The sequence below is a fragment of the Sphingomonas lacusdianchii genome (assembly GCF_022664395.1).
GTDB classification, from domain to species: Bacteria; Pseudomonadota; Alphaproteobacteria; order Sphingomonadales; family Sphingomonadaceae; genus Sphingomonas; species Sphingomonas lacusdianchii.
Genome location: NZ_JAKRET010000018.1, coordinates 1 through 54,977 on the forward strand (window position 1 = coordinate 1; position 54,977 = coordinate 54,977).

Annotated in this window: 60 protein-coding genes (1 of these 60 running past the window's edge); 27 read left to right on the plus strand and 33 right to left on the minus strand. The window is 65.0% G+C overall.

Annotated features, from left to right (window positions below; translation table 11 throughout):
- Positions 1-260 precede the first annotated feature (260 nt).
- Positions 261-452, minus strand: a complete 192-nt coding sequence (locus MF607_RS18690; protein ID WP_242121629.1) for a hypothetical protein — start codon at positions 450-452, stop codon at positions 261-263.
- Positions 449-976 carry a hypothetical protein gene (locus MF607_RS18695; protein ID WP_242121639.1) on the minus strand — a complete coding sequence of 176 codons (528 nt, stop codon included), beginning with the start codon at positions 974-976 and terminating at the stop codon, positions 449-451. Before MF607_RS18695 ends, MF607_RS18690 begins: the two co-directional genes overlap by 4 nt.
- Positions 977-1,075: 99 nt before the next feature.
- On the opposite strand from MF607_RS18695, the gene MF607_RS18700 reads away from it, so the two are divergent.
- Entirely contained in the window at positions 1,076-1,318 is a 243-nt protein-coding gene (locus MF607_RS18700) for a hypothetical protein (protein WP_242121641.1), read from the plus strand.
- On the opposite strand, the gene MF607_RS18705 is transcribed toward MF607_RS18700, so the two are convergent.
- From MF607_RS18705 to MF607_RS18780, 16 genes are all read right to left on the minus strand, one after another.
- Complete coding sequence (locus tag MF607_RS18705) at positions 1,315-2,610, minus strand: hypothetical protein (RefSeq protein ID WP_242121643.1); 1,296 nt, start codon at positions 2,608-2,610, stop codon at positions 1,315-1,317. The two genes, MF607_RS18700 and MF607_RS18705, sit on opposite strands and share 4 nt — an antisense overlap.
- A gap of 52 nt (positions 2,611-2,662) precedes the next feature.
- Entirely contained in the window at positions 2,663-3,172 is a 510-nt protein-coding gene (locus tag MF607_RS18710) for a hypothetical protein (protein ID WP_242121645.1), read from the minus strand.
- A gap of 112 nt (positions 3,173-3,284) precedes the next feature.
- Positions 3,285-3,959 carry a hypothetical protein gene (locus MF607_RS18715; RefSeq protein ID WP_242121647.1) on the minus strand — a complete coding sequence of 225 codons (675 nt, stop codon included), beginning with the start codon at positions 3,957-3,959 and terminating at the stop codon, positions 3,285-3,287.
- A 16-nt stretch (positions 3,960-3,975) separates the two neighbouring features.
- Positions 3,976-4,293, minus strand: a complete 318-nt coding sequence (locus MF607_RS18720; protein ID WP_056433786.1) for a hypothetical protein — start codon at positions 4,291-4,293, stop codon at positions 3,976-3,978.
- Positions 4,294-4,345: 52 nt separating this feature from the next.
- Positions 4,346-4,591, minus strand: coding sequence for a hypothetical protein (locus MF607_RS18725; RefSeq protein ID WP_242121649.1), 246 nt, complete (start codon positions 4,589-4,591; stop codon positions 4,346-4,348).
- Positions 4,592-4,704: 113 nt separating this feature from the next.
- The gene (locus tag MF607_RS18730) at positions 4,705-4,992 is read right to left on the minus strand and encodes a hypothetical protein (RefSeq protein ID WP_056433781.1); all 288 of its coding nucleotides are present in this window, start codon (positions 4,990-4,992) and stop codon (positions 4,705-4,707) included.
- A 62-nt stretch (positions 4,993-5,054) separates the two neighbouring features.
- Positions 5,055-5,861, minus strand: a complete 807-nt coding sequence (locus MF607_RS18735) for a Mom family adenine methylcarbamoylation protein (RefSeq protein WP_242121651.1) — start codon at positions 5,859-5,861, stop codon at positions 5,055-5,057.
- Between the two features lie 12 nt (positions 5,862-5,873).
- Positions 5,874-6,884 (minus strand): deazapurine DNA modification protein DpdA family protein, encoded by a 1,011-nt coding sequence (locus MF607_RS18740; RefSeq protein ID WP_242121653.1) that lies wholly within the window; start codon positions 6,882-6,884, stop codon positions 5,874-5,876.
- Positions 6,881-7,267 (minus strand): hypothetical protein, encoded by a 387-nt coding sequence (locus MF607_RS18745; RefSeq protein ID WP_056433773.1) that lies wholly within the window; start codon positions 7,265-7,267, stop codon positions 6,881-6,883. Before MF607_RS18745 ends, MF607_RS18740 begins: the two co-directional genes overlap by 4 nt.
- Complete coding sequence (locus tag MF607_RS18750; RefSeq protein WP_242121655.1) at positions 7,267-7,626, minus strand: DUF3768 domain-containing protein; 360 nt, start codon at positions 7,624-7,626, stop codon at positions 7,267-7,269. Before MF607_RS18750 ends, MF607_RS18745 begins: the two co-directional genes overlap by 1 nt.
- A gap of 35 nt (positions 7,627-7,661) precedes the next feature.
- Positions 7,662-8,597 (minus strand): adenine nucleotide alpha hydrolase family protein, encoded by a 936-nt coding sequence (locus MF607_RS18755; protein ID WP_242121658.1) that lies wholly within the window; start codon positions 8,595-8,597, stop codon positions 7,662-7,664.
- A gap of 1 nt (position 8,598) precedes the next feature.
- A complete protein-coding gene (locus MF607_RS18760; RefSeq protein WP_242121660.1) occupies positions 8,599-10,293 on the minus strand; it encodes an ATP-binding protein in 1,695 nt (564 codons plus the stop codon).
- Between the two features lie 80 nt (positions 10,294-10,373).
- Positions 10,374-11,594 carry a hypothetical protein gene (locus MF607_RS18765; RefSeq protein ID WP_242121663.1) on the minus strand — a complete coding sequence of 407 codons (1,221 nt, stop codon included), beginning with the start codon at positions 11,592-11,594 and terminating at the stop codon, positions 10,374-10,376.
- On the minus strand, positions 11,591-12,799 hold the full coding sequence (locus MF607_RS18770; protein ID WP_242121675.1) for a helicase HerA domain-containing protein: 1,209 nt from the start codon (positions 12,797-12,799) through the stop codon (positions 11,591-11,593). Before MF607_RS18770 ends, MF607_RS18765 begins: the two co-directional genes overlap by 4 nt.
- 38 nt (positions 12,800-12,837) lie before the next feature.
- Positions 12,838-13,482: a DUF7007 domain-containing protein gene (locus tag MF607_RS18775; RefSeq protein WP_116463004.1), complete on the minus strand. Its 645-nt coding sequence runs from the start codon at positions 13,480-13,482 to the stop codon at positions 12,838-12,840.
- A 59-nt stretch (positions 13,483-13,541) separates the two neighbouring features.
- The gene (locus MF607_RS18780; RefSeq protein ID WP_347340902.1) at positions 13,542-14,849 is read right to left on the minus strand and encodes a DUF8535 domain-containing protein; all 1,308 of its coding nucleotides are present in this window, start codon (positions 14,847-14,849) and stop codon (positions 13,542-13,544) included.
- 102 nt (positions 14,850-14,951) lie between these two features.
- On the opposite strand from MF607_RS18780, the gene MF607_RS18785 reads away from it, so the two are divergent.
- Positions 14,952-15,476: a hypothetical protein gene (locus MF607_RS18785; protein ID WP_056433753.1), complete on the plus strand. Its 525-nt coding sequence runs from the start codon at positions 14,952-14,954 to the stop codon at positions 15,474-15,476.
- Positions 15,477-15,549: 73 nt separating this feature from the next.
- Here MF607_RS18785 and MF607_RS18790 read toward each other — a convergent pair whose 3' ends face one another.
- The 9 genes from MF607_RS18790 to MF607_RS18830 all read right to left on the minus strand — a co-directional run bounded on the left by MF607_RS18790 (position 15,550) and on the right by MF607_RS18830 (position 27,081).
- Positions 15,550-16,065, minus strand: a complete 516-nt coding sequence (locus tag MF607_RS18790; protein WP_116463016.1) for a thermonuclease family protein — start codon at positions 16,063-16,065, stop codon at positions 15,550-15,552.
- On the minus strand, positions 16,062-16,310 hold the full coding sequence (locus tag MF607_RS18795) for a hypothetical protein (RefSeq protein WP_082442134.1): 249 nt from the start codon (positions 16,308-16,310) through the stop codon (positions 16,062-16,064). The genes MF607_RS18790 and MF607_RS18795 overlap by 4 nt, the downstream gene beginning before the upstream one ends.
- On the minus strand, positions 16,307-16,933 hold the full coding sequence (locus MF607_RS18800; RefSeq protein ID WP_056433719.1) for a DUF6927 domain-containing protein: 627 nt from the start codon (positions 16,931-16,933) through the stop codon (positions 16,307-16,309). Before MF607_RS18800 ends, MF607_RS18795 begins: the two co-directional genes overlap by 4 nt.
- Positions 16,934-16,973: 40 nt before the next feature.
- Positions 16,974-17,618, minus strand: coding sequence for a hypothetical protein (locus MF607_RS18805; RefSeq protein ID WP_242121679.1), 645 nt, complete (start codon positions 17,616-17,618; stop codon positions 16,974-16,976).
- A gap of 528 nt (positions 17,619-18,146) precedes the next feature.
- Positions 18,147-18,638, minus strand: coding sequence for a hypothetical protein (locus MF607_RS18810; protein ID WP_242121687.1), 492 nt, complete (start codon positions 18,636-18,638; stop codon positions 18,147-18,149).
- Positions 18,639-18,665: 27 nt separating this feature from the next.
- Positions 18,666-19,604: an ArdC family protein gene (locus MF607_RS18815; RefSeq protein ID WP_056433708.1), complete on the minus strand. Its 939-nt coding sequence runs from the start codon at positions 19,602-19,604 to the stop codon at positions 18,666-18,668.
- 100 nt (positions 19,605-19,704) lie between these two features.
- Positions 19,705-21,789 carry a ParB/RepB/Spo0J family partition protein gene (locus tag MF607_RS18820; RefSeq protein ID WP_242121697.1) on the minus strand — a complete coding sequence of 695 codons (2,085 nt, stop codon included), beginning with the start codon at positions 21,787-21,789 and terminating at the stop codon, positions 19,705-19,707.
- Between the two features lie 160 nt (positions 21,790-21,949).
- Positions 21,950-26,179 (minus strand): strawberry notch family protein, encoded by a 4,230-nt coding sequence (locus MF607_RS18825; protein WP_242121700.1) that lies wholly within the window; start codon positions 26,177-26,179, stop codon positions 21,950-21,952.
- Positions 26,180-26,241: 62 nt separating this feature from the next.
- Entirely contained in the window at positions 26,242-27,081 is an 840-nt protein-coding gene (locus MF607_RS18830; RefSeq protein ID WP_242121702.1) for a DUF7146 domain-containing protein, read from the minus strand.
- A gap of 151 nt (positions 27,082-27,232) precedes the next feature.
- On the opposite strand from MF607_RS18830, the gene parA reads away from it, so the two are divergent.
- The 3 genes from parA (at position 27,233) to MF607_RS18845 (ending at position 29,738) form a co-directional block, all read left to right on the plus strand.
- Entirely contained in the window at positions 27,233-27,862 is a 630-nt protein-coding gene (gene parA, locus MF607_RS18835; protein WP_242121704.1) for a ParA family partition ATPase, read from the plus strand.
- Positions 27,859-28,110: a plasmid partition protein ParG gene (locus MF607_RS18840; RefSeq protein WP_116462937.1), complete on the plus strand. Its 252-nt coding sequence runs from the start codon at positions 27,859-27,861 to the stop codon at positions 28,108-28,110. The genes parA and MF607_RS18840 overlap by 4 nt, the downstream gene beginning before the upstream one ends.
- 710 nt (positions 28,111-28,820) lie before the next feature.
- A complete protein-coding gene (locus MF607_RS18845) occupies positions 28,821-29,738 on the plus strand; it encodes a lytic transglycosylase domain-containing protein (protein ID WP_242121706.1) in 918 nt (305 codons plus the stop codon).
- On the opposite strand, the gene MF607_RS18850 is transcribed toward MF607_RS18845, so the two are convergent.
- Entirely contained in the window at positions 29,705-29,980 is a 276-nt protein-coding gene (locus tag MF607_RS18850; RefSeq protein ID WP_056433691.1) for a hypothetical protein, read from the minus strand. The genes MF607_RS18845 and MF607_RS18850 overlap by 34 nt on opposite strands.
- An 80-nt stretch (positions 29,981-30,060) precedes the next feature.
- On the opposite strand from MF607_RS18850, the gene MF607_RS18855 reads away from it, so the two are divergent.
- Entirely contained in the window at positions 30,061-30,246 is a 186-nt protein-coding gene (locus tag MF607_RS18855; RefSeq protein ID WP_242121708.1) for a hypothetical protein, read from the plus strand.
- Between the two features lie 92 nt (positions 30,247-30,338).
- Here MF607_RS18855 and repC read toward each other — a convergent pair whose 3' ends face one another.
- Together repC and MF607_RS18865 are read right to left on the minus strand one after the other, a co-directional pair.
- The gene (gene repC / locus MF607_RS18860) at positions 30,339-31,580 is read right to left on the minus strand and encodes a plasmid replication protein RepC (RefSeq protein WP_242121710.1); all 1,242 of its coding nucleotides are present in this window, start codon (positions 31,578-31,580) and stop codon (positions 30,339-30,341) included.
- A 483-nt stretch (positions 31,581-32,063) separates the two neighbouring features.
- Positions 32,064-33,002, minus strand: a complete 939-nt coding sequence (locus MF607_RS18865; protein WP_342659165.1) for a replication initiator protein A — start codon at positions 33,000-33,002, stop codon at positions 32,064-32,066.
- A gap of 400 nt (positions 33,003-33,402) precedes the next feature.
- Here MF607_RS18865 and MF607_RS18870 point away from each other — a divergent pair, with 400 nt between their 5' ends.
- Entirely contained in the window at positions 33,403-33,951 is a 549-nt protein-coding gene (locus tag MF607_RS18870; protein ID WP_242121711.1) for a recombinase family protein, read from the plus strand.
- Positions 33,952-34,025: 74 nt separating this feature from the next.
- On the opposite strand, the gene MF607_RS18875 is transcribed toward MF607_RS18870, so the two are convergent.
- From MF607_RS18875 to MF607_RS18885, 3 genes are all read right to left on the minus strand, one after another.
- Positions 34,026-34,334, minus strand: coding sequence for a hypothetical protein (locus tag MF607_RS18875; protein ID WP_242121713.1), 309 nt, complete (start codon positions 34,332-34,334; stop codon positions 34,026-34,028).
- A gap of 139 nt (positions 34,335-34,473) precedes the next feature.
- Positions 34,474-34,893: a helix-turn-helix domain-containing protein gene (locus tag MF607_RS18880; RefSeq protein WP_242121715.1), complete on the minus strand. Its 420-nt coding sequence runs from the start codon at positions 34,891-34,893 to the stop codon at positions 34,474-34,476.
- Between the two features lie 48 nt (positions 34,894-34,941).
- Positions 34,942-35,325: a hypothetical protein gene (locus MF607_RS18885; protein WP_242121716.1), complete on the minus strand. Its 384-nt coding sequence runs from the start codon at positions 35,323-35,325 to the stop codon at positions 34,942-34,944.
- A 391-nt stretch (positions 35,326-35,716) separates the two neighbouring features.
- On the opposite strand from MF607_RS18885, the gene MF607_RS18890 reads away from it, so the two are divergent.
- The 20 genes from MF607_RS18890 to MF607_RS18985 form a co-directional block, all read left to right on the plus strand.
- Positions 35,717-35,971, plus strand: coding sequence for a hypothetical protein (locus MF607_RS18890; RefSeq protein WP_232307963.1), 255 nt, complete (start codon positions 35,717-35,719; stop codon positions 35,969-35,971).
- 39 nt (positions 35,972-36,010) lie between these two features.
- Entirely contained in the window at positions 36,011-36,295 is a 285-nt protein-coding gene (gene traL / locus MF607_RS18895; protein WP_056433184.1) for a type IV conjugative transfer system protein TraL, read from the plus strand.
- Positions 36,296-36,880 carry a type IV conjugative transfer system protein TraE gene (locus MF607_RS18900; protein ID WP_242121717.1) on the plus strand — a complete coding sequence of 195 codons (585 nt, stop codon included), beginning with the start codon at positions 36,296-36,298 and terminating at the stop codon, positions 36,878-36,880.
- Positions 36,881-36,966: 86 nt separating this feature from the next.
- The gene (locus MF607_RS18905) at positions 36,967-37,689 is read left to right on the plus strand and encodes a type-F conjugative transfer system secretin TraK (protein WP_347340901.1); all 723 of its coding nucleotides are present in this window, start codon (positions 36,967-36,969) and stop codon (positions 37,687-37,689) included.
- Positions 37,686-39,014 carry a TraB/VirB10 family protein gene (locus MF607_RS18910; RefSeq protein ID WP_242121718.1) on the plus strand — a complete coding sequence of 443 codons (1,329 nt, stop codon included), beginning with the start codon at positions 37,686-37,688 and terminating at the stop codon, positions 39,012-39,014. The genes MF607_RS18905 and MF607_RS18910 overlap by 4 nt, the downstream gene beginning before the upstream one ends.
- A 71-nt stretch (positions 39,015-39,085) precedes the next feature.
- On the plus strand, positions 39,086-39,865 hold the full coding sequence (locus tag MF607_RS18915; protein WP_242121719.1) for a DsbC family protein: 780 nt from the start codon (positions 39,086-39,088) through the stop codon (positions 39,863-39,865).
- Positions 39,862-40,668, plus strand: a complete 807-nt coding sequence (locus MF607_RS18920) for a conjugal transfer protein (protein WP_242121720.1) — start codon at positions 39,862-39,864, stop codon at positions 40,666-40,668. Before MF607_RS18915 ends, MF607_RS18920 begins: the two co-directional genes overlap by 4 nt.
- A 4-nt stretch (positions 40,669-40,672) precedes the next feature.
- Complete coding sequence (traC, locus tag MF607_RS18925; protein ID WP_242121721.1) at positions 40,673-43,213, plus strand: type IV secretion system protein TraC; 2,541 nt, start codon at positions 40,673-40,675, stop codon at positions 43,211-43,213.
- Entirely contained in the window at positions 43,210-43,605 is a 396-nt protein-coding gene (locus MF607_RS18930; RefSeq protein WP_242121722.1) for a hypothetical protein, read from the plus strand. The genes traC and MF607_RS18930 overlap by 4 nt, the downstream gene beginning before the upstream one ends.
- The gene (locus MF607_RS18935) at positions 43,598-44,266 is read left to right on the plus strand and encodes a TrbI F-type domain-containing protein (RefSeq protein ID WP_242121723.1); all 669 of its coding nucleotides are present in this window, start codon (positions 43,598-43,600) and stop codon (positions 44,264-44,266) included. Before MF607_RS18930 ends, MF607_RS18935 begins: the two co-directional genes overlap by 8 nt.
- A complete protein-coding gene (locus MF607_RS18940) occupies positions 44,256-44,837 on the plus strand; it encodes a S26 family signal peptidase (RefSeq protein WP_242121724.1) in 582 nt (193 codons plus the stop codon). The genes MF607_RS18935 and MF607_RS18940 overlap by 11 nt, the downstream gene beginning before the upstream one ends.
- Positions 44,834-45,493 carry a type-F conjugative transfer system protein TraW gene (traW, locus tag MF607_RS18945; RefSeq protein ID WP_242121725.1) on the plus strand — a complete coding sequence of 220 codons (660 nt, stop codon included), beginning with the start codon at positions 44,834-44,836 and terminating at the stop codon, positions 45,491-45,493. Before MF607_RS18940 ends, traW begins: the two co-directional genes overlap by 4 nt.
- Positions 45,490-45,774 (plus strand): hypothetical protein, encoded by a 285-nt coding sequence (locus tag MF607_RS18950; RefSeq protein ID WP_242121726.1) that lies wholly within the window; start codon positions 45,490-45,492, stop codon positions 45,772-45,774. The genes traW and MF607_RS18950 overlap by 4 nt, the downstream gene beginning before the upstream one ends.
- A complete protein-coding gene (traU, locus tag MF607_RS18955) occupies positions 45,771-46,784 on the plus strand; it encodes a conjugal transfer pilus assembly protein TraU (protein ID WP_242121727.1) in 1,014 nt (337 codons plus the stop codon). Before MF607_RS18950 ends, traU begins: the two co-directional genes overlap by 4 nt.
- Positions 46,785-46,795: 11 nt before the next feature.
- Positions 46,796-47,539 (plus strand): type-F conjugative transfer system pilin assembly protein TrbC, encoded by a 744-nt coding sequence (gene trbC, locus MF607_RS18960; RefSeq protein WP_242121728.1) that lies wholly within the window; start codon positions 46,796-46,798, stop codon positions 47,537-47,539.
- Between the two features lie 2 nt (positions 47,540-47,541).
- Positions 47,542-49,527: a conjugal transfer protein TraN gene (locus MF607_RS18965; RefSeq protein WP_242121729.1), complete on the plus strand. Its 1,986-nt coding sequence runs from the start codon at positions 47,542-47,544 to the stop codon at positions 49,525-49,527.
- Positions 49,527-49,934 (plus strand): hypothetical protein, encoded by a 408-nt coding sequence (locus MF607_RS18970; protein WP_056433140.1) that lies wholly within the window; start codon positions 49,527-49,529, stop codon positions 49,932-49,934. Before MF607_RS18965 ends, MF607_RS18970 begins: the two co-directional genes overlap by 1 nt.
- A 143-nt stretch (positions 49,935-50,077) precedes the next feature.
- Positions 50,078-50,851: a conjugal transfer protein TraF gene (traF, locus tag MF607_RS18975; protein WP_375272568.1), complete on the plus strand. Its 774-nt coding sequence runs from the start codon at positions 50,078-50,080 to the stop codon at positions 50,849-50,851.
- The gene (locus MF607_RS18980; protein WP_242121731.1) at positions 50,851-52,317 is read left to right on the plus strand and encodes a conjugal transfer protein TraH; all 1,467 of its coding nucleotides are present in this window, start codon (positions 50,851-50,853) and stop codon (positions 52,315-52,317) included. The genes traF and MF607_RS18980 overlap by 1 nt, the downstream gene beginning before the upstream one ends.
- Positions 52,318-52,341: 24 nt before the next feature.
- On the plus strand, positions 52,342-54,977 hold the 5' portion of the coding sequence (locus tag MF607_RS18985; protein WP_242121732.1) for a conjugal transfer protein TraG N-terminal domain-containing protein. Its footprint extends 643 nt past the window's final position; the window shows 2,636 of its 3,279 coding nt (coding positions 1-2,636); the start codon lies at positions 52,342-52,344; its stop codon lies beyond the right edge, outside the window.

Sequence of the window (54,977 nt, forward strand, 5' to 3'; positions counted from 1 at the left end):
GGTCCCGTTCTCCTTTCGAAGTTTCAGCCCGAGGGCACCGGTAAGCTCGGTGGGCAGATGCCATTGCCAACAAGCATCACGTCATCAGACGCACTCCTTTCTCGCGCCACAACGGCGCACACCAGCCACCTTCTTCGGGGCCGCCATAGGTTCGGTCGATCTCGTAGAAAGCGAGGATGCTGCGCATGTTGGGCTCCCGTCGGCTGCGGGCGGCTCGATCACCGCCAGCGTTCAGCCACCGTCATCCCCCTCCCCTTCGGTCAGGCGTCCCGGGGATCATCGTGTCGTTGGTGGCGCAAGGCGCGCGCGAGCGCTTTCTTGCGCGCGACGGCGTCGGCCCGCGTCGGACATGGTGCCGATAGGCGGCCGTGGCGTGCGCTGCTGTTGTCGAAGACGATCCAGCCCGCGGCGGTGTGAGCGACGTGCATGCCGTCGCTGCGCGACCGGGTCATGACGCCCGTCCCCGCGGGTCACGCTTCGTGGCCTCGGCGTCGAGGATGTCGACCAAGCTCTCGCGACCCGACCGGACCTCGCTGTCCGGGGCGGCGATCACGGTCGCGGCTCGCCGCAGCAGGCTCGAGAGCTCGCGATCGATCATGGGCAGTTGCGAGGGTGCGGGATGCGCCGGTTCGTCCCCGGCCTCGTCCATGAGGAGCACGAGGATGGACGGCTTGTGAGCTTCGTCGAGCGGACGGCTGTCGGTCACATGGCGGCCGCGCCCGGTTACGGCGAATGCGTTGAAGGTGGGTGATACCCCGTCATTGGCATTGGGGATCGTGGTGCCCCGGTCATGGAACTGGATGTCGACGAAGCGCGCGGGGCCGTCGTAGCTCTTGCCCATGAAGCAGAAGGTGACGCGGCGGTTCTCGCTGGTCTTCACCGTGATGGTGAAGGCGCCGTCGGGCACGTCGATCGCCTTGTGTGGCACGTCGTTGAAGCCGGCGAAGCCGAGCGAAACGGCGTCGGCGCGGCTCATGACGGGAAGATCGGTAACGTCGGCCACAAAGAGGCTCCTCCGGTTCTCATGGGAAAGGGCTGCAGCGGCACGACCAATCAGGCCGTGCGTTGAGGCTCGATGACGACTGGCGACATCGAGGACCTGTTCGTGACGCTGTTGGTCGGCGTAGCGGGCGGCAGCGATGCGTCGTGGCGCAAGGCGGTCGGGCCGGTGACGGCGCTGCCGGTGGTGTTCCATCCGCGCTCGAATTGGTCGATCGCGCCGCAGGGGTCGGCGGATCAAATCGAGGCGATCGAGAAAGCCGAAGCGGTCATCCGGCAGGAGCACCCTTACGTGCCCAGTCCCGGCTTCCGGTCCTAGGCGGCGCGTCGATCGGCGGCTGCCATCAGGCGGGTCGCGGCGCCGAACATCCGCAGCGTCGTCGCGATCGTGCCTCGCAGTTTGGCTTTGCTCGAGACGACGATCTCCGGGTCGAGCGGCGTGCCGTCGGCCGTCGCGAAGCCGCAGGCAAGGCCGCTGCGTGTCTCGACGCGAACGAGGTGCCCCCGCCCCGGCGCCGGTCCGACGTGACGCGCGGTGAACTCGCCGAGACTGCCGTAGAGCGAGGTGATCGCTTTGCCCCAGCGAATGTGGCCTTGGGCGGCAGCATCAGTCCCGCTGAAACCACGATCGAGCCAGGTGCGAAGGTGGGTCCGCTGTTGGAGACGTGAGTTGCGGGTCCGCTCCATCGTTCGCGCGAGCGGCAGAATGTGGCCGATGGTGTCGATCAGGTCGAGATCGGCCCCCTGCAGCGCGACGAGAACATCGTCGTATTCACGATTTTGCAGAAGTGCGGCTAGCTGGTTGGCAGCTGCGACGTGATCCACGGACGGCATAGCGACGTTCGGGTCGCCGAGTGCCTCGGCAGCGACGAAGCCGCCCGGGGTGAGCACGACGATCGTCGCGGCGTCGGCGCCCGGGCGTGCGAGGGTCAGGGCGAGGAAGTCCCACGCGGGATCGCTGTCGATGTGGTCGGCGCCAACGATCAGCAGTCGGCGCGACCACCGAGCAGGTCGGTGGTGGTCGGAGGGCTTGGGATAACTGCTCGGCACCGGGCGTCCGGCGAGGATGATCTGAGGGTCTTTCGGCAGGTTGTCGCGGCGCATGTCAGCGATGAGGCTGCGCCGCGCCGCGTCGAACAGGTCGGTTCGATCACCACCGCCGTCGCTGAAGCCCTGGTCGTAGGCTGCGTGGCGCTCGGCGAGAGGAGCCGAACAGGGGATCGCGTCGGAGTAGTGATGGGGCCATCCGACATGCGCTGCGTACCAACCGTCGGCGTATCGATTGGCGAGATCCCAGCTCAATGCGTGGTCCTCGTGCCCCCGCATGATCGCGATGTCACGGTCGCTGCCGAGTCCTCGGCGGATCTGATCCTCGGTGAAGGCGAAGTTGGTGGCCTCGCGTTGCGAAGCGGCCTCGGCCGCGATCGCGTCGTTTACGCTCCGCATCGCGGCGATCCGTTCGCGGCCTCGGGTCATTCGGTCGGAGAGGGGCGCGTCGCTCGGCAGATCGGGAAATGTGCGCCACGCCGCGGCGATCGCCGCGGCGTGCTCGGGTGAACGTCCGCGCGACTGCCAGGCCGCGGGATCTGCGGGATCGAAGGCATCTGACATCGTCGGCCTCGTTCTTGCTGGTGGTCCGCCCAGGAGGGCAGCGGCATCGCCGTCAGGCGGTCGCGGCCTCGGTGAGGCGCGCGCTGGCGACCGCGGCCTCGTCGGGGAAGGCGGCGGCCAGGTTCCGGTGCAACGTCTCAAAGTCGGCGATAGGAAAGCTTCCATCTGGGCTGGGTCGCGTGACGTGAAAGGCGCTGACCAGGATCTCGAGCGGATCGCTCTGGACGATCGTTGCCGTGGCGTCGTCGTACTCGACAGGCGCGCGAAAGCCGGCTTCAAGCCAGGTTCCGAGGCCCTCTTCGACGGCCTCGGCATAGGCGCTGACCGCTTCGTCCAGCTCGTTCTCGACGTGGAGGACGAGCGACACATAGCGGCCGAAGTCGTGCCGATTTGACAAGCCGGTCAGGCGGCATCCTGCTGGCGGCGAACCGTAGCGTGCGATGATCGCGTATTTGTAGGCGAGCACCTCGAGCTTGTTGAGAACGTCGAAATTGGGCGTTTGCCCGAGCTGCGCACACGGTTCGTTGGCGGGCGTACCGCCGAAGTCGACGAAGTAGGGCATGGGGATCTCCAACGGTCCTGTCTTGACCGTCTGTCTCCTCCCCCTTCCGTCGCGCCCCAGTCGTCAGCGTGCGTCTTAAAGCGGCGCCCTGCTGCTCGAGCCGGAAGCGTGCCTAAGCCTGGTCCTTCTCGACACTAGCCGTCGGAAAGCGTTCTTCGATCACGAGTGACTGCCATTGCAGACGGTCACGTCCAAGCGCTGTGGACCGATCGAGCATCTGCTCGAGAGTGGCGCTCAGGCGGTTGAGCGACGCGGCGTAATCGGTGTCGAGCTCGTCGGCCTGCTGCGACGTCGGCGAGACCGTGGCCCGCGCCTTTCGGTGAGCCTTGCTCAAGGCAGGCATGTGGCGCTGTTCGATCCCTTCGAGCTCGATGGTGGCTTCCTCACGCAACTCTTCAGGCACGGCCTTGAGGCGGGCGAGGAGCCCGGTAATCCGTGCCTCTGCCATTCGCGCGTCGATGTTCATCGGCAGGGTAGCAGCCAGAGGCTTCGGTCGCGGGGCGGCCCCTTCGGAAGGTCCAGCTAGCTCGATGTATCCCATACCTGAGGCGTAAAGCGTCCCGCCTACGAGGATGAGCACAACGGCCAGCGACTTGACGACATTGCCGCTGAGCAGATCGGCTATCTGCTGCAGCGGACTGGCGGGATCGGCGTCAACGCGGTTTCCGAGTTCGGCAAACTGCGATGTCATGAAGTTCGCCGCTGAGAGAAACACGCCAAGCAGTGCGCAGTGAAGTCCGATATCGAAGCCGCCGTTTGGCGATGTGGGCTGACGGTGGTTGTCCATGTTGAAGCTCCCTCCGCTACAGATCACGATCAAAGCGCTGACGCTTCATGGCCGCCTGCGCGGGTCCATCGAAGCTGCCGAGCGTCTGCAGGCGGTCCGTCTCGAGTGTTGTTCCGAGATCGGTCGGGAGCGCGGCGTGCGGCGTGGCGATCGCGATTGCAGCGGCCGCGGTGGACAGTTCGCCGGGGGCAAGGCCTTTCCACACGAAGGTGTCGCGTTCGCCCGGGTCCTCGGGGTCGGGGCGAGACACCTGCACGTAGAAGGTCTCGAGTGGGCGGTCCCACCCGATTGCGACACTGACGCCGGCGGGCCCGACAAAGGTATGTCGACTCATGAGCGTGTTCCTGGGCTGGTTCGGTCGCGGCACATCGTTGCTGGCGACGTGATTAAGCGTGGAGACGTAGTGCGAGGAGTTGGATCAAGAAGCCAACAACGAGGAAGCCTCCGATGAACCCCCACGTCGCCGTCGCATGGCTTACCGAAAGGACCATGTTTACCAGCGCGTCGCTTGTCACCGTCGCGGGCTCGGGATCACTCCCCAGCAGCCACATATTTTGAGCGCAGATCATCGCCGCGAGGTAGAAGACAATTGCGAGGGCCGACACAGGTCGGCGGATGAGGAAGCTGATCATAGTCACCTCTATGATGTCTCGAATGAAGGTTATTTCGGGTTGGTCGGGTCACGTCCAGTCAGCGATAGACGCCCTGGTCGCCGTAACCGCGGCCCTCGATGTCGACTGGGCGACTAAGCCAATGAGGCAACGGCTCGGATCACCGAGACGGGCTGCAGGTGATGCGCGCCGATCACGTCTTCGACGCCGTAGCTGAGGCACTCTTCGAGCCAGATGACATAGCACGCGGCCTCTGCGAGTTCGGTGGCGAGAAGCTCGTCCATCATCGCGGCCTCGCGCGCCATCTGCTCAGGCAGGGCGTCCCAGTCGAGCGCGTCAAGAAATCGGTCCCGTCGGCTGATGAAGCGGATCAGGCGGTTCTCGTCGGCCTTGGCGATCGCGATCGCCTGTTGAATGCGCATGGCTCGTCTCCTCTTGTGGACACGATTCCTGCTCCCCCTCCCCTTCCCGTCGGCACGACGGGTCAGGCTCCGAGCTGCTCACGCAGGATGTCGGACCTGATCGGATAGGCGAGACGCGGTAGCGCTCGGCCCGCGCGCCGCGCGCCGCGGGTGAGCTCGAAGCAGTAGGTGAAAAGGGATGCCTGTCGCGCTGGGACCAGGATTTCTGCGCGACGGCATCGTTCGAGCCATTCGCGAAGGTGCTCGTTCGCCTGCGGCCTCGGGGCGCCGAGCCTCACCAGTTGATCGACGGCGCCCGCATGACCTGTCTCGAGGTTTCGAATTTTGGACAAGGTGCGATCGGAGATCGTTTCCCCGGCGATGCGGAGCACCGTCCGCGGCCTCGTTCGCCCGCGATACGCTCCGGAGAGCGAGGCGTAGACGCAGCCGCAGTGTCCGACCTGAGGGTCGGAGAAGCTGACGACGGACTCGATCACCGGCTTTGCCTGACGCAGCAGCCGGAAGGCCCGGGCGGCGAAATAGCTTTCCCCATTGGCGGCGACAGAGGGCAGGCAGAGCAGGCGTTGCAGCACGCAACCGCGGGTTGGCTCGTCATAGCCGGTATGGCGCGTGATGACCGCGCCCGTCGCGGGCACTCCGAAGACAATGATACCGTCGAGAGAGGAAGCGCCGCCCCGGCCTGGGCCGAATAGCCCGACGGCCAGCTGTGCGGCGGGATAGCGATTGAGATAGTGATGGTCTGCGATGAAGGCGCGAGCGGTGTCGTGCGCCACGACGTCGACTGCGTAGCGCCTCGGGTCGATGACGGTGTCGTCGGCCACGAAGCGGCTGCGCCGGTCGCGCCAGCGTTGTGAACGGTCGGTAATCATGGTGAGCCTCGCTCAGGCGGCGCGCTGGTGGAAGAGATCGGCCGCCCAGGATTCGACCCAGTTGGCGGTGATCTGGTCATGATCGAGCTCGCCGGTCTGGATGAGTTCGCGGATCTGAGCGCGTGCATCAGCGATGGCCCGCTCCCATGGATCATCGTCGCCGAGGGAACTCGCCTGGTGGTCGGCGGCCTCGGGCAGCGTGACCGGAGGGGCGAGCGCACGGCCGCACTGGCGTTGATACCATTGCTCCATGTGCGAGGCGACCAGGCGATCGCTCTTCGCAACGCCACGGCGAAGCGCGTCTCGTCGCGCCGCGACGCCGAAGGCCTGGCTGTCGATCGAGGCGATCCAGCGGGAGAACGGTGCCAGGTAGGGCAAGGCGTCCCCTTTGACGCCGAAGGCGTGGGCACGGACCCCGACCGGGAGCACGCGCGAGAGCCGTTCAACCACGGCGACGAGCCCCTCCGGGCCATGGATGACGCGTCGGCACATGCTTCCGATGCCGACGACGGTGCCCGGCAGGAGCATGCCCTCGATCGCCTCGAGGCAGCGGACGTAGTCCTCGGGCGTTCGGCCCTGCAGGACCGGCATGAAGCGATCCCGGATACCAAGGTCTCCAGCGCGGGCGAAACACTCGTGGTTGGTCGCAATCGTACGGGAGATCCTGTCGAGAACCTCTTCGCGGTGCGACGCGACGCCGTCCTCGCAGCAATAGTCGATCGAGGACACGCGCCGGAACGGGTACGAGGCGGCAAGCGCCATGTAGTCGGCTATCGACCACGGCAGACCGCCGTAGCGCACCATCATCGAGTAACCGGCGCTGTCGAGGTCGAGGCTGACGAGGCCGTGGGCGTTGTCGAGGGTAGCCGTGCGCCACCCCGCCCATTCGCGCCAGCCATCGGCCTTGCGCCAGCGCGACAAGCAGTTGGCGGAGATCAGCACCGGTGCCTGTAGGCGCCGCGCTGTTGCGAGAAGCGCACCATCGGCGAGGTGCGGCAGGCCCAGGATGATCTCGATCGTCATGACGGCTCTCCCCGGTAGATGTCGGGATAGCCGCTGATCGTCGTCAGCTTGCCTCCGGCGATCGCGACGGAGATGTTGCCGTGGAGCTCGAGGTGGCGATCGCCGCGCCGGCGGATGTAGAAGTCGAGAAGGCCGCGCCCGTCAGGCGTTAACTCGACGCCGCGCGTGAAGGCTGTCCACGGCTCATAGTCGTCGAGATCGGTATCCTGCCAGTCGGGATCGTCGCTGATCAGCGCGAAGTTGATCGACGTTTCGCCTGACACAAGGCTCTGCCGACGCCCGACCTCAAGCATCACTTGCCCGACCCGTTCGAACTTGGCCTCACGCCGTGCGGCGTCGCGAATGGCCGCGATGTCTGCCGCAGAGGGGCGGAAGCGAGGCATCAAAGATCCTCCCGCAGCATGAGGGTTAGCACGCGGGTCGTGCGGCTGGCGTCGGCAGGATCTTCCGAACCCCATTCCAGCGCCGGATCATAATAGTCGATGCGGAAGAAGACCTCCGTGTCGTCGATGATGAAGGAGCCGCGATCGCGCTCCGGGCAGTCGGCAGCGAAGCTGTGCCGGCGAAGCTCCTGCAGCAGGCGTGCTTGGGCCACGGCCTCCGACGCGAGCGAGTCGGTCGATAGGGTGGCAAGGCACGTGCGCGTGACGGTGATGCGCGCGGTTCGATCGAGACCCTGACGGCATCGGTCGTTCAGACGCGCGATCGTTTCGACGCGCGTCTCGGCAGCATTCTCGATCATGGGTCGATCCTCGGTTCGTTCGATGGGCGGGGGGATCAGGCGGCCAGCGCGTCCGGGTGGCCGCGGCCTCGTTCGGCGAAGGCCAGGTGAAAGCGGTCGAGCCATTCGCCCATCTTCGGGCGCTCGCCGACGGGGATCGCAGCCGCGACGTCCTGGAAGCGGATGAGGTCGGTGGGAGCATCGCGGACGATGCGATCGACTTCATCGGCTCCCAGTAGGCCCTCGGCCCGGATGAACGCGGTCATCGATCCGGGACGTGTCCTGGTCGACTTGCGCCATAGCCCTTCGACCGTATGGAGCCGGGGCGCGGCGCGTGCCTCCACCAGGACGATCAGTCGGAGGCACCATGGTGGAAGGCTGCGGATCTCGTCCGGCTTGTTCGCGATGCACAGGATGCACGCCGACTTGGGTGGCACGGGCAGGCCTTCGGCCTCGATGCGCGACACGCATCGCGGGCGGTTCCATTGCCAGTCACGCAGCGGCGATCGACAATCGTAGAGTGGGTCGTCGATCGTCAGCGCATGGTTGGCGCGCGCGGTGTCGCGGGGGCCAGCATCATAGCCGATCAGTCGGATGACCCGCTGGCCGCGGTCCCATGCCTCGACCGCAGGCTGCCACGTCTTGAGGAAAGCGTCCTGTGGGGCCTTCTTGTACTTGAGGCTGCATGACGATCCGCCAAGCGATTTGCTCGGCAAGGTCGCGTTCGTCAGGCACATTTCGAGGATTCCGAAGTACGGCGGCCAGTGCTTGAACCGCTTGGGCACGTAGGAGACGAGCTCGAACCGGATGCCGCGGTCGCGCATCCAGGGGCGGATGATGTCGAGGTAGTCGTAGGTTTCCGGCTTCTCGTTGCCGGTGTCCGCGCTGAGGACGAGATCAGGAGCCTGCCCGCGGGCATGCAGCTCGATCAGCAGCGCTGTGCTGTCGACGCCTATCCCGTACGACAGCACGGACGGAGGGGGCGGCAGCATGTCACGCGCCCTCCTCGTTGGTGTCGGTCGGCGGGGCGGCGCGCTCGACGATCTTCACCTCGAGACGCTCGCGGTTGATGACGACCGTCACTGTTCGGTCGGCGGGAACCATGAAATAGTGTCCCGACAGCTTATCGCGGATGCGGCTCTCGAGCGCTGCATCGTCACCCTCGAGAAGGCCGATGATCCGCTCGGCCGCATCCGCCTGGAAGCGCTCTAGCTGGGTGTCATAGCTGTCAGCGTCGCTGTCGGAAGACGGCTCGAACGCGGCACGCTCGAACAGATCGGCGACCGCGAGGGCGGGCCGGCTGCTACCGCGGCACACGAAGATGGACGTCCCGTCGACCGAGTTGCAGGTCCATTCGTCCGGCGCGAAGGCCACATCGGCAGCGGTCGAGGCCTCGATCGACGCGCCCGCGTGCGAGATGGTGGCCTCCAGCGTGATCGCGTCGACCCAGCCATCCTCGGCCTCAGCAGGCGCATCGAGCGTAGCCGAAACCACGAAGTCGAGGTTGCCCTGCACGATGCGGAACCGCAGGTCGTCCACGCGGGCGAGGACGTCGTACCAGCGATAGCCGATGAAGGCGTCCTGAGCCATGACAAGGGGCCCGCCGAACGGGTTGTGGGTGGCGATCGCCTCCGCTGCCGGTTGTGCGACCAGCGCGTCGAAGTCGGACATGACCACCATCGCAGGATCGGTGATGCGCTCGCCCGAGGCATAGTTGCGACCGCTATCGGCCGCGGGTGCGATCCATGCGAAGAGGTATGCCGCCGCTTCCGGCAGATCGACACCGAGGTCGACCGCCTCGCGCCAGCGTTCGGCCGACAGCCGGTGCGATCCTTGCGCGGCGATCGCGCGGTAGATGGCGATGCTCACCGCCCGGCGCAGTTCTGTCAGGCCGTTGTTCTCGATCGCCTCCTTGCGTGCCGGGAGCACGAGCTGGATCTGTGGCGCGTCAAAGATGTCGACGCGCGCGATCCAATGATGGCCTCGGTCGACCTCCTGGACGTCCGGCAGCTTGCAGGAGATCGTCAGCCCATGGAAGTTCAAGCGTCCGTCGTGGGTCGAGTAGGATGACGGATGTTTTTGGAAGACCCCGATGCGGGTTCCGTTCCATTCCTCGATATGGACTGCGTCCGCCAGCCAGTCCTCGCGCGGCAGTGCCTTGCCGTCGAGCGTCACCGGCAGCGGATAGTGTTTCGCCGCCTTGGCGACGTCGTCAGCGAGCGTCTTCAGCCAGCTGTCCGGCACCTTGATGGTGATGGCGGTGCCGCGCGAGATCGGGTCGGGCGAGATCGCGATCGGCCGGCTCGTTTCCCAGGCCGAGGCGGGGATGTGTGCCATCCATCCTTGGCGATCAGGACGGGAGAAGGAACGCACCATCACGTCTCGTCCGGCGAGGCTGAAAACTCCCATGCCGGCAGGATCTTCCATGCGGCGCGTCTCGTCGGACCATCCCGAACGACCCAGCGTCACAATCGACGTGGGGTCGGCGATTCCATGCCCGTCATCGATGATGTGGAGGAGCGTATCGGGACCTCCCGACTGGATCAGCACGGCAACCGCAAGAGCGCCGGCGCGCCGAGCGTTCTGGAAGAGCTCGGTCACCACGTCGAAGGCGGTGTTGTTGAACAGCCGGGTGACCTTCGCGATCGTCTCGGGTGCGACCGCGGTCGCGATGGTGGCGGGGATCATGATGCGCTCCTCGTGGCTGGCGTGTCCTTCACGCCCGCCCGGTCCCTCCCCCTCCCCTTCGATCCAGGGTCGTTCCGCGCCTATGGCTGCGGAGCAAGGGCGAGGATGTCCTGCAGCGTCGGTGCAGACTCGCGACGCGGACGTCGGCTGAACTTGAGGCCTTGCTTCTCGGCGTACTTGTGGACGCCCGCGTAATTGCGCCCCAAGGCGACGACGAGGTCGGGCAAGGCGATGCCATGAGCATGCGCGAGCGCGAGCGCGCGGCATTCGTCATCGCTCCAAGGCCGTTGGTAGCCGTGGACCAATCCCAAGATATTTGCGCGAGTGAAGAGGGAGGCCTTGGTACGGCCCATCTTGGTGGCGAGATCCGTCATCGGCATCTTGCCATAGTGTTCGCGCAGCGTTGCGATGTCGCCCTCGGTCCAGACGGGACCGCTCCGGAAGCCGTCCCGATTGGCGTGAGTACCGCGCAGACCAAGGTATTCGGCCCGCCACTTGATCGAGTGGGTGGTACGGCCGAGCCGCGCTATGAGCGGCGTCCGGCTCGTTCCGTCGGCATAGACGCGCATCAACAAAGCGTCCTCGTCTGAAGTCCATGGACGGCCCCAACCGCGGCCGTAGCCGAGCTTGCGCAGGTGCGGGCCAAACCCCGCCTTCGTGCGTCGGGGAAAGCCCTCCGCGACCATCATCTCTATGATATCGACGTAGCGATGGCCCTCAGCCGCGAGTGTCAGCGCGCGTGCCGCCTCGGCCTCGGTCCATCCTGGCGGGTTGTTCGGGTGTCGCAGCCCAAGGTTGCTCGCGTGCGTGATCGTGCCCGAGAGCGGGCGACCGATCAGGACTGCGATCTGTGCGACCGGTATCGCGCGCTCGAAGCCGGCGCGCAGCTGAGCATCCTCCCACTCGGTCCAGCGTGGGGCATTGCCTTCGGTAAGGCCGAGAAGGCCGGCGCGAGCATAAACGGCGGTGCAGGCTCGTCCGAGATCCTGTGCGAGCGCGGATGCGGGACGTGAGCCGTACTCGCGTGTCAGCCAGGCGTCCTCGGCCTCGGACCAGTTCCGCTGCGAGTTTCGGCGCAACCCCAAGGTCGCGATCTTGTCGCGGACGCCGTGGATGCGCCGACCGATCGCTGACGCGATTTCATCTATCGCTATGTCGTCGCGAAACAGGCGCTCCAGCGTTGCGACCTCGTCGGGCATCCAGGCATCGCCACGGTACGCCATTTCGCGAAGCCGGCCTGTCGGCGCCGTTCGTACCGGACAGGCGACGAGCTCGACGATATCTGGCGCTAGGTCGGTCATAGGGCCACCACTGCGACGTCGCTGAGGCGGGCACGTAGACGCGCATGGAGACGCGCAATGCGGTCGTCGCCCTTGGGCATCGTGTCGACAGCAGTGATCGCCGACAGGAGGTTGAGCGCCCGATCGGTTCGCTCCGCATCGAGCGACAGGTGTCTTGCGAGATCGCGCGCCGTGCTGGCGTTCGGGGAAATGCGTTTGAGTGCCTCGACGATCGCGGCAGCATCGGTCGCGGCGGGATCAAGGAGGAAGGCGTCGAGCGCGCGCGTGCCCTTGAGCGCGATCGCAGGGCCATGGTCTGCCACCTCGGCAAGCCCGGCGAGGTCGAGCAACCGAGCCGCCTCGGTCGCGTCGACAGAGGCCGCGGCGCGCAGCTCTGGGGTCTTTCCGATATGCTCGGTGATCGTCGGATCGATGTGGGCGAGGCAGGGTGTCGCCGAAAGGGCCGGTCCCATCGCGAAGAAGTCGCCAGGGACGAGCGTGCGAAGCGCATCGGCCTCCTTGGCTGAGAAGCCGAGAAGATCGGCTGCTCGCGCGATGTCGCGATCGAAGACGTTGAGGCCCACGAGGACGTTCTGCAGCTCGGAAACCACGGAGGTCGATAGCTTGGCGAGCCGCTGGGTGGCGATCACGGGTGCCAGGCCACGCTTACGGCCGCGAGCGCACAGATCGGTGAGCGTCGCGACGCCGAGGCGTCGCGCCTCCGCGTCTCGAGCGGACCCGGCGACGTGTGGCGCGAGCAGGTGTCCCTCGTCGATGCAGACAAGGACGGTGTGATCCCAGTCGTCACGCGGCGCACCGATGAGACCGGCGAAGAAGGCTGCCGCCTTGATGATGCGCTGATCGGGATCCAAGTCGGTCAGGTCGATGTGGATCGACAGCCGATGATGTCGGCTCCGCGCGGCCGCTGCGGTTAGGCCATCGGCGGTCAGTTCGACCGCCCGGATCGTGGTGGCACCGATGTGACGGGCGAGGTTTTCGAACTCGCCCTCGGGGTCGACGATCGCGATCGTCGTGTAGTCGAACGCTTCTTCAATGATCCGGCGCAGCGTTCGGCTCTTTCCCGCACCCGAGCTGCCCTGGATGAGCAGGCGCCCGGCAAGAAGTCGATCGAGATCAAGGTGGAGTGCGCCGCTCGAATGGTGGCCCAGCGGTACGCGATTGTCTGCGGCCTCGGGGAGCGGCCTGATGGGGGTGACGCAGGTCATAGCGGCATCCTTGTTCTGGCGTCGTATGGTTTGGGGTGTCAGGTCAGGGCGGCGACCTGCTTGGTGATCGGCGCCGTGCTTGCGACCCGCTCTGCCGAGAGCGTGTCGAAGGTTTCGGGCATGACCCGAGCGTCGTAGCGTGCCTTGTCGACGAGGCCGTAGATGGGCTCGCCCTCGTGGCGCGCGAAGCCGAGCGCATCCACGCTGGCGACACGGCGAAAGACGCATCCGACCTTGCCGTCAGGAACCCAGTCCGCCCATGACCCGGACGCCGAGACGCTCTCGTACTGCCCAATGATGGCGGTGTAGGCGGCGCGACGGCGGACGACGTGGCTTTCTCCGATCGTCACCTCCTCGCCGGTCAAGGCCGTCCAGCGATCCGGATGCCAGCATCGCACCGACCGACGGGCGTTCTCGACCTGAAGAGCGATGCCGGGCACGGGCAAGCGGCGGAACTCGCTCGCAAAACCGTAGAGAACCAGCGCATAGTCGACGTCCTCCTCGTAGAATGGGTCCGCTCGACGAAGTGCCTCGGGCATCGCGGCTTGACGTTCATCGGAAAGGACGTAGCCGCCATGGCTCGGCGTCGAGACGCGCCAGATGCCGTGAAGAACCTGGTCGGCGCGATCGGGTGTTCCCCATGGCGTTGTGTCGGGCCGGGGGCTCGGCTGGAAGCGGGTCATCTGTCGTCTCCCTTATGGATCGGACAGGTCCCTCCCTCTCTCCTTCAATGAACCCAGGATCACCCGATATGCAGCTGATCGAGCACGGCCGCTTCGAGGGCGCCATCTTCCAGGTCCTCGGCATGGATCGTCACCACCGGAGCGATCTCGCGGAGCTTCTCCACCTGTCGCATCTTGAGGCCCAACGTGTCGGCGTCGTGCCCGGTGACCACCTCCAGCGCCGCTTCCATGACCTCTCCTGTTGTGAAGTCACGTAGATCGAGGAGCAGATCGGGGCGGACCTCGCCCGCACTCGTCGCGACGTCGAAGAGCAGCCTTTTGAACCCGATGCCGATGCCGCGCCGGCGGAGTCGGTATTGCAGATCGAGCAGACCCACGATGGTCTCGCGCTCCGCTGCATTATGCACGGCAATGAAGTTGGAGGGGCGAGCGACAGGCTGCGCATACGCCCGAAGCGCAGCATAGCCCTCGCGCGGGTTATGTTCGCCGATCACTGCAAGGACCAGGAACGGAGGCCCGATCCGGCGCTGATGAACGCCGATGTGCCTGATGCGATTTTTCACGATGAGCTCGCGTCCGCCCGCCAGCGTCACCGTCGTTCCCGAAATATCGACGGCGTAGAGCAGGAGGAATGCCTGTGGCGCATGTTCGGCGGGCCAGTGGCGCGCCGCCTCGCGCAGCTTCGCGAAGACGATGCCGCGTTCGTAGGGGTCTATATGGGTGTAGAGGTGGCGTGCGAGCGGAATGCCGGGAGCTATCTCGACGCGCTCGGCCGCGCTGCGCAGCCGTCCGAACTCCAGCGCCATCGACGCCTCACGAGGTTCTCCCCTACCCAGCGGCTCGACAACGTTGACCTGAGCCATTTCCATTAGCTGCCAGAGCAGGCGCGCAAGGCGCGGTATCGCAACGCCGCGCGTGCGATCATCTGGCTCGTCGTCTTCAGGAAGCTGGGCGAGCTTCTCAGGCGCGAGCCGGTGCGCGGAGAAGAGACCGTCTGGCTCGTTGATGGTGCGCGGCGTCGCGGTCGCCTTCTCGCGGATGCGGGGAGGTGCCTGTTCGCGAAAGAACGGGCAGTCGACATGGTGCTCCGGTCGCCGCTGCCGGATGCTCGTAAGGCGCCTGAGGTAGTATGTCTCGGCCTCAGACAGATAGGCTGGCGATAGCAGTGGTGGGTCAGCCGCGTCCCCGAGGCAGTCGCATGCGATCCACTGATGATGATCGCGCGCTTTGACCACCATGATGACCGAAGCCCGATGATCGCTGTCTTCGCCATCGCCGCTGTACCAGCGCACCAACGCGCGTCGCACGACGTCGGGGACGCCGGTGCGTGACGTAAGCCCTCTGGTGTCGCGCGGTACGAGCCACATGAGCGGGATCATATCGGAAGATCAGAGGGTGAAAAGGTGCCGATGAACACTCGCAAGGTCGCAGATGTTCACGTTACGTTCGGAGGACAGGAGGATTAGGTCATGAAGCTTCAAGATTTCACCGGGCCGATCGATCTCGACCTCACGTTGCGCGACGCCTCGCTCAACCCCGACGTCCGACCGACCCGCCGCGCCATCGCCGCGGCCTCGATCGGTATCGAGCCGGAGGATGCCTACTATTCCGTGCGTGAGCTGCGGGAGGCATGCGAGTGGATCCACGAGGGCGACCCTGCCGGCAAGGCGAAGCTGGCGCAGATGCTCGGCAATCGCTGCGACGATTATCAGCGGTGCATCTACTACAATCTCGCGGGTCGTGGCGTGTGTGTGCTGATCGACGATCTGCTGTGGCTGGAGGCGCTGCTGCTCGGACGGGGACGCGTGGCAGGGTATCTGCATCGCACGAAGGCGCCGAAGCGGATCGCGCCGGCTCCCTACGTGGCGGCCGAGCCCGATGGCCCGGTTGGCCGTTTCGAGGCCGAGTTTGCGATCGGCGCCTCCTGGTCGCACGACCCGGGTCCCGACTACGATCCGATCGATCGTCCAGCAAAGCGCGATCGCCCGGCATAGGGCTGGAGCCTACCAAACAAAAAAAGCGGTCCGGCATCGTCAGCCGGACCGCTTTGTGTAGCGGGTACAGGCATCAGGCCCGCTCGCATGTGAGGCGTTCCCCGCGACGCCATTTCTCGGGATCGATCCAGGCGCCGGCATGGGCGCCGCGCTTGTTGGTCCTCGCATCCTCGTAAGCGCTCATATACCGCCCGGCGCGATCCGGATCGCTCCTGAGATACTTCGTGGCCGGCACCGCCCACCCCTGAGCGATCAGTTGCTCGCCCAGGTCAGAGCCGTTCACACTGACCACGGCAACCGGTCGACCGTAGCTGCTACTGCCAACCAAACGGATCGTCGCCTCCCCCGAGCGGAGCATGCGGGCGGTCGCGTCTTGCGCGAGCTTGCCGCAAGGATAGCAGCCGCTGGAGATCTGGCAGAGTTGCTTCCGCTCGAAGGCGTCCGCCCCTGAGAACCGGAAGTCGATGCTGATGGTGTCGCCGTCCAGCGCGCGGCCTCGTCCGGTGAGATCCTGTGCGGGCTCGTGCCCGGGCTCGGCTGCCCCGCAGGCCGCAAGTGCGACAAGGGCAAGGAGGATCGCCGTCTTCATGCGTAACGCAGCTCGAGCTCGACGTTCGGATCGTCGACGAGCGCCGGGATGACCCGGAAGGGCTGAAGGATATCTCCGGTACGCACGACCGAGACTTGGCGCGCCCCGGCGTCGAACATGCGGGCGGCGACCGCCTGCGCGTTGGCGCGGCTGCATAGATGCGATCGCTTGGGGCTGATCGGAGCGGTGAGGTCATCGTGACGGAGCATGGGATTGATCCTGATGCTGGACGGCTCGGCGATCAACCGAACACCGTCTTGTGGACGCGGGTCTGGGTCGGCGGGGGAACGATGGTCCACGGCATGTCGCGCAAGCCAGAAATACGATAACCCGGAAAATCGGAACCGAGCTTGGCGAGCGCGATCTTTCGGCCGCGCTTGTGAACGACGAAGTCAGTGCCCTCGTGCCCGTCAACGAACTTGATGGGGTGTGGCAGCCGGATGTGCATGCCGTGCTCGAGCGGCCGCTCGGATCGCTGGGCGAGGCGGTCGAGGCAGCGGCGCCGCCAGTTGAGCGCCGAGGCGTTGTCGGTGTCGCCGAGCAGGGAGAGGATACGCTCGGGGCACGCGGCCTCGTTCGGCCCCATCGTCTCGTCCATATCCTTGTAGGCGAAGACGAAGCCGTCCTTTGCGCGGGGGTTCCAGCTGACCAGGCACACGACGGCGATGGTGGGCTCGTCGATGCCGTCGGTGCTGGGCGTGACGGCCGCGTACCAGACCTTGTTTCGCAGGCACGACGAAGCGACGACGCGCAGCGCCCTGCCCTTCCCCTCCGCGTCGCGCCGGTCGTACGTGAATTGCGCGTCGAGATAACTTTTGGGCGTCGAATGAGGGGTCATCGACGACCGTGGCATGCTGAGCCAACCCATGGCGATGTTCCTTGCTTATAGGGGTCGGAGACGGGCCCGATCAGTCCGCCAGGAGCGCCGGCGCCGGCGCTGACGTCGTCAGCCGCAGCTCTCGCTGCAGTCGTTCAGCGAAACGCTCGGTCGCGAGCAGCTCGCGTGCCATGGCGTAGCGGGCACGATCACCCAGATGGTCGTGACGGCCGCGAACACGACGATAGTTGACCTCGTGGCCGGGACCGAGTGCGGTCAGCGAGAGTTGCACGCGCACCTCGTCGGTGTGGAGCGTGATCTCGCCGGATTGAGACGCGTGGCCGCGGTTCGATCGAAGGTCGTAATCGCCCTCGCTCAGTCCGAGTGCGACAGCGAGGCGGTGCAGGGCCGCGCGTCCTTCGACATGGAAAAGATCCTTCGCAGCCGCATCGTAGGCGACGCCCCGGATAGCGAGAGTGGCGAGTGCCGGGTGCTTCTTCAGCTCGGCGATCTTGTCCTCGCAGCGGCGTCGCAGAAGAGAGTCGTCGGATCCGGCTCCGGCGATGTGGCCGAGGTGACGCGCGAGGAGCAGCACGCCGGGATCTGCGTCGAACGGCACGCCGGCGTTGCGACAATCGTCGATCGCGGTGGTGATGGCGTGCAACGCAGCGACGATGGTCGTCAGCGCGCTTGGATCGAGTGCCTGCTGGTGGCGGAAGGCGACGTCGTAGGGCATCGTGGAGGTCTCCCGAGCGCCACATCGCGCTCGAAACCTCGCTCCCCCTTCCCTCTTCTCCCCCGGCTGGATCACGGTGCTCGGAGGTTAATGGCGCTCACGTCGACCGGAACGATCCACGCCCTAGTCGGAAGGCCCCCACGACGGTCCCGCCATCCCAGTGCCCGCCGAGGATCCCACGCCGTGGCACGCTTCCGACGGGGTAGCGTCGCGCCGCGAGCAGTCGGGCTCGTCGCGTGTCGCGGTCGACAGGCGTGTCGGTCATGAAGTGAGTCGCGAAACGAAGGGGAAGCATGGGTCACCTCCTATCGGGCAGCTGCAAGCAATGTCGGCTTCACAGCATGAGGCCAAGCGGGTCGCTGGAATGGGCCGCGGCATCGAAGCCACGATGCCAGGCACCTGCCAGTCGGCTGCCGCGGCGGTAGCAGCACGCGGAATTGCCCATCACCTGGGCGCGCCAGCCCGCCTTCTCTGCCTCCCATTCGGCATTCGGAGGACCGGGCGCCAGTAGGTCGAGGAGATGGTGCGTCACCTCCCGCCGGCCAACTCGTCGGCTGCGATCATGATGGTGATCGCTTCCTCGAGCGCGGCGTCATCGCCATTGACCACGCGCGCTGCGGGCTTTTGACGCTTGATCGCGGAAGCCACGGTTTCGGCCGGTCGGCCCTTGAGCGGGTAGGACCAGACCTTTCCATCCTCGATGACGACGAGGTTCTTGCGGAAGGTGTGCCGGAGCCGCTTGGCTTCCTCGATCCGGGTCATCAGTGCGGCGACCTCGAACTCCAGCGTGTGCTTCAGCACAGTGTCTCCGAAGCGGGTTGGCGCGCGGTTGGCGGCGAGCCACACGTCGACGTCGGCTTCGCTGAGCGAGCCTACCGGATGGAACATGTCGGCCGCGCCATGACCATGGTTGGACGCGAGGAAAGCGCGCTGCCCATCCACCCAGATCTCGGCGCTGTAGCAGGTCGTCTCCTCCGACAGCGCGGCGACGATCTTCAGCTTGCGCAGCTCGATGTGCATGGTCTGGGCTCCTGTGATGACGCGCGGTCATGCCGCGAGCGCTTGCATGTTGCGGGCTTGAGACCCCTCGTCAGCGGCGTCCTTGAGCCACGCGACGGCCTGCTCGGCCTTCGACGCGGCCTTGATGATCGCGCTCGAATCTCCCTTCAGGATGCGCAGCCAGTGATCGATGTAGCTGGCGTGGTTGTCGTGCAGTTCGCCTGGGAGGCCGAGGTCGGCGCAGATGAGGCACTGCCCGATCGAGGCGACGAGCTCCTCGAAAGCGTAGGCTTGATCGCCGAACTTCTTGCCGAACTCGCGATTGAGCCGCGACTGCGCGCCCGAATAATGAACGTATTCGTGGCCGAGGGTGCTGGCGTAATGATCGTCCGACCGGAACATCGTCCGGTGCGGCATCTGGATGTAATCTCCAATCGGCGAGAAAAACGCCTGGTCGCCACCATGCCGCACGGTAGCGGGCAGCGCGTCGAAGAAACCGTCGATAGCGGCACGATGCACGCTTTCGACCCGCGGTTCGGGCGGCGCGGCGACCGGATAATAATAGACCGGCAGGCCGTCGATCTGCTCGACGTTGAAGACGGTGTAGGAGCGAAGGAAGCGGATGTTCTTGTTCGCCTCCTCACCCGTCACGCGATCGGTCTCGGTCTTCGAGAAGCTCGAGAAATAGACGCTGTGCGAACCGTGCTCGCCGCGGCGAACCTGGCCACCGAGTTCTTCGGCCTGACGGTAGGTCATCCAGGTACGCGCTGAGTAGCCGCGTGCGTCACCGATCGCCCAGAGGTAGAGATTGTTGATGCCGGTGTACGGCGTGCCGCAATGGCGCAGCGGGCGCCCCCCGGCGCCGGTGAGGCCCCACGGGCGAGACCATGGCAAGACGCCGGACTCGAGCTTCTGGATGATGAGGCTGGTGATTTCGGCCGCGACGTCGCGGCGCGGTTTGTCGACGGGTTTCCGACGAAAGGTCATGTCGAGGTCTCCCTTGTAACGGGAATTGGCGGCCGCCCCTTTGTGGAAGACGACCGCCAGTCAGGCCCGGGAGGTCCCAGGCCGCGGGTTGGCGTTGGACCTATTCGGCCGCGATCAGCGCGTGGTCGTCGTTGACCGAGCCGAGCGCGCCCTCCGCCTCGTCGCTATCGCCATCGGCGGGATCCTCGATGTCATCGCCGCTGGTGACATCGTCCTGCGCCGTCTCGGAAGCTTCATCATCGACGCTCTCGTCGAACTCGGCGTCGGCGACCGCGGCCACCACGTCGAAGCGCATCGCGTCCGGCACCCAGGCAAGGGCGGCTTCCTTGGTCTCCGCCTCGGTGATGGCCTCACCGGCGAACAGCTTCTCGCACGACGTTGAGATCTCGCCCTTCTTGGAGCCGACATAGCGTGCCGCCAGCACTGGCCCACCCACGTCGGTGAGAAGGGCGAGCAGCGTCCCCTTCGACACACGGTCGAAGAAGTTTGCGGAGGTCGGCCGCCACCATTTGGCGACGTCGATCTCGAGGATCGAGGCGAGGCGGGCGTGGAGCGGATTGGTCTTCGCCGAGCTGTAATCGGGCTTCGCCTCGAGCGACGACGCAACGGTGAGGGCCAACCAGGATGCCTTGGCATCGTCATCGAGTGCCCGGAATGCCTCGAACCGTTCGACCGGGCTGCTCGACGTGGTCCAATCGCTGTTCAACGATTCACGCGCCTCGGCGATGGCGAGCTGCGCCTGGGTCGCGGGCTGGTCCTTGGGCATCTGAGGATCCTGCGGCCGACCCGCAGTGACGGTGGTGCCATAGCGACTGTAGCTGCGGCTCTGGTCCGTCATCGCGAACAGCATGTAGTCGAGGGCCAGGCCGGGGTCGGCGAGGATCGATGCCGCCAGGATGTCGCGACGCTGTATCGCGAGCTCGTCGTGGAGGCGTGCGCTCAGCGGCTTGCCGCCGGGAGCAACCGCTTCGGGCGGAAGCGACGAGGTGTCCCGAGCGCTGCGGGTCGAGCCGGACGTGCCGTCGCCGGCCCAGCCTTGAAGCGGCGTTTCGCTGAAGTAGGTGGTCTCCAGCGTCATCTTGCCGTCGCGGCCGAGGGTCAGGAAGGTGCCCACCTTGCCCCTCATTTCGTCGGAAAGAACGGGCGGCCGCGAGTGCAGCGTCTGATATTCCTCACGGAGCCGCTCGAACTCCTCCTCCAGAGCCGCGTACGCGGTCTCCTCCATCTCCTCGTCGGCCATCAGCTCCTCGAGCGTCTCGCAGCGCGCGACGATGGCGTCGGAGCGTGCGGCCTCCTCCTCGCCGAGCGGCGCGGGCTCGAGCGTGACGCGGTGCAGATCAGCGGTCGCCCCGTACAGGCTGGTGGTCGCGATCGGCCGGACCCAGGCGAGGCCCTGCTCCTCGCCGACGCGCTTCGCCTCGGCCTCCATGATCGCGGCCGCGAGCGTCCGCGCAAGCTCCGGATCCGACCAGCGATCGCCGTCCTCGCTGAACAGGTCGCACTCGACCTTGCCGCCTGCAGCCACATAGGCGTCGGTGCCGACGAGGACCGCGACCGGGTCGCTCGCCTTCATCGTGTCGTTCACGATCGCGCGGCGGATTTGATCGGCGTTCACGTAGGAAGAATGGGCGTACTGCTGGAAGACGCGCTCCTGCTTGGCCTGATCCTCGGTGGAGCCGTAAGCCTTGGCCATCTCCAGCGTGATGCGTCCCTCGCTCAGCGCTTCGAAGATCGGTTCGGCGAGATTGGCGAGCCGCAGCCGGCCCTCGATGAAGCGTCGCGTCTGGCCGAACCGGTTCGCGACGGCGTCGATGTCACCGTCGGATTTGAGGAAATGCTGAAATGCGACGCATTCCTCCGCTGCGGTCATCGGCTCGCGCTGGAAGTTCTCGGTGAGCGACACCTCCCGCAGGTCCGCGTCGTCGCCGGAGACGATCTTGACCGGCACGCCGTAGGTCGCCGCGTCGATCTCGCCAGCGTCGGCGAGCATCATCGCGCCGAGATAACGCCGATCGCCGGCGATGATCTCGTACGTCCCCTTGGGCCGTGCGGCGGTAACGAGCAGGTTCTGCATGATGCCGCGCGCACGGATGCTCGAGGCCATCGCCTCGATGTTCCTGGGCGGGGTGGTACGGACGTTCTTCTCGGAGCGCTTCAGCTTCGCGAGTGGCACGGTCTGGGTCATCGTCGTCTCCATCAGGTGCCCGGCCGCGCGACGTCTCGCCGCACCCAAACCGGACACCTTCCCGCTCCCCCTTTCCTTCCTTGTCCCGATCGCTCCGGTGCCCGCGCTCATGCGCGGGCGGCGCATCCCGGACGCCGTTGGCGGTAAAGAGGCTCCGCTCTCATCGATCGCCAAGCACACGCTGCAGGATCACGGTCGCCTCGGGCACCGGTACGAACACGCGTGTCTTGTAGGCGATCACCTCGGTGAAGCAGCCGAGGGACTTGAGCCAGGCAAGCTGGCCGGCGGGCGCACCGACGATCTCGATCCGCGGAAGGCCGTTCACGCGTGCCCGCTTGATCTCGCAGGCGAACGGCCGCTTGAGCGGGATGACATTGCCGTTCTCAACGGCCCGCGCGATCTCGCTGGGTGTGAGCGAGGTCTCCTCCGAGAGCCCGAGCTTGCCGAAGAGCTGGTGCAGGTCGGCGGGGAACACGACGCGGCCAAGCCACGACCGTCCCTCGGCGTCGACGATACGGCTGACCGCCAGATGTGTGCTGGGCAGCGCGGACCAGATCGGCAGGAGGAGCCCTGTTGCAAGTCGGATCGTCTCCGTGTCGACGTGATTGCGCGCCTGCTCCTCCTCTTCCGCCCAGGCCTTGGCGAAGGTCTCCCGCGCGCACTCCTCCCAGGCGGTCTCGTAGAGGTCGTCTGCAGCTAGGTACTCTCGGCGGGTGGGTCGCATCAGTTCGATCCGCAGCACCGGCATGCCGTCCTCCGTCATTCCGGCACGCGCCGGAGTTTTGAGGGCGACCTTTCCCGACTTGGCGTTCTTTACGAAGACCGCGGTGTCGTCGGCGTCGGCGAGGCGCAGTGCTCGGTCGAGCGAGACTGGGTGGCGGCGACGAGCCACCTCGATCGTCAGAAGATGCGAGGTGGCGCCGCTGACTGTGTCGGTCCGCAGAATGCGATCATCGAGGACGGTCGCGGTTTCCACCAGCATGGTCTCGACCCCGACATCGAGGGTGCCGGCATCCCGAGCGGCCGCAACGCGTGTCTCCACCAGCGCGAGAAACTCGTCGAAGATGACGTTCTGCAGCCCGATCGGCAGGGCTAGCAAGCGGTTGAGCCAGCGCTGAATGGGCGGGAGTTCCTCCTTCAGGACCCCATCCTGATCGGTCAGTTCGAGGCCGGTGCGATGAGTGAAATCCTGGAGGCTGGTGCTTTTCAGCTTCCCGCTCTTGAGAAGGTGATACCAGCTGATCAGGGCGGCCTTGGCGTACTCGCTTTCGAGATTGTCGGCAGGATCGAACAGGTTTTGTCCACCGGTCTGGCGCTGGCCGCGGGTGAGCGCACCGAGACTGTCGAGCCGGCGCGCGATCGTCGAGGTGAACCGCAGTTCGCCCTTGCAGTCGGTGGTGACAGGGCGGAACAGCGGGGAGCAGGCCTGATGCGTGCGATGGGTACGTCCGAGCCCCTGGATCGCGCGATCGGCGCGCCAGCCCGGTTCGAGCAAGAGGTGGACACGCTGCTCCTGGTTCAGGGCGTCGAGGCTGGCATGATACGACCGGCCGGTTCCGCCCGCGTCGGAGAATACGAGGATGCGCTTGGTGCCGGCCATGAACGCTGCGGCGTCGGCTTGGGTCGATCTGCCCGATCGCGTCTCAAGTTTCTGGGTGCCGTTCGCGGCCGGGACGAGGCGCTTGGTTCGACCCGTCACCTCGGCAACGGCGTCGTGGCCGAAGTAGGTGAGGACGCCATCGAGCACCGCGGCGATCGGCGGGAGAGCGCAGAGCTGCTCGATGAGATCGTCCCGCGCGGCTTCGGCCTCCGGATTGGTGACCGCGTGACCGTCGTCGTCGATCAACGGGCGCGAGCGCACCTCGCCAGTGTCGTCGCGGTAGTCCCGCATCTGCTGGACGGGAAACGCACGCGTCAGATAGTCGATAACCGCTTCGCGCGGTGACAAGTCGATATCGAGTTCGGCGCGCTCGTCTGGAGTGAGCTCACCCAGGCGACGGTTGAGGATCGCCTCGGCGGTGCTGACCAGTTGAAGGACGACGGATTGCCCGGCATCGAGATGCTGGCGAACCGCCGCAAGCACGGTCGGTAGCTTGCATGAGAGGAGCAGCGAGCCGAAGAAGCGCTGCTTGCAGCTCTCGAACCGGGAGCGCGCTGCCGCCTTGGCGCCGGCATTCTTGGTCGCACCGTCCATCGCGTCGACCACGCCGGTGATCTCGAGCGCCTTCTCCATGTTGCGATGGATGATGCCCCAGGCATCGGCGTATCGATCGTAGACGTCGATCTGATCGGGGGTCAGTTCGTGTCGCAGGATGTCGTACTCGACGCCGGCGAAGCTCAGCGCGCGCGCCGTGTAGAGGCCAGTCGCCTTGAGGTCGCGGGCGACGAGCTCCATGGCGGCGATGCCGCCTTGACGGATCTCGGAGATGAATGCCTCGCGATCGGCGAAGGATGTTTCGGGTCCCCACAGACCGAGCCGGACGGCATAGGCCAGGTTGTTGACCTCTGAGGCACCGGTGGCAGACGCGTACAGCACGCGGGCGGCCGGGAGACGGTTCTGGAGGAGAACGCCGGCGATACCCTGGAGTGAGCCCGCCTTGGTGCCCATGGCACCCTCCCCGCCGGCGACGCCACCCATCTCGTGTGCCTCGTCGAAGGCGATCACCCCGTCGAAGTCGTCGGCCGCCCAGGCGATGATCTGATCGAGCCGCGTTGCGTCACCCCGACCCGACCGGAGGGTCGGATAGGTGACGAACAGCACGCCCTCGCTCATCGTCACCGGCTCATCGATCTTCCAGCGCGACAGCGGCTGCACGTCAGCGGCCATCCCGCCTAGCGCCGTCCAGTCGCGAACCGCATCTGCGTGGAGCGCCTCGTTCTTCGACACCCAGATCGCCTTGCGACGCCCTGCGAGCCAGTTGTCGAGGATGATGGCAGCGACTTGGCGCCCCTTGCCGGCCCCAGTGCCATCGCCAAGGAAGAAGCCCTTCCGATACTGCCGACCGGCAGCGTCGAGGACGAGCCCAACGCCTTCCTTGTCGCAGGAGAACATCCCCGGGATGAACTGCGTCCAGGCATGCCCCGCGTAGACGACGGTTTCGAGCTGCGACGACGACAGGAGGCGGTCCGACACGGTGCGCTCCGGCAGGTGCGGAACGTGCGAGGGGATGGGAGCCGGGATGGAGCCCATGGCCACAGACTCGACCAGCGAGGTCGGATGCTCGCCGGCCGCGTCGAAGACGATGCGGCTAGGCCGGTACGGCAGATAGACCCCGACCTGCTCGGCGATAGGCGCTGGCGTGTCGAGCACCTTGTAGCCGACCGGTAGCACCTCGTTGCGGGTCGGCGCCCGGAAGATGCGCGGCGCGGCAGCCGGGCGCGACTTCATCGCTCGCAGGAGCGACACCGCCCCTCCCCGCTTGACCGCCGAGGATGCGTTGTCCTCCTGCAGGGCAGCGCGATCGGGAATGACAAGCAGGTCGACCAGCTCAGCCACGTTCCGACGAGCGATCGTGACCCCTGCGATGTCGCCCACGATCTTGTCGATCACGTAGATCCGAACCGCGACGCCGGTGCCGTGCTTTCCGTAGCCGTTCGTGAGGCGGATGGAGGTGCGAAGGGCCGTTCCCGCAAGTGTCGTCGTCCAGATATCGGCCATCCGTGCGGAATGGGCGAACCAGTCCGGCATGATGGCAACGAGGCGCCCGCCTGGCCGCAACCGCTTCAGCGCGGCTTGAAGATGGCGGACCGCGGCGAGCGCGTCGGCACCGCGACCGACCGAACGCGAAAATGGCGGATTCATGAGGATGAGGCTGGGGCGCTGCAAAGCTGTGAGCGTACTGCCGATCGTTGCCCCGTCATGACCGGAGACAACGGCATGGGGAAATGTGGCGGAGAGCCGCGCCCGCCGCGCCGGATCGATCTCGTTGAGCTGCAGGGCGGCGATCGTCGACAGTTGAGCGACAAGCAGTCCGTTGCCGGCGCTGGGCTCGAGCACGACATCCGTCGGTCGTGCAGCCGCGAGCAGGACGGCCACGGCTGCGATGTCGACAGGTGTCGAGAACTGCTGCCAGTCGAGCTGTTCCTCGCTGCGCACCGTTTGCGTCGGCAGGCGATCGAGCAAGCCGAGGGCGAGTGGGAGGTCGGCCGCGGTCTGGAGCGGCTGCGAACCGCTCACCAGATGGAGCGCCAGCGCATGCTCGAGCACCTCGAAGCTCTCGCGCTGCGTCCAGCGCCCCTCTGCGTCCGAACCACCGAAGGCGTGGACCATCGCCTCGTTGAGGTCGCGTCGGCTGAGCTTCGTCTGTCCGCCGAGGAGCGGCAAAAGCATGCGAGCAGCGTCGGTGCAGGCGGTTGCGCGGTCATGCTTGGGATCGAACAGGTCGGTCATGGGGTGGGTCTCCAGAACTGTCTGCGTGCTGCAGCTCAGTTCCCCCGCTCCCCCTCCCCTTCTCAGCTCCTCGGCCTAAGCACGTCGGCCCAGTCGCCGTACTGTTCCGGCGGTGGCATGCGGGCGAGCGCAAGCCGACGCTCCCGATAGGCTCGCCAGGCCTTGCTGCGCGCGCGCCGTCCTTCGGGATCGTTGTCTTCGGCGACAATCAGTCGTGTGACGTTGCTCGGGATCTGGATGCGATCAAGGCGGGCCGCCCCCAACGTCGCCCAGCATGGTATGCAATTGATCTGGGTGAACGCCGCAGCCGTCTCGAAGCCTTCGGCAATGGCGAGGGTCTCCCCCGCCCTGCCCCCCTGCCAGGCACCGGCAGCGGGAGCGCCGAGCATCACCTTGTCCAGGTAACCACCGTTCGTCGTGTCGAGGAAGATACGTTGGATCGCACGGAGGTGGGAGCCCTCTCGGACCGCTACGATGAGCGCGGGCAGGAAGCGCGTGGAAGGCTTTGGACCCCACGGGCAGCGTGGATGAAAGCGGATATCGTCGAGTGGCAGGCGCAGGCCCCGCCCGTCGAGATACTCAGCGGCTGCCGTACCGTCCGCTGGAAGAGCCTCCTCCCAGAGCCGTCCGACGTTGCTCCCGCTAGGGCGGTACCGGGCGGGCGGTGGCTGATGGCTTCCGGAGGGTCGTAGGCGGGAGATTTCGCGCAGGACGTCCCCCGGATCGCAACCGGCAAAACAATGGACGAGAATGCCGTCGTGCCCCTGGCGCACGGACAGGCTGGGATCGCTGTCCTGGTGTGCTGGGCAGCGGCAGGTAGCGATATAGCCCCGCCAGGTGCCGCCGAGGGCACCCACGATATCGACAACGCGCTGGGTGGGTCTGAGAGCGATCAGGGACATTCCCGTCTCCTTTCACCCCCTCCCGCCCTCTTCCCTCCTACAGAAAAGCACATCGCAGGGTTTGCGAGTAGACGACGAAGCGGCAAGCCGATAAGACGGCTTTACGTTTTGCAGGTTTTACGATTACACGTTTCCACGGAAGGTGCCTCTCATGATCGTTGCGTTGCTCAACCAGAAAGGCGGCGTCGGAAAGACGACCCTGAGCGTGAACCTGGCCTCAAGCCTCGCACGCGACGGCTCGCGCGTGTTGCTGATCGACGCCGACCCCCAGGGCAGTTCGCTCGACTGGGCCGCGGCTCGCGAGGAGCAGCCGATGATCTCGGTGGTCGGCTTCCCTCGACCGACCATCCACAAAGAGTTGGACCAGATCGGCCAGGGCTACGATCATGTCGTCATCGACGGACCGCCTCGCGTGACCGAGCTGGCGCGATCGGCGATCATGGCGGCGGATGTGGTGCTGGTCCCTGTCCAGCCTTCGCCTTACGACATCTGGGCCGCAGACGAGGTGGTCAAGCTTATCGTCGAAGCGTCCGTATTTAAGGAAGGCCTGAAGGCCACATTTGTGGTAAATCGCAAAGTCGCAAAAACGGCGATTGGGCGCGACGTGGTTGAGGCTTTGGCAGCATATCAGATTCCGACCATGACGGCGCAGATCGTCCAGCGCGTCGTGTTTGCCGAGGCAGCGGCCACCGGGCGCGCCGTCTTCGAGATCGACGGCAAGAGCGCAGCGGCAGCGGAAATCGAGGCCGTACGGGCCGAACTGATGGAGCTTGTGGCATGACCAAGAAAGTGACGATCGGCCGACGCCCAACGGCTGGCGCGCCTCCCGCCGCTGGCGCCGATGCCTGGGTGGGAGCGGGAGCAGAGAAGCTTGCCGAACCCCCCGCCGCGGACGTCAAGATGAAGCGGTTGACGATCGATATACCGGAGAGCCTCCATCGCACGATCAAGTCCCAGTGCGCGATGCGAGGCACGAAAATAGCTGACGAGGTCCGTGACCTGCTGGTACAGAAATACGAGGCGCCGTAATTACGCTTTTGCGTATCGGCATATCGGCGTGTCGCCGCAAAGCCGGTAATGCGCCTTTCCGTATAGCCGGCTTTCCGTAAATGCGACCTGCCGGTTGCAGTGTCGGCTAGGGCGATCCCACCTCCCTCCGATCGCGGAATAGCATCCGGTTCGATGAAAGGTTCAAGCGAGTGGCAGCAGGGCAGGGGTCCACCTTCTTCGTGCCGGGCGTTCCGGCCAAGGACCAAGAGCAAGCGTATAATGAGCTCGCGCTGGCCTGCGGGTGTGCACCGGCGCCGACAGGCAAACGCATCCGCTCAATCACGTTCCGATCGAACGGAGAGACGTGGACAGCCACGGTTGGCGAAAAGCTAAGCGGCTCGGCGACGAAGAAGAGCCGGGCAGGGGGGCAACGCATCGAACGCGCCGTTCCTCTCTCAAACGGCTCGACCGTCCTCGCCATCTTCGCTGGCGTGCCCTTTCGGGTCTGGCATGACGGCGCGTCCAGGGTTTGGTCCAACCCATTCCTCGCTGGCGAGCCTTCCTCCGTCACGATGTTCGCGGACGGCGGAGCATAGCCACTTCGACAGCGATGGCGCCCGCATTTCAGCAGATGCGCTTCGTCGTAAATCTGTTTAAGCGCAAAGTCGGGTTCCCGATGCGCTCTCCTCCCGGGCAGGGTAATTTTTTTCCACGTTGACCATGCCTCCTTCCGATGGCTGTTTCGACAAATGAAGCACCCCGGCGCGCTGAGATTAGTCACAGGATTGGTCGCGGCTTCCGTCGCCCTCGGCCCTGCCGACGCGTCCCAGCGGCAAGCTGAACTGGTCGCATTCCGTGATTTGGCTGACGGTGTGGTGATTGATGTAGGCCGCACGGCGCCGAAGCCACTTCCACCATCAAGCGAGCAGCAGGGCGTCTCGCCCGAAGCCTTACAGGATGACTTCCGCAGCATCGCCGCGGCCGAGCAAGCACATACGACTACGGATGTTCCGAGCCCGGCGATCGCGATACCGCTTTGGATGCAGACGGGGAGGGTGATGACGGGTGCGGCTCAGGTCGCTCAGAGCGTCGTCGCGCCTTACATGTACAGTCCGGCCGCTTGCTCGATGACGCCTTACCGTCCGCGGGGCGATCTGGCTCCGTGGCAGGAGGCACGCCGCGCCCGATATTTCCCTCTCATCTCCGCCGTCGCCTGTGAGGCTGGCGTGCCTACCGGGCTCCTTGATGCCCTCGTCGCCCAGGAGAGCCGCTACGACCCGCTGATCGTCTCCAACAAGGGCGCGGTAGGCCTGACCCAGTTGATGCCCGACACGGCCCGAGGCTTGGGTGTTCTCGACTCCCGAGATCCGCTGGCCAATCTGAGAGGAGGGGCCAGATACCTTCGGTCTCACCTGGACGAGTTCAAGCGCGTCGATCTCGCACTGGCGGCCTACAACGCCGGCCCTGGCAGGGTACGAACCTTGGGAAGGATCCCACCCTTCAGGGAGACGATCGATTACGTTGCGGCGATCACCAAGGGGTGGAGCAGCGGTGCCTATCGAGCCGCATCCGTGCAAACCGCCGCGATGCCGAGTGCGGCAGGCTGGCGGGGCAGGGGGGTCCAGCTGCTGGCTTACACGTCGACGAGCGTGCCGAACCCGAGGTAATGGGCAAAGTAGATCGCGATCCCGAGTATAGCCGGTGCACCCAAGAGGTAGTTGAGCTGCCAACGAACCCACAGCCGCGGCGCGACGAGGACCTTGTCGAGCATGGTCGTGGTAGGCAGCCGGCTGTTTCCCGTGCGATAGTCATAGGCGGTCTTGATGACCGCGAAGACGGCGCACATCGCGACCATGACGCCGACGGCGGCATAGAGGGAGAGCCAGGCCTGGAGTGTCGCTTGGGGCATATTGACCACCTAGCAGCAAGATGCTGACGATCGCTTAACCCTCTTGGGGGTGCAAAGTTACCACCTGGCCGGACGCGTGAGTGCTCTACGTGGCCGACGGGATCGATGCGGGACTCCCGTTTCAGACGAACTACCAGCGGATCGCCCAGGCGTGGACGTGGCCCATCGTTGTCACCGCAATGGCGACGATTGCCGCCGTACCGCTCGCGGCGTTCGTCCTTCTGGGTCGCCGAGAAGATGCCGAGAAGGACACTGCTTCGAGCTGAATGCGTCTCCGGCCACCTCACAGCCTGCCTGATTGGAAGAAGCAGGCGAGGGGCGGGGGGCCTCTCGTTGCGAGCTTGGCAGGGGTTGGCCATCAATGCGCAGCCATTCGCTCGGTCCTGAAACCCCATAGGCTCTTTTGAAGGTCGAGCTCGCCGCGCTTCGCCCGCGCGACCATCCCGGCGTAATAAGCGCCCGCTGTAAGGCGGATCTCATTGCGCGCCTCTCTCTCCGCAGTGATCATGACTGCGACAGCAGCGCCGTCGCGACCCAGCGTATCGATCGCATCCACCCACGTTCCGGAACGGATGCCGAGGTCATGCCGCAGGCGCGCCGCGGCGTTATGAACGTCGGGCCACCGCGGCCGGGCCTCCGTTAGATACATCGCGGTTGTCGGGAACATCTCCGCAAGATCGCAAGGCCGCACCTTGAGGCTGCTCTGAGAAGGGGAGGGGGGCAGCACCGCTTGATCGGGCAGGCTCACGTCAGGATCAGAACTACATCCTCGCTCAGCATGTACGGTATTTTTAGAGGGAATGGTTTGTATATGTATGTCGGGTGATTCAGCTGACCCCGACGGGTTATTTAGTCCTGTGAACATGAAACGATCGATGGTCTCTCCGACCAGATCCTCTACGCCGGGAAGCCGATCGAGCGCGGCCTGGTAGCCTTCGCCGTCGCCCATGGTCCTGGCCTGCGCGGCAGCGAACGCGATCTCGTCGATCGCGTCTTGGAGTGCCATCCAGTGCAGTCCAGTGAGGCTCAGATCAGCGGCCTGCGCGAGTGCCTGTCCGACGATCCGGCGAACGCGCGCGATCTCCTTCTTGCCTGTCTTGAAGAGTGCATAGAGGGCGTTGAGGCGGTCGCCGGCATCCTTCAGCTCGGCATAGCGCAGCCGAATGGGCGAGAGGTCGAGGCCGTAGGCTTCGACGATAACGCCGTCACGGTTCCGGAAGCCGCTTCGGCGTCCCGACGCGCTATCCCGCGCGAGGATCAGGCCTGCGGCGCGCAGCTCGCGCAGCCGCGCCTTGATGCACGCGACGGTCTTCCTGACCTCGTCCGCAAGGTGCTGGTTGCTCGGCCAGACGACGAGCGGGCGGTCGGCGGCCCAATCGGCCTCCCAGGTGAGCTGGACGAGATCCATTAGCGTCTCGATCGCGCCGTTGCTGACCGCGATCGCGCCTTTCAGCGCCTTCACGACCCTGCGAGCGTCTTGTTTGGATATCTGGACGCCGCTCCCGTCGACGACCTTCATCCTCCGGGTGAGCTCGCGCGTCAGCGCCGTGATCGGCCGCGCCCCGGTCCGGCCGGTGAAAGCCGTTTGCGTATAGTTCATCGTTCGCCCCCTCGGATGGAGGGACCGTCAGCAGGCATAACTCGTGCGTGGCGCGAATCGCGCTCCCTTGAACCGGGTGTCAGGATCGTCTAAATGGGAGGTCTATCGCGGACCGGTCAGCGTTTGGCGACGCTGCCCATCTTACGGTTCCAGGGTGCCCGGCCTTCGTGCCGGGCATTCGTTTATGTGGCCACGGTCATAGCTCCAGAAAATGCGACGGAAGGTCGCCCGAGCACAGTGCCGCAGATGCAAAGGTTAAGAAACCACGAGGATTCGTGGTATCGGCTACGCTCGCCGGAAAAGATTCGTGGTATCGACTACGCCTGCAGCGATAAGTTCGTGGTATCGACTACGCGGCAACGCAAAGTTCGTGGTATCGGCTACGCCTAAGCGAATGGTAGTTGGCCTTCGACGCGATCGGCAGTGCTGACAAGGCGGGCAGGGGGAATGAGTCGCGCCTCCGACTGTCGTAATCAAATCCGATCAGTTGTCGGACACGGATTTCGATCGCTTCATCGGCGCCAGGACAGTCGGAACCTCGCGAATGACAACAACCTCGTCCGAGACCTTGCTGCTTTTCGAGGCACCTTCGGCGGCTTGGATGGAAAACTCGAAGCCCGGGACTGTACCGTTTGCAGCCTCGACAACGTAAGGCTTGAAGAGACGGGTCAGGCTTTGATGGCCGATCTGGTGTTGTAGGTCACCCAACCTTATCGAGGTCACGCCGGAGAAGCGCAGGAAGCAAGCGACTTCATAGAGCCGACGGTTGATCGGGCTCAGCTGGAAGTAGCTGGGTGCGTATTGCATGACACTTCGATCCTTAAGGATCGCCCGGAACAGCCAATCGCACAGACGAACGTTCACGGCCTTGAGCCTGCGCTCGCCGGTTCGCGTCTTGGTATATTGAAGGCGGGCGGTCTCAACCCAGGAGAAGAATCCCGCTTCGCCCTCGCCACCAGTCTCGATGTCAGTCTTGATCTGGGTGCTCTGCAGTCGTTCCAATGCCTCGTACAATCTTGTATACGCGTTGGATGACGGTGTAGCTCCGGTGACTCGGAAGAAGTCATTGGCAGTGAACTGGAAGTTTTGGCTTACTGGCTCGCCGTTCTCGATCTTCGCAGCCATAAGGCTGGCGATGTAGAGGATAACCTCTTTGTCGTAGATGTTGGCGACACCCTTATGGCCAGGCTGCACCTCGATACTGATCTCGCCGGTGCTGTAGGCAAGCGGCTTCATCCATGCCTGCTTCGTAAGCGCGAAGAAGGGGTATGCCATCAGCGATAGCTCGCCATGAACACCACCGCGTAGTGGGCTGTCCATGGAGAAGAGGTCGCCTTGCATCGGAACCACTGCGTCTTTGGCAGTGCCGGTCGGCGCCCGATCTTTCGACAGGCCTGGTTCGGCCGCCTTACTCTTCGGCATGACCAACTCCGTCGTCTACCAGTCGGCTCACGCGCGTCCGAACCGCGGCGACTCCATAGGCGTAGGCGATACCACGAGCCGGTCGACCCGTAAGGCCGGTCATGGGGTGAGGCGTAGTCGATACCACGAACTTCAGGCGGGTTTCGGGCGGAAAACGTAGCCTTCCGACGGGAGGGTGCCTGCCATTTCGGTCCAACTTCGTACTATCGACTACGCCTACGAGACCCGCACCGGGGTTGGTCGGCTTCGTCGCAAACGACCTGTTTTGACGAGGCACCATGGGAATGGATCGCCCGGCGCGATCGGCCGAGAGGCCGGCTGCGGAATGTGACTTCTCAAAACCCATCGCCAATTGTAATCCCGATCGATGAGCCTTGTCGATGAGTTTTGAGAAAAATCGATGCTGATCGGCTATGCGCGCGTGTCGACGCCCGAGCAGGATCTGACCCTGCAGCTCGATGCGCTGCGACAAGCCGGGTGCGAGCGGTGCTTTTCCGACAAGGCCAGCGGCGCGAAGATCAGTCGCCCTGGTCTGGTCGAGGCCATCAGCTACGCGCGCGCCGGCGATGTGCTGGTCGTCTGGAAGCTGGATCGGCTGGGCCGAACGATGAAGGGTCTGGTCGACCTCGCGGCCGAGCTTGAGGAGAAGGGCATCGGCCTGCGTTCGATCACGGACGGCATCGATACCTCCGGTACTGCCGGCAGGTTGGTCTTCAACATCCTCGCCGCCATGGCGCAGATGGAGCGGGAGCTGGTCAAGGAGCGCACCACCGCGGCGCTTGAGGTCGCCAGGCGTCGGGGTCGCTTTGGCGGTCGAAAGTCGGTCATGACCGACGACCGTCGGAATGCGGCCGAGAGCCTTCTCAAGACAGAGATGACGCCACGCGAAATAGCCGGTGCGATCGGCGTATCGCTGTCGACCTTCTACCGCCATTTCCCGGGTAGGTGACCGCGGCGTAGATGGGCGGACGAGGGCCTTCCTAGCTGGCCAGTGGAAGAGCGACCCGGCCGTACGCGCGAAGGCTACCGATGCGATTCGAGAGCCTTCGCCGGATCCTCTTCGGACGCCGGTTCGCCGTCGCCACTCTGTGGCACCCGATCCTTCTGTAGGTGCGCGGTTGGAGGCGATCGAAACCCCTCCGAGCCAAGGAACTCGTACTTGACGTAGCGGTCGGAATCGATGCGCTCGAGCACCGCGTTGATCACGGCTTCGCGGGAGGGCAGCTGGAGCCGCTGCTGTAGCCGCTCCGCGATGGCCACCGCCACGGGCGACAAGGCGATCGTTGAGCGCCGGTAGCCGGCTTGATCCTCGCGCTGCTTCTTCAGTCGCATGGACCGGGTACTGCGTTTTATAGGCTGCTCGTCGCTTGTCATAAGCGGACGACAATCTGCCAGCATCAGGCGACGTGCAATATGACTTCGGCATGACGAAACTTAGCCGCGCCGGTCTGCATAGCAGGCGATGCCACGGTCACTGCGCAGTTTGATCGAGAGTGTCGTCGTCGGCCTCTAGATCGAGAGTGACGTCGTCCTCAGGAGCGTCCTGCTGCGCGCGGTAGGTGGTGAGAATGCGCTCGTACATCGCCATCGTTTTATTGAGCGACTGCAGGAAGACGGGTTCGAAGTAGATCATCGGCTCATTCAGGATATCGACGGCGAAGTAGGCTCGGACGACGTCAATCTCCAGGATCTCCACGAGCTGGTCGATGAGATGCCCGGTGAGGGGCGTACGACCCGCCTTGATCTTGACGACAAGGCTGAGGCTTCGCCCCAGTCGGGCGGCTACCTGTGGATTCGTCAGCCCCCGACGACGCCATTCCTCGCGGAAAAGCGTGAGAAAACCTCGTTGTCTGTCAGCGCTGACGGCGAACGCTTTGCCCTGGTGGTACATGGTGCGACCCCCTAACGGGTCGTAATACTCCGTTATTCCGCACGATTGTCAATCACGCGCGTCCACGGCAATGTGTGAACAATCGATAAATGTTCCGTGAAATACGGCGAGTAGTGCTGTTACGAAGGCGAGCCGAGTGGGAACCGGGTGGTCGGCGTGTTTCATCGCTAGATCACGCGCTCGTTGGAAGATGGGTTTCTGGCTAAGCGGGATGCGCAACGTCACTCGCACGTCGCCGGGCAGATCTAGCTTGAGCGCCTCGGCAACCAAGGCCTTGGGATCCTCCATAGACAGGAAGATTTCCATGCCTTTCAGGGCTGTAGCGGACACGCTCTCGAACGCCAGTGTGTGGTGCGAGTGGATGCGGATGGCGTGACTCGCCAGCCGGAACACCGACTTATCGAACGTGAATGTGTAGATCACCTGAGACATAGGCGATCATATTCCCTCCCCCGGGGGATAGGCCATACCTGATACGCGGCGATTGCGGTTGCCGCCGGCCTCTCGTGCCGCAGTCCCTCCATCGTTCACAAAGATCAGGACAAGTAAACAGGGGAATTATTTTACCCTGTCGATCGGTCCACGGCGGGAATGAACCATTTCGGCTGGAAGTGCGCTGCGGTCGTGCGTTGCCTACTAGATGTTACAATCACTGTCACAAACAGGGTAACTTTTTTCCTCTGTTCAAGTCTTGAAATTTGGTTCCTTTTGAAGACGGCGCAGCAATTTGCTTCGTCTATCAAGGGGAAAGAGCATGTCTGCACTTGCGATGCCGAAGGGGGGTCGTACCAACGCCGTCCTTCTCGGCCTGGCAATCATCGCCATGGTGATGGTGCTGGGCGCGTCGGCGGCGTTCGCCGGCACCGACACGACGTTCAATACCGCGCTGACGAAGTTCACGGACTTCCTCGAGGGCTCGGGCGGCAAGATCATCACCGTGATGAGCCTCGCCGGCGGCATCGTCGCGCTCGCGTCGGGTCGCTTCAGCCTCGGCCAGGTGGCCGTCCCGGTCGCGGTCGGCGTCGGCGCCGGCACCGGCATTCCGATCGTCACCTCGACCGTCACCGCGACGATCTGAGGCGCGGCTGGATCAACCGCTGGGAGGGCGGCTTAGCTTATGGACCGGTATTCCATCCCCTCGCATCTCGACGACCCGGAGCTGATCGGCTTCTGGACGCTGGACGAGTTCCTCGCGATGGCGATCCCCTTCGTGTGGGGCATCCTCTCGCAGCACGTCGTGATCGGGTTGGTGGTCTCGTTGCTCGGATGGTGGGGCTTTCGCAAGCTCAAAGCCGGGAAGGCCTCGTCGTGGATTCTCCACATGGCCTACTGGCACCTGCCCTCGAGCTTCACCGGGCTAAAGGCGACGCCGCCCTCTCACCTTCGCGTGATGGTGGGCTAAATGGATTACAGTGTCGGCCTCGCGCAATCGCAGCGGGTCATCAAGCAGCGCAACATGCTCGGCATCGTGGCGCTGGTGCTGGCAGGTCTCGTTGTCCTCCTATTCCTGGTCGGCGCCACGCGCGACCGCGAGATCGTGCTGCAGCCGATCGTGCGCACGCCGCTGACGCTCTCTTCGAGCGGTGTAAGCCGGGACTACCTCGAGATGGTCACGCGCGACACAGCGCTGATGACGCTCAATCGGTCCCCCGAGAACCTCCAATACTGGATGGACTCGATCCTCGCGATCGCCACGCCAGAAAGCCACGGCGCGCTCAAGCGCGATCTCATGAAGATCGTCAACGAGCAGAACGGCTCGACGATCAGTCAGTATTTCACGCTCACCGGCATGAAGGTCGACCCTGAGGCTCTGACCTCTGAGGTGAGCGGCACCCTCCACACCGTCGTCGGCTCGAAGTCGGTCACCGCCGAGCCGAAGACCTTCCGCTTCAACTGGGCGTATCGTGGCCTGTCTCTGCAGCTGAAGGGCTTCGGGATGGTGAGCAAGGCCGACAAGGACGGCGCCGCATCCGGAGACGCGTCATGAGCCCTCTGCTTGCCTATAGCCTGATCGGCGCTGGAGGGGCGGTCACCACGCGCTGGTGCCACCTCTCGCGCCTGATCGGCGGTTGCATGATCGTGGTCGGCGGGGTCGCGCTCGCGGCGCCTGCTTTCGCCGACGAGCACGTTCTCGCACGCGACAACAGCGAGGTCGCCTGCACGATGTCGAAGTCCGGGCTGACGCGGGTCAGCCTCAAGGACGATCGCTTCGCCAGCGTCTCCAAGCTCACGACCGGCGTCGACAGCGAGGACTTCACGGTCGTCAACGAGCCCAATCGCGGCGACATCTACGTCTCGGTGCCGGAAGGCTACTCGCGCGCCACGGTGTCGTTCTTCGGCACGACCGCCAAGGGATACGTCTACAAGTTCGCCTGCAGGTTGGCCGGCGACGACGCGCAGCAGGTGTTCGTCGAGAACAAGGACGTCGAGGCGGAGAAGCAGACGCAGGTCGCATCCGCTGCCGCGACGCCGCAGGAGGCGTCGGCGAACCTCGTCCAGGCGATGTACGAGAACGCGAACATCGACGGGTTCGAGATCCGGCCCGCCTCCATGTCGGCGGTGATGATCGGCACCCTCAAGGTGCAGATGATCTCGGAATACCGCGGGGCGCAGATCGCCGGTCGCGTGCTGCGGATTCAGAACACCGGCAAGGCGCCGGTGTCGCTCGGTGAAGGCACGATCGCGCCGTCGAACGCGATCGCGGTCTCGGTGCCGCACCCTGACCTCAAGCCGGGCGAAGCCACCACCGTCTACATCGTCACGCCTTCGGGCCTCGCCAACGGAGTGCGGCCATGAGCCTCAGGGACATCTTCAATCGCAACAAGGCCAAGCAGCTCGATGCCGAGCCCGAGGAGGGCGACGACACTGGCATGATGGCCGGCAACGATGCCGTGCGGAAGAAGCAGACCATGTGGCTGGCGATCATCGCCGGCTTCATCGTGATGCTCGGCGGTTGGTACATCCTCAAGCCGTCAGGCAAGGCTGCCATCGCATCGACCGACGGCAAGGACGTGACGATCGCGACCGACGACATGGTCAACCGCAACATGTCGCAGCGCGAATGGCAGGCCTCCTCCGAGGCGCAGATGCAGTCGATCAACAACCAGCTGAAGTCGGTCGACGGCCAGGCCGCGCAGATGCGGGCGCTCCAGGAGCAGGTTGCGGCGCTGCAGGGCCAGAACCAATCGATGGCCTCGGACGGTCAGCGCGTCATGAGCGCCTATCAGCAGGAGAACGATCAGCTGCGCAAGCAGCTCTCGGACCGCTCGAGCACGCCCGCGCCTGCACCCCTGCCGACCCAGATGTACGGCGCCGCGCAGCAGAATTACCGGGGACCCGGTGGGGCAGGGGGCCCGATGACGGCGGGTGAAGCGGCCGCGGCTGCCGTTGCGTCGCGGCAAATTAAGCTCGTCTCATTCGAGGGTGGCCCGGCCGGCACCGCCACGCGGATCTCGGGAGGCACGACCAGCTACACCGACAGCCCCAACTACCTGCCGCCAAACTCGATTGCGAAGGCGAAGGTCATCGTGGGCGTCGACGCTTCGGCCGGTGTTCAGTCGCAGTCGGACCCGCTTCCGGTTGTGCTGCGCATCACCGGACCGGCGCGGTCGGTCTACCGGGACGGCAAGCTGCTCACCACGCGGATCGAAGGCTGCCTCATTAACGGCGCGGCGCGCGGCGACCTCTCGTCCGAGAAGGTCTACGTCAAGCTGCAGCGGATGACGTGCCCGCAGTCGAACGGCCGCTACGCGGTGTCCGACGTAAAGGGTTTCATCAGCTTCGCCGGCAAGACGGGTGTCCGCGGTCGCGTCGTAAGCCGGGAGGGTGGCCTCGTCGGGCAGGCGTTCCTCGCCGGCGTCGCAGGTGGCATCGGCCGCGGCTTCGCGGCGAATGCCAACTCCTCGCTCCTCGGCTCGAACATCACCGTCAACGGCAAACGCCAGATGCTCGGCGTCGGCGAACTGGCGACCGGCGGTATCGGCAATGGTGTCGCAGAGGCCGGCGACATGGTCAGCAAGTACCTGATCGAGCGTGCTGAGCAATATCAGCCGGTCATCGAGATGCCCACCGGCATCGATGTCGAGATCGTCTTCCTCGAGGGCGTCTTCATCCAGAACTGAGCGGCCTCGACCAGGTCGGAAAGGCGGGAAGAGTTATGATGCAGGGTTTGGGATCGGTAACGCTGGCAGCGATGGCGGCGCTTCTCACCGGGAGCGCTGCGGCCCCCGACGGCGAGATCGTCAAGGCCGCGCTGACGAAGCGACTGCCCAAGACGCAGGTGACCTCGGTCGACTGCTCCAAGGTGGACGGCCTGTGCGAGGTCGTGGCTGGCTCGAACCTCTTCTACGTCGACAAGTCCGCGCGCTTCCTTGTCATCGGACGCGTCTACGACATGCAGACGCGCCAGGACCTTACCGCCGCGCGGTTGCTGGCGCTCAACCCAGACATGCTGGTGGGCGGTGCGGCGAAGGCGAACAGCGCAGCCGATGCTCCCGACGCCGCGCCGCCTTCGGTGGGCGCAGGCACGCGGGTGACCCAGGCGGCGTCCCCGCAACGCCTCGACCTTTCGCGGCTGTCGAAGAAGGGTGCGATCGTCTGGGGTTCGGGGGCGCAGACGGTGACCGTCTTCTCGGACTTCCACTGCGGCTACTGCCGCGCGCTCAGCCAGTCGCTCGAGACGATGAACGTCACCGTGATCGAGCGACCGATCTCGGTCCTCGGCAGCCGCGAGGTCGCCGACCTCGTGCTGTGCGCGCGCGACAAGCATGCCGCGGTGCGCGCCGCCTATGCGCAGGACGAGATCCGCACCGGCCCCAAGTGCGACACCAGCGGTCTGGATGAGAACGAGGCCTTCGCCAAGGCGCACGGACTCAACGGCACGCCGGTCATCGTCCGCTCTGACGGCGCCGTGATGGAGGGCTTCAAACCGAAGCCGCAGCTCGAAGCATGGTTGAAGGGAGCCAGGTCGTGAAGAGCGATGTCATCTATTTGCCGGCAGGTCCCGTGCCGGCGCTGCCTTCCCGCCGCACTCGGCTGATGACGGGCGTCGTGCTCGCTGTCGCCGGCTTGGCAATGACAAGCTGCACCACGTTCGGCACCAACATCTCGGGCAAGTTCGGTTGCGGCGCGCCGGCAGGCGGCAGCTGCGCCCCGGCGACCGTTATCGACGACAAGGCGCTGGCCGAGATTACCGGCGACACCAGCTTTCGGCCTGCGGTGCAATACCAGCAGGCACCCGTCCGCGCCGCGCCGGAGAGCGTAGCGATCGCCGCGGCCGGCACGGTGGGTGTTCGGCCGCAGAAGGTCCTCCGTATCGTCTTCCCGGCGCATACCGACGGCGCCGGCCGGTATCACGAGACGAGCGTCGTGCAGGCGGTGGTCGACAGTGGCCAGTGGGTTGCCGCGACCAACGGCCATGGCCCGGGCCTCGCCGCCTCGACCACACTCAACGTGAGCCCCGAGATCCTTTCGCAGCTCGGCGCGCCGATCGACGCCGTCACGGCCAACGAGCGGGCGACTGCAGAGCGCTTGGCTGCGGAGACGACGCCGGTAGCCGCCCCTCCTGCGAGCGGGGCCGCGCCGAGCGTCGGCGCTGTCGCTGCCGCTCGAGCCAAGGCCAAGGGCGGTCGCCCGCTCGCCGCGACAAGGCCGGTCACGCCGGCGCCGACGCCTGTGTCGACCCCGGTCGCGGCGGCATCGCCTGCTGGACAGCGGATCGCCTCGTCGTCGCCGTCCAACCGCCCCGCACGCTTCAGCCCGAACGTGGAGGACTGATCACATGGCAGCCAAGAGGGGTTTCATCGCTCGCATGCTGGGCGACACGCGCGGAACGGACGAGGGCACGCCGGCCTTCGACGCGCCGATGCTCTCGAACTGGCTGCCGTACCGCAGCTACGATCAGCGACACGACATCTTCTACCAGACCAACTCGATCGGCTTCGCGCTCGAGCTCGCGCCGCTCATGGGCGCCGACGAGCGGACCGGCGAGATCCTGGCTCAGCTCCTTTCGGAAAGCATCCCCACCAACGCGCGCGTGCAGATCCTCGCGTTTCAGAGCCCGCGCGTCGGCAAGCTAATCGCGCAATATGCGCTCCCGCGCTTCAAGGCCGGCGGTGTCCACCGCAAGATCGCCGAGCATCGCTCAGCCTTCCTCCGCCAGGGTGCGTGGGTGTCAATGTCGAAGGACGGTCCCTTCCACGTCCGCAACCACCGCATCTTCCTGTCGGTGTCGATCGCGAGCGGCAAGTCGAGCCCCGAGGAGCTTGTCGGCGTGCGCGACGGCATCGTCTCGACGCTTCAGTCGATCGACATGCCGTCGGCCCGCATGAAGCCGGTCGACCTCATCTCGCTGATCGACGACATCACCGCTCCCGCCTTCAACGTGGCGGAGGAGGTGCTCGAATATTCCGAGCTCGACCCCATCGCCGATCAGTGCATGCGTCGTGACGTGCAGACGGTGGTGCAGGCGGATCGCCTCCTCGTCTCGGTCGAGCCGCTGCGTGCGGTCACCAATCTTTCGGGCGAGACGGCCTATGAGGAGATCCGCCCGGACACGTTCGACTACCGCTTCTTCTCGGTCCGAAACCTGCCCAATCGCTGGGCGCCCTGGGACGTGCAGAAGCTGATCGGTGACATGTTCTCCGACAAGCTTCGCCCGGGCTGTCCTACGCTGACCTCGCTTTGTCTGTGCTACCAGGACGAGCAGGCGGCATCGTCCAAGGCCGGCTACAAGTTCATGCGCACCTCGAGCCTCGCGGACTCCAAGTCGGCAAGGCTCCTCCCGCAGCTCAAGGATCAGAGCCGCGAATGGGAGCACGTGACGCAGGAGCTCAGGCTCGGCAAGAAGCTCGTCCAGGCCTATTATTCGGTCGGCATCATCAGCCCGAAAGGGCAGGGCGATGCCAACGAGCGCACCGTCAAATCGATGTACAAGGCGGCGGGCTGGGACCTGCTGGACGAGCGGTTTCTCCAAATCATGGCGTTCATGTCGTGCCTGCCGATGACGCTCGGCAACGGCATCGACAGCGACTTGAAGCGCATGAAGCGGCTGCGCACGATGCTGACCAGCACGACGGCGAACATGCTTCCCATCCAGGGTGAGTATCTCGGCGGGCACCTTCCGCACCTGATGTTCGTCGGCCGGCGTGGCCAGCCCTTCTTTTGGTCGCCCTTCGAGAACAAGGCGGGCAACCATAACGTCGCGGTGTTCGGCAAGTCGGGGTCGGGCAAGTCGGTGGCCTTGCAGGAGCTGTGCGCCGCCTTTGCCGGCGTCGGTGCCAAGATCATCGTGATCGACGACGGCCGCTCGTTCGAGCACATGGCCAAGAGCCTCGGCGGCAATTTCGTCGAGTTCCGCCTGCGCGACGGGTTCAGCCTCAATCCGTTCTCGATGATCGATGAGACCCTCGTGGCGAAGGACGAAGATTATCTCGTCGACGCCCTCGCGATGCTCAAGTCGATCATCGGGCAGATGGGCCGCCATATCGACAAGCTCAACGACACCGAGCGGGGCCTTATCGACCGGGCCGTCAATCGGGTGTGGGAGGCCAAGGGGCGCGGCGGCAGCGTCGACGACGTTGTGCAGGAGCTGCGCACCGACGGCAGCCCGCAGGGCACCGATCTCGCGATCGCGATGTTCCCGTTCTCCTCGGAGGGCACCTACGGCCAGTTCTTCGTCGGCGAGGCGTCGGTCGACATGTCGAACGCCTTGACCGTCTTCGAGCTGTCAGACCTCGCCAGTCGCGAGGAGCTCCGCTCCGTCGTGCTCACCGCGATCATGTTCACGTCGAGCCAGACGATGCGTCGCATGGATCGCCAGATCCCCAAGGCGCTGCTGATCGACGAGGCGTGGCAGATGCTGCGTGGGGGATCGATGGCCGACTTCGTCGAGACCTATAGCCGCACGTGTCGCAAATACGGCGCCTCGCTCATCACCGCGACGCAGAGCCTCAACGACTATTACAAGTCGGAGGGCAGCCTTGCGGCGCTGGAGAACAGCGACTGGTCGGTCATTCTCATGCAGAAGCCAGACACGATCTCGGACTTCCAGAAGCACGGTCGGTTCGACATGGACCCCTATACCGAGAGCCTGCTTCGATCGCTGAAACGCAACGGTGCCGAATATTCCGACATCATGATCAAAGGCCCGGATAGCCAGGCGGTCGGCCGGCTCGTTCTCGATAAGTATTCGGCCACGCTCTATTCCTCGAGTCCGCAGACGTTCGCCGCGATCGAGCACCTGATCGAGCAGGGCTTTTCGATGGACGAGGCGATCGAGCGCGTCGCGTATCCGGAGCAGTATCTGGAGGCCGCGGAATGAGCGCGACCGACGGTTACGGCTTCGACAGCGACTGGCAGGTCGTGACGCGGCGGCGAGTGCCCCGCCGCTGGCAGCACGACCTCCGCCGGGCGATTGCTGACACGAGCTATGTCGCGCTGCGCTTCTCAGGATGGCTAGCGATGACGACGCTCGCGGCGATGGGCGTGACTGTCCTGTTCTTCCTCATGCTGGGCAACTTCACCCCGCTCGGCTTCTTCTCGCAGGTCGCCAACCTGGGATCGCGCTTCGTCTCGGCCGATGCCGTTCGGCGGGCGACGTTCGTCGGCGAACTGCGAATCGTCGCCATCCTCATCTTCGGGGTCATCGCTCTGCTGCGCTGGCAGCTGCTCATCGCGATCCTCGTTCCCTCGAAAGGCCCCCGTCATGGTTGACGTCCTCGACACGCCTGCGCCGGCCGCGGCCGCTCACCCGACCGATACGGCTTCCGATCGGTTCGACTTCTCTGGCGCCGAACTGCCGAGTTCGCGCAGGGCGCCTGGTGCACCACCGCCGGCCGCCAAGAAAGCCGAGGGCCTGCCGCCGATCACCTGGGCGATGGCCGCGATCGCGACCGTCATGCTGCTGTGGGTAGCCTGGGTCACCAAGCACATCGCCAGCCCGGCCGCGGCGGTGCCGATGGCAAGCGTTCGGCTCGAGACGATCGTCAGCGAGTACGTCCAGGCGCAGAGCCACAGCAATGGGCAACCAGAAGCCGTGGCGGCTCAGACGCGCGCCTTCATGGGGGCGCTCGATCAGGAGCTGCAGAAGATCGGCGCATCGGGCACCACCGTTCTCGTCGGCGAGGCCATTCTTTCCAAGAACGTACCAGACATCACAGATCAGATCCGCCGTGCGGTCTATGCGAAGGCCCCGCTTCCCGCGGCCGCCCCAGCATCGCCGGCAGGTCCCGCGGTTGGCGCGGTTGCCCCATCAGCCTCCGGGGCAGCCGCGCCGATCGCGCCGGCCGCATCACCCTTCGCACCGCCGGCGCAGGGCTCCGCACTCGATGCCGCGATCGCCCCCTCAGTCAGCGGGTCGAACAGTGGCCAGTAAGGCCGCCCTGCTCGAACAGACCGCACCGGGGCAAACCGCTGCTCCGGGTGCGGTCGACCGGCGCGCTCTTCTCACCAAGCGCGTGAGGCAGTGGAGCGCGGTGGCGCTGATGGCTGTTGCCTGGGCCTCCTACAACACGATCGCGGACTGGCAGAAGAACAACGCCTTCCTCATCAACGCCAGCGATAGCCTCCCGAACTGGGCCTTCTTCGTCCACCTCCACCATACACCCGCGAAAGACGACTATGTCTTCTTCGCACCGCCTGCGAACCCGCTCGTGCAGCGCCATTTCGGCCCGACCTCCGGGCCCTTCGGCAAGCGCGTGATTGGCATGCCCGGTGCGCTCGTCGAGCACCGCGGATCGGACGTTTATGTCGACGGCGTTCGCGTCGCGCACATGAAGCCGCTGACCCGCACCGGCGAGCCGCTTACGCCCGGACCGGTCGGCCGAGTGCCGCGTGGCTGCTACTATGTCGGCACGCCGCATCCCGACGGGTTCGACAGCCGCTACGCCGAGATCGGCTTCGCCTGCGCGAGCCAGATCATCGGCACCGGGACACCCATCCTATGACCGCGCGCCGTCTGCTCGCCGCGGGCACGTTCGCTGCGGCGCTCGTCGCCAGTTCGTCCTGGCCGCTCGTGCAAGGCGCCCTCGCGCGCGACCATGGCGTCATGGGGCAGACCTGGGGCATCGCTGAGCCCGATCTCCTGACTACGATCGATGGTCGCCTCAAGGCGCTGCAGGCGAACGGGGGTATCGAGCGCATGCAGGCGACCATGCGTGCGAATGCCGAGAACCGCGTGCGCAACCCGCTACCGGTGAGCGGCATCACGCCAGTCCGCGAGGCGAAGAGCTGGACCTTCGATCCGTCGATCGTCCTCGATCGGGATCTGCGCGATGTGAAGGGTAACCTGGTCGCTGCGGCCGGCACCCGAGTGAATCCGCTCGCGTTCGTGTCGCTCAAGACAGACCTCGTGTTCATCGACGGACGTGATGACGCTCAGGTCGATTGGGCGCTGAAGCGCTGGAGCGCGACCGCCGCCAAGATCATCTTCGTCGCCGGCTCGCCGTTCGAGCGCATGGGCGAGAAGAAGCGTCGCTTCTTCTTCGACCAGCAGGGCCGGCTCAGCGGCCATTTCGGCATCACCCATGTCCCCGCGATCGTCGCGCCGGAAGGTCAGGCGATGCGGGTCAGCGAAGTCGAACTGCCGGGACGTGCGTCATGATGTGGCTCGACATGCTCCGCACACCGATGGCGGCTCCCGAGACGCCACGCCTCAAGGCGATGAGGCTGACGATCCTCGGATGCGCTGCGCTGCTGGTGATGACCATCGTGTCGCTGGCTCCGTTGCGCAGCGTGATCGGCAACGGGGCAGGGGGGATCGCGGCGCTGCTGATCGTCGTGCTCGCCATCCTGGTGCCGGTCTACGCGACGACCAAGAACCGGGCGGATAACGCCTATCTCGACCAACTCGTCGCGGTTCGCGAAGGGGGCGACGTCGCATGATCCGCCGGCTGCTCGCACTTCTCGGCATCGTTGCAGCTTTCGCGCTGCTGCCGGCGCCGGCGAGCGCAGGCCCGTCGAATTGCACCGGCAAGTTCGTCAATCCCATCACGGACGTCTGCTGGTCGTGCCTGTTCCCGCTGTCGGTGGGCGGGCTGCATATCTGGCCGGGTTCGCGTCCCGACACCAACAACCCTGACTTGCCGGTCTGCGCCTGCGGCAGCCCGGTGCCGCGGATCGGCATCGCGATCGGTTTCTGGGAGCCCGCTCGTCTCGTCGACGTGACGACCAAGCCGTGGTGCTTTCCGAATCTTGGTGGTCTGCGGCTCAACCCGGGGCTCGATATTGGGCAGGGCCAATATACCGGGCCGCTGATCAAGGGTGGGGCGACCCAAGCTTCGGCCAACTGGCAGGCGCACTATTACGTCTATCCGCTGCTCTACTGGCTCGAGATCCTCACCGATTTCGCTTGCTTCGAGCAGACGACCTTCGACGTTGCCTACATCACCGAGATCGATCCGCTCTGGAACGACGACACCCTGACCACGGTCATCAATCCGGAAGTGGCGCTGTTCAACAATCCGATCGCGGTGGCCGCCTGCGCGGCCGACTGCGCCGCGGCGACTGCCAAGCTGCCGATCGACCAGATGTTCTGGTGCGATGGGTGCAACGGCTCGATGTTCCCGATGAACGGCAATGTGGCTGCCCACAACTCGCCCGTTCAATCCTCACGCCTCGCCGCGGAGCGGCTGTTGTTCAAGATGCACCGCCAGGGTCTGGCCTGGGGCACGGCAGGGTCAAAGGCCCTTTGCAACAAGTACATCATGCCGATCCTGAAGAAGTCGCAATATCGGATTCAGATGACCAACCCGACACCGACCGTCAGTGGGAAATATGCCTGCTCGCCAATCGGCGCTTCAACGCTTCCGCCCGATGCCGGCCGTGCCTTCCCCGTAGGGGGAGAGGACTTCGGGTATCTGCTTTGGCGCAAGCGCAACTGCTGCATGCTGTGAGGATAGTCCCCATGCGCAAGCTCCTTCTCTCAGCTGCGGCTCTCGCGACGTTGGGCACCGGTGCGGCGGTGCTGGGCCAGACCGTGGAAGGATTGAACCTCGACGCGATCCGCGCGCGCTCGGAGACGATGGCGGCCGACGCGCAGGCGCTTTCGACCGAAGTGCAGCGGCGCGGTGATGCGTTCCGGAAGGACGCGGAGACGGTCCACGCGGTCGCGATGGAGCAGGTACGGACGATCGATCGCGCGAACCTGCCCAAGGGGCCGGCGGGTGCCGTCGACTTCGACGAGATGATCCAGACCGCCTCGGCGAACATGAAGGACAATCGCGGGAGCGCCCCGCAGTTCATGGTGTTCGTCTCGACCTCGATGCCGGAGCAGGCGCTCAAGCAGATCATCGCCGACACGTCGGCTGCGGGAGGCGTTGTGGTCTTTCGCGGCTTTCCAGGCAATTCCGGCAAGGCCTTCATCGCCGCGCTCTCCAAGGTCGTCACCAAGGATCAGCAGTTCGCCTCGATCGGCATCGATCCGCGGCTCTTCCGGGCCTTCAATGTCGATGCGGTGCCGGCGATGGTCGTCACCTCCACGGATTTCACGCCCTGCGATGGGCTCACCTGTCGCAGCGAACCGCCACCCTTTGACCGGATCGTCGGAAACGTGACGGTCCGCTATGCGCTCGAGACCTTCTCGGACGCGAACGGGCCGGGCGCGCTGATCGCCAAGACCGCGCTCGCCAACCTCGGCCGGGCACCCTGACCATGGCTGGGGGCCGCGCCATCCTCGCCGGTTTCGCCGCCTTGCTCGCGGTGCCGGTCGCGCTCGAGGCTCAGACGAGCGGCCAGGCGCAGACCCAATCGGGCGGCGGCTATTATGACATGGGCGATTACACCTACTTCAACCAGCGCACCGCCCCGACGCCGACGCCCACGCCGACACCGAAGCCTAGTGTCACCTCGGCACCGGCGCTGTCGGTAACCCATTCGCCGACCCAGTCAACCGCTCAGGCCGCTGTCCGTGCGCAGGCGGTTCAGCAGCCCAGCGCGCAGATCCAGGGTCAGCCCTATGTCTTCCCCAAAGGCGACCTCGACAAAGCCCGCGCAGATGCGAAGGCGCTCGCGAAGCCGGCGCGCGCTAGTGCCGCCAGTCTCCCCACGTCGACGCCTCTGACCAGTGTCCCGGGCTACTCGCCGGCTGCGAACCCCGCTGAGGCGTATGCGGACGATCCCGACGGGCTGACCGCAGCCGGCAACGCCGCGGTAGGTAGCAACGAGGCCTGGAAGATGGTCACCGATCCGGATCGGGTGAAGGTGACGCTCGCACCAAACGAGATCACCCGTGCGCAGGACGTCGAGAAGGATCCGAACAGCTACCTCGACGGACAATCGATGGGCGCAACCGACGGCAGCTGCAAGCCGCTCCCGCCGAGCGGCAGCACCGGCTATTACGAGGCGAGCTGCAACTCGGGCACGAAGGTCGAGGAAGGCGAAGCGATCTGCCGCACGCCCCTCGTCGTCGACGTGATCCCGGGCTCGACCAAATACATCTATACCTGCGAGAACTGGGTGGGTCGCCGCCCGATGTCCAATGACAACACCGCCCGGCGTTGCACGCCGGCTTTCACGCAGCCAGTCGCCCAAGGCATTTGCCGCGAGCGATCACGCGCCACGGTTCTCTACAACGTCTGTCGTCAAGGCACGATCACCAAGTGCTACGAGCCCGACGTCGAAGAGGGCGAGGAGATCACGTACGAGTGCGACTCCCCGGCCGCGCAGCGCTACTACGCAACCGAGACAACCGGTCAGGTCGTGAACGAGCGCTGCAACGAGGCCATGTGCAACGCGGCGACGAGCGGCAAGACGTGCGAGCTTAAGGGTGAGACCTGTGTCGATCCGGATCCGACCACCCGGACGATCAATGGGGTTCAGGTCACCCGCGCGTGCTGGAACTGGGAGCGCACCTACACCTGCACGAGCATGATCCAGACCTCGGATTGTGCCAGCCTCGCCGGCAATCCGAAGTGCAGCTACGTCCGCGACGAGTGCCTCGACGATCCGCAGGACGGGCCGTGCAAGGTTTCGACCAAGGTCTACAAATGCCCGCTCCCCGATAAGCAGGACGACGCCAAGCAGTATATCTGCGGCGACGACGTCTATTGCATTAACGGCGACTGCGAGCCGGTCGAGCGTGAGGCGTCGACGGAGTTCAAGGACGCGGTCGTCGGGCTTCACGCGCTGGGTCAGGCCAATGCGGAGTTCAACGAGAACACGCTGACGCTGTTCTCGGGAACCCGAGAGACCTGCAACAAGAAGATCTTTGGTGCCTCTAATTGCTGTTCGGGCAAGGGCGTGCCGCTGCTCACCCCCTGGCTATGCAGCTCGGCCGAGAAGCAGTTGGACGAGAAGGACGACAAGGGTCTCTGCCACAAGCTTGGCTCTTACTGCTCGGACAAGGTTCTCGGCATCTGCGTGACGTCGAAGGATGCTTACTGCTGCTTTGCATCCAAGCTGACGCGCATCCTCCAGGAGCAGGGCCGACCGCAGCTCGGCAAGCCTTGGGGGAGCGCCAAGAAGGGCACGTGCGAAGGGTTCACGATCGACGAGTTCTCGCGCCTCAACCTCTCGGTGATGGACTTCTCCGAGGTCGTTGCCGAGTTCACCGACGCCGCGAAGCTTCCGGATGAGCTCGCGACGTCGACCATGATCCAGCAGCGGATCAAGGATTACTACGAAACGAGGAAGCCGTAATGAGCGATGTCGCGCCCTTCGACCGTCATCGCCGCTTCACCGACATGTCGGTCATGGAGTTCGCGTTGCTGATCGCGCTCATGCGTGCCGGGCCGCACCCGCTGGCCTTCCTGCTCCCGACCCTGGACGCGTGGTTCGACTGCAAGCTTGGCGTCTCGGATCTCGAGCCCACTGCGGGCCGGCTCGTGCGCGCGAACTACGTGCTGCGGCGTGGCGACACGCTCTACCCACGCCGGCACACCGCCAGGATCGTGATGGGTCTCTACGGCTCGCTGTTCAGGATCCTCGCCGACGACGTGACCAAGCTCGTCTCGGCCCAAGAGCCGAACATGCTCTCGACGATGAAAGCCTACCTCGATCGCAAGGCGAGTGAGGAGGGAAACCAGCACAAGGACGGGGACCGATAATGCGCACCACACTCACGCTCGCTCTCTTCGCGTCGCTTGCCGCTGGCGCGATCGTGCCACCAGCGGCGATCGCCCAGGCTCGGTATGCGGAAGAGCCGATCGCCGGCGACGAAGCGACGTCCGAGCTATCCGACAGCGTGACGATGCGCGGGCAGGGTAGGCCGGACGCCGTTCGCGACGAGGATGACCGCCGCGTCGCCAGCCAGATGGGCGACGCGTTCTACTGCGGGGAGCGTAAGCTCGGAACGTGGTTCTACTGTGAGAAGCCGAAGCCCAACCCGTCGGATCGCAAGGCGGCGCAGCCGGCGCAGTCCGCGGCCGAGCAGCTGGCGGCGATCGGCAAGGAATTGGACGAGAAGAAGGCGAGGGCGATCCTGGACCCGACCCCGGAGAACGTCTCCTCCTACATCAGCTACCAGCGGCAGCAGCTCAACCGGGCTTCGTCGTTCGCGGACATGTGGCGCCGGTCGATCTGGCAGAACCCCGAGCTGGATTACACGCTGCAGCGCCCGGTCAATCAGCTGGGCAAGCGGACATGGCTCGACACGCGCACCGCGGACAAGAACCGCGTGCTGGGATCGATCTCTAAGCGCTACGGCGTGTTCTACTTCTACTCGTCCGCCTGCGCGGCGTGCGAGGTGTTCGGGCCGATCATGCGAAGCGTGTCGGATCGCTTCGGCCTGACGGTCATGGCGGTCTCGCTCGATGGGGGACCGTCCAAGACGTTCCCCAACTTCACCGTCGACACAGGCCAATACCGCGCGATGGGCATGCAGGGCGGCCAGGTGCCTGCTCTCGTCCTGTTCGACACCGTCACCAAGCGTCCGATGCCAATCGGGTACGGTGTTATGGCCGCAGACGAGGTGATGGACCGCATCTTCACCCTCACCAGCGTCGAACCCGGGAGTGACTTCTGATGCGCCGGCTCATCCAGTGCCTCACCCCGCGCCGCCTCGCGAGGGTCACCGCAGCGACCTTCGCGCAGCTGACCATGTTGCTGGCGGTGTTCGGTCTCGTCTCGCAGCCCGCCATGGCCGACGTCGGGCAGGAGATGAACAGCTATTTCAACTCGGCGGACGCGTCGGCGAACGTCACCGGTCCTACCGCGTTCAACGGCCAATCGGCTGGCTATTACTCGGGCGGCTCGGTGTGGAGCCGGTTCCCCCAGAAGTCGATCAATCCGGTAAGCGTGGCGCTGCCATCGGCGCGCGCAGGCTGCGGCGGCATCGATCTGTTCGCCGGCAGCTTCAGCTTCATCAACGCCGACGAGATGGTCGCCACGTTGAAGGCGACAGCGAACAACGCAATCGGCTTCGCGTTCCAGCTCGCGATCGACAGCATCTCCGCGCAGATCGGCGGGGTAATGAAGGACATGAGCCAGCGCGTTCAGGCGCTCAACGCCTTCAACATGTCGAGCTGCGAGGCCGCGCAACAGGCGATCGGATCGATCTGGCCCAAGATGGACGGCGCTAGCTCCACCATCTGCCAGCAGGTGGGCGGCGCCAAAGGCTTCTTCTCGGATGCCGCGTCGGCCCGTCACGGCTGCACGAACAAGGGCGAGCGCGAGGACACGATCGCCAAGGCCGGCGACGCTGCCGAGCTGGTCCAGTCGAAGAATTATACCTGGTATGCGCTCAACGCGAAAAGCGCGACCAAGCCATCGAAGGAATATGCCGAGTTCCTGATGACGATGGTCGGCACGATCATCTACGATTCCACCAAGAAGGCCGACAGCATGGGCGGCTTCCGCTTCATCGCTCCGGCAAGCTGGGACACGTACCAGGCTCTTCTCGACGGCACGGCATCGGCGCCGACCGATGTGTGGTCGTGTGACACGACGGATGAAAAGGGGTGCATCAGCCCGACGTCGACCAAGCTCAGCATCCCTACCGAAGTCGCGCTGCGCACCCGGGTGCTGAAGATGATGGACAGCATGAGCGCGAAGATCCGCTCGAACGCCGCGCTGTCCGGCGACGAGATCAACCTCCTCGGGATGACGTCGATCCCGCTCTACAAGATCCTCGTGGTCAACGAGGCAGCGCACATGGGGTTAGGCTCGGGCGACAAGGCTACCCTGTCCGAGATGGTGGCAATCGATATGCTCATCTCGATGCTCGACCGCATGCTCGACGTCATCTCGCAGTCGCAACAGGGTGCCGCTTACGTCTCCACCACGGAGTTCGAGACGTGGCGCAAGCAGGTCGACAACGTGAAGACCGAGTTGGCGCGCCGGAGCACGAAGATGTCGGCCGACGTGCAGAACACCTACCGTGTCATCCAGCAAACGCAGTTCCTGGAATCGACGCTGAAGAACACCATGAGCCCGCAGATGACCGCCTCGCTCCGCTTCGGGCGCGGTCTGAGCTCGCAGGGTCTTCGGTAAGCAGCAGGGCAGGGAGCGACTACGATGGGCGCGCTTGAAGTCTTCACGATCGGCGGGGGCGAGTTCATCGTCAACGTGCTGAACGCGGTCGCGGCGTGGTGCGGGGGCGGGGGCTACCGCTCGATGCTTCAGGTCGTGATGGTGATGGGGCTCACCTACTCGCTGTTCGTGGTCGCCTTCTCGTTGGACTGGCGCGCCTGGTTCAACTGGTTCCTGCAGTCGACCCTCATCTACATGATGCTGATGGTGCCGACCGTCACGATCAAGGTCACCGACCGGATCAACCCGGGGCTCGCGCCGGCCGTCGTGGACAACGTCCCGCTTGGTCTCGGCGTCATGGCATCTTTCACGAGCCAAGCCGGTGACTGGCTGACCCGGTCGGCCGAGACGGTCTTCGTCATGCCGAATGCGCTCGCCCTGTCGACCAACGGCATGATCTACGGCGCGCGCTTGATGGACAAGGCGCGCTCCTTCGAGCTGACCAACAGCGTATTCCGCGCCAACATCGACGAGCACCTGAAGCAATGTACGTTCTACGACGTGCTGCTTGGCTTCAAGTCGATGAACCAGCTGACGAAGTCCAACCACCTTTGGGAGGACATCGGACCGGGCTCGCCGGCGCGCAGCCAACGCTGGATAACGTCGACCGGCACCGACACTACGGAGAACTCGATCATCCCGTGCAACGAGGCCTACACGCGGATGTCCAACCAGTGGAAGGCCGAGTACGACAACGACATCCCCTGGTTCTCCAAGAGTGCCTATCCAGGTGTTGCCGACGACATCGCCGCGCAGCGCCTGAAGGACGATCTGCCGATCGTCGCGAAGGAGATGCACGGATCGAGCGGAGACGCATATAGCTATCTACGCCAAGTCTCGATGATCGATGCTTTCCTTGCGGCGCGCGAGAGCTTCTCCGAGGCCGGCTGGGACGCCTATGCGGCGCAGCGCGCTGACGCTCAGGCGAAGAACACCTACACCTCTATCGCGCAGCAGGCGATGACTTGGGTGCCGCTCCTCGGGATCGTCCTCACCGTGGTCTTCTATGCGATGTTCCCGGTGCTCTTCCCGCTGTTCCTATTCCCGCGCACCGGCGTGCAGACGCTGAAGGGCTATGCGACCGGCTTCTTCTATCTCGCCTCCTGGGGGCCGCTCTACGTCATCCTGCACATGTTCGTGATGAGCAGGGCAGCCAGCCTCTACCACGCCGTCTCGCCAACCGGGCCGAGCCTGCTGGTGGTCGACGGGATGGCGAGCGTGAACGAGTCCATCACGACGCTGGCTGGCTTCTTGATGATGAGCGTGCCTTTCATCGCCGGCGGGATGGCCCGCGGCGCCATGGCGATCGCCGGGCACGCGACGTCGATGCTGCAGCCCGCCCAGAGCGCCGCGGAGCAGGCCGCGACCGAGCGGACGACGGGCAACTATTCGTACGGGAACACCTCGTTCCAGAACCTCACGGCCAACAACACGCAGGCAAACAAGTTCGACGATCAGCCGAAGTTCAACTCGGGCTATGCCGTCAGCTCCTTCACGAACGCCGATGGTGGCGTGACGTACGGCTTCTCGGACGGGTCCAACGCCTTCGACACGTCTCAGGGGATCTCGCGTCTCGGGTTTACGCCGACGCGCACGGCCGGGTTCGATAGCCAGATGAGCAGGGCTCTATCGGACGGCCAATCTCATACGGACTCGCTGCGTAACTCGGCTTCCCAGTCCTGGAATGCGACCGCTACGACGGCCACCGACCTGCTGAGCGCGGCTGAGCGACGTCGTGGGAGTTCGACTGAGACCGGATCTGGCTTCAACAACAGCGTCGCCAAGATGACCGATGTATCCAGAGGCATGGCGAACGGCCTCACTAGCCGGTTTGGCTTGAGCGAGGCTGACAGTCAGCTGGTCTCACGCGCCACTCAAACCACTGGCGATGCGAATGCAGGCATTGAAGCACTTGCAAAGGTTTGGAAGAATAAGTTTGCCGACGTCAGCGCAAAAGGTGGCCTTGCTATGCGGCTTGCCTCGATAGCCTCTGAAAATACCGGTCGAACAGTAAGCGGTGATCAGGCGCTCGGCGAGATGAAGGAATATCTCACCAGGGAGACTAACTCCACCCAAGCGAAGGCAGCACGGGACGAGTTCTTCCGCGAGACAAGCTCTAGTGGCGACAGCGAAGTCCGATCGCTTTCGCAGAAGCTCGGGGTTAGTGTCGGTGAATCGCGGTCGGCGTCGCTCGAGGCGACCCGCGCGGAGGAGACATTCCAGCGCGTCAGCAACGACGTTCGTGAAGCCTCCTCGAGGGGCTGGTCGCTGAGCCGTAACGAGACCCAGGAGTTCGTAACGTACGCGCAAGAGCGGTTGCTGCAAGATGACAACCTTTCGCAGTCTGGCTGGACGCCCGGCATGGTGATGCCGCGTACTCGGGAGCAGGAGCAGGTCCGAGACATCCTTCTTGGCGACTTCATGGAGCGACGAGTTGCCGAGGTGCGGAACGAGCTCGGCGTCAGCGTTCCCGAGCATCTGCGTGGGACCTTGCATGGTCCCGCGTCGACGACTGCGGCTGGTGTTCGCCAGTGGGGCGGACATCGGGCTGCTAATGTGGCTGCTCAGGGTCCTGATGTATCTATCCGCGAGAGCTCACGTGATCACGATCTCGCGGGTGA

Bases quoted from the DNA above. Each gene is read 5' to 3' on its own strand.
- MF607_RS18725 (WP_242121649.1), bottom strand. From the start codon at position 4,591: ATGATCAGCTTCCTCATCCGCCGACCTGTGTCGGCCCTCGCAATTGTC.
- MF607_RS18905 (WP_347340901.1), top strand. From the start codon at position 36,967: ATGATCGTGGTCGGCGGGGTCGCGCTCGCGGCGCCTGCTTTCGCCGAC.
- MF607_RS18730 (WP_056433781.1), bottom strand. From the start codon at position 4,992: ATGCGCATTCAACAGGCGATCGCGATCGCCAAGGCCGACGAGAACCGC.
- MF607_RS18965 (WP_242121729.1), top strand. From the start codon at position 47,542: ATGGCTGGGGGCCGCGCCATCCTCGCCGGTTTCGCCGCCTTGCTCGCG.
- MF607_RS18885 (WP_242121716.1), bottom strand. From the start codon at position 35,325: ATGTCTCAGGTGATCTACACATTCACGTTCGATAAGTCGGTGTTCCGG.
- MF607_RS18910 (WP_242121718.1), top strand. From the start codon at position 37,686: ATGAGCCTCAGGGACATCTTCAATCGCAACAAGGCCAAGCAGCTCGAT.
- MF607_RS18880 (WP_242121715.1), bottom strand. From the start codon at position 34,893: ATGTACCACCAGGGCAAAGCGTTCGCCGTCAGCGCTGACAGACAACGA.
- MF607_RS18720 (WP_056433786.1), bottom strand. From the start codon at position 4,293: ATGAGTCGACATACCTTTGTCGGGCCCGCCGGCGTCAGTGTCGCAATC.
- repC (WP_242121710.1), bottom strand. From the start codon at position 31,580: ATGAACTATACGCAAACGGCTTTCACCGGCCGGACCGGGGCGCGGCCG.
- MF607_RS18750 (WP_242121655.1), bottom strand. From the start codon at position 7,626: ATGATCGAGAATGCTGCCGAGACGCGCGTCGAAACGATCGCGCGTCTG.
- MF607_RS18800 (WP_056433719.1), bottom strand. From the start codon at position 16,933: ATGGGTTGGCTCAGCATGCCACGGTCGTCGATGACCCCTCATTCGACG.
- MF607_RS18845 (WP_242121706.1), top strand. From the start codon at position 28,821: ATGAAGCACCCCGGCGCGCTGAGATTAGTCACAGGATTGGTCGCGGCT.
- MF607_RS18850 (WP_056433691.1), bottom strand. From the start codon at position 29,980: ATGCCCCAAGCGACACTCCAGGCCTGGCTCTCCCTCTATGCCGCCGTC.
- MF607_RS18865 (WP_342659165.1), bottom strand. From the start codon at position 33,002: ATGCCGAAGAGTAAGGCGGCCGAACCAGGCCTGTCGAAAGATCGGGCG.
- MF607_RS18840 (WP_116462937.1), top strand. From the start codon at position 27,859: ATGACCAAGAAAGTGACGATCGGCCGACGCCCAACGGCTGGCGCGCCT.
- MF607_RS18930 (WP_242121722.1), top strand. From the start codon at position 43,210: ATGAGCGCGACCGACGGTTACGGCTTCGACAGCGACTGGCAGGTCGTG.
- traC (WP_242121721.1), top strand. From the start codon at position 40,673: ATGGCAGCCAAGAGGGGTTTCATCGCTCGCATGCTGGGCGACACGCGC.
- parA (WP_242121704.1), top strand. From the start codon at position 27,233: ATGATCGTTGCGTTGCTCAACCAGAAAGGCGGCGTCGGAAAGACGACC.
- MF607_RS18825 (WP_242121700.1), bottom strand. From the start codon at position 26,179: ATGACCGACCTGTTCGATCCCAAGCATGACCGCGCAACCGCCTGCACC.
- MF607_RS18715 (WP_242121647.1), bottom strand. From the start codon at position 3,959: ATGGACAACCACCGTCAGCCCACATCGCCAAACGGCGGCTTCGATATC.
- MF607_RS18695 (WP_242121639.1), bottom strand. From the start codon at position 976: ATGAGCCGCGCCGACGCCGTTTCGCTCGGCTTCGCCGGCTTCAACGAC.
- traL (WP_056433184.1), top strand. From the start codon at position 36,011: ATGGACCGGTATTCCATCCCCTCGCATCTCGACGACCCGGAGCTGATC.
- MF607_RS18970 (WP_056433140.1), top strand. From the start codon at position 49,527: ATGAGCGATGTCGCGCCCTTCGACCGTCATCGCCGCTTCACCGACATG.
- MF607_RS18735 (WP_242121651.1), bottom strand. From the start codon at position 5,861: ATGATTACCGACCGTTCACAACGCTGGCGCGACCGGCGCAGCCGCTTC.
- MF607_RS18755 (WP_242121658.1), bottom strand. From the start codon at position 8,597: ATGCTGCCGCCCCCTCCGTCCGTGCTGTCGTACGGGATAGGCGTCGAC.
- MF607_RS18770 (WP_242121675.1), bottom strand. From the start codon at position 12,799: ATGACCTGCGTCACCCCCATCAGGCCGCTCCCCGAGGCCGCAGACAAT.
- MF607_RS18820 (WP_242121697.1), bottom strand. From the start codon at position 21,789: ATGACCCAGACCGTGCCACTCGCGAAGCTGAAGCGCTCCGAGAAGAAC.
- MF607_RS18935 (WP_242121723.1), top strand. From the start codon at position 43,598: ATGGTTGACGTCCTCGACACGCCTGCGCCGGCCGCGGCCGCTCACCCG.
- MF607_RS18790 (WP_116463016.1), bottom strand. From the start codon at position 16,065: ATGAAGACGGCGATCCTCCTTGCCCTTGTCGCACTTGCGGCCTGCGGG.
- MF607_RS18700 (WP_242121641.1), top strand. From the start codon at position 1,076: ATGACGACTGGCGACATCGAGGACCTGTTCGTGACGCTGTTGGTCGGC.
- MF607_RS18710 (WP_242121645.1), bottom strand. From the start codon at position 3,172: ATGCCCTACTTCGTCGACTTCGGCGGTACGCCCGCCAACGAACCGTGT.
- traF (WP_375272568.1), top strand. From the start codon at position 50,078: ATGCGCGGGCAGGGTAGGCCGGACGCCGTTCGCGACGAGGATGACCGC.
- MF607_RS18950 (WP_242121726.1), top strand. From the start codon at position 45,490: ATGATGTGGCTCGACATGCTCCGCACACCGATGGCGGCTCCCGAGACG.
- MF607_RS18830 (WP_242121702.1), bottom strand. From the start codon at position 27,081: ATGTCCCTGATCGCTCTCAGACCCACCCAGCGCGTTGTCGATATCGTG.
- MF607_RS18805 (WP_242121679.1), bottom strand. From the start codon at position 17,618: ATGCCCTACGACGTCGCCTTCCGCCACCAGCAGGCACTCGATCCAAGC.
- MF607_RS18760 (WP_242121660.1), bottom strand. From the start codon at position 10,293: ATGATCCCCGCCACCATCGCGACCGCGGTCGCACCCGAGACGATCGCG.
- trbC (WP_242121728.1), top strand. From the start codon at position 46,796: ATGCGCAAGCTCCTTCTCTCAGCTGCGGCTCTCGCGACGTTGGGCACC.
- MF607_RS18690 (WP_242121629.1), bottom strand. From the start codon at position 452: ATGACCCGGTCGCGCAGCGACGGCATGCACGTCGCTCACACCGCCGCG.
- traU (WP_242121727.1), top strand. From the start codon at position 45,771: ATGATCCGCCGGCTGCTCGCACTTCTCGGCATCGTTGCAGCTTTCGCG.
- MF607_RS18745 (WP_056433773.1), bottom strand. From the start codon at position 7,267: ATGCCTCGCTTCCGCCCCTCTGCGGCAGACATCGCGGCCATTCGCGAC.
- MF607_RS18785 (WP_056433753.1), top strand. From the start codon at position 14,952: ATGAAGCTTCAAGATTTCACCGGGCCGATCGATCTCGACCTCACGTTG.
- MF607_RS18980 (WP_242121731.1), top strand. From the start codon at position 50,851: ATGCGCCGGCTCATCCAGTGCCTCACCCCGCGCCGCCTCGCGAGGGTC.
- MF607_RS18870 (WP_242121711.1), top strand. From the start codon at position 33,403: ATGCTGATCGGCTATGCGCGCGTGTCGACGCCCGAGCAGGATCTGACC.
- MF607_RS18765 (WP_242121663.1), bottom strand. From the start codon at position 11,594: ATGACCGACCTAGCGCCAGATATCGTCGAGCTCGTCGCCTGTCCGGTA.
- MF607_RS18890 (WP_232307963.1), top strand. From the start codon at position 35,717: ATGGTGATGGTGCTGGGCGCGTCGGCGGCGTTCGCCGGCACCGACACG.
- MF607_RS18705 (WP_242121643.1), bottom strand. From the start codon at position 2,610: ATGTCAGATGCCTTCGATCCCGCAGATCCCGCGGCCTGGCAGTCGCGC.
- MF607_RS18915 (WP_242121719.1), top strand. From the start codon at position 39,086: ATGGCGGCGCTTCTCACCGGGAGCGCTGCGGCCCCCGACGGCGAGATC.
- MF607_RS18875 (WP_242121713.1), bottom strand. From the start codon at position 34,334: ATGCGACTGAAGAAGCAGCGCGAGGATCAAGCCGGCTACCGGCGCTCA.
- MF607_RS18815 (WP_056433708.1), bottom strand. From the start codon at position 19,604: ATGACCTTTCGTCGGAAACCCGTCGACAAACCGCGCCGCGACGTCGCG.
- MF607_RS18780 (WP_347340902.1), bottom strand. From the start codon at position 14,849: ATGTGGCTCGTACCGCGCGACACCAGAGGGCTTACGTCACGCACCGGC.
- MF607_RS18775 (WP_116463004.1), bottom strand. From the start codon at position 13,482: ATGACCCGCTTCCAGCCGAGCCCCCGGCCCGACACAACGCCATGGGGA.
- MF607_RS18810 (WP_242121687.1), bottom strand. From the start codon at position 18,638: ATGCACATCGAGCTGCGCAAGCTGAAGATCGTCGCCGCGCTGTCGGAG.
- MF607_RS18740 (WP_242121653.1), bottom strand. From the start codon at position 6,884: ATGACGATCGAGATCATCCTGGGCCTGCCGCACCTCGCCGATGGTGCG.
- MF607_RS18900 (WP_242121717.1), top strand. From the start codon at position 36,296: ATGGATTACAGTGTCGGCCTCGCGCAATCGCAGCGGGTCATCAAGCAG.
- traW (WP_242121725.1), top strand. From the start codon at position 44,834: ATGACCGCGCGCCGTCTGCTCGCCGCGGGCACGTTCGCTGCGGCGCTC.